We start from the raw sequence: 56072 nt of genomic DNA, 5'->3' as shown, positions 1-56072 counted from the left end.
CGGCTTCAATAACCATCACCTCTACGGGCTCCGGGCTATGTTCATCTGCGTATCCGAGATATTTGACCGCCCCCTGCATAACCGAAAGTCGAGGGTAAACCCCGGCACGGGTTCCTTTATCAAGGTGGCGTTCGAAAATTCCGGCAGGTGCCGTTTCTTTGTTCCAGAATGGAGTAGAGCGTGTATGGATATGGTTCTGTGGAATTTGAAGCATTTTTCTTCCCTTTTCCAGTCGACAACCAGCGAGTTCTTACTGAACCGCTGCTGTACACAGGGTACGCCTCATAATATACATTTAAAATACCATTTATTGGTTATAACAATACAATTATAAATGAATTGCAGGGTGTAATATTGAAGGCCCGCCGTAACCAACGGGCCAATGGCGTCACGACTGAAGCGTGGCCAGACGAGCGGCAAAACCAACAAAAATCAGACCAATAAGGGAATTACCCACTTTGGCCAGCTTTTTCTTCGTACGGATATACTGCGTCACGAACGCGCCGGAGAAAATAAGAAAGCTCAGATAGAAAAAGCTCACTATCTCAAGCGTAATAGCCAAAATAAAGAATGACAGCCCTGAGTGCGGCGCATTGACATCAATAAACTGCACGAAGAACGACACATAAAACAAAATAGCTTTAGGATTCGTCAGGCTCAGAATTAACGCACGTTTAAAAATAGCGCCAAACGGGACTTCTTCAGGCGCGGCATCGCCAGCTTTCGATTTCAGTGTTGCATACAGGATCTTCGCACCGAGGTACAGCAGATAAAACGCGCCAAGATAGCGAACGATGTTGAACAAAACGGGCGTTGTTTTGATCAATGCGGCAACTCCGGCATAGGCCAAAAACATTAACACGGCATCGCCGATAAACACACCGCTTGCGGCGAGATAACCGCCCTACACTCCCCGACCAACGCTGTTCTTCAACACAAATATCGTATTTGGCCCCGGTACCAGCACGATAAAAATAGCCCCCACCAGATACGTCCAGTAATTCAGAACTCCATACTCTGCGAACACGTTAACCTCTTCCTGAAAAAACACATGCACTTGCTGCGAGACAATATGCTAACGAATGCATCGGGTGATGGAAAGAGAAGGTTATGAATTAAAAAACCCGCCACTGGTGACGGGTGTGTACAGATAAGGTTAGCCCGGATTAATGGTGCAGCATCTCATCCACAACCTCTTCTCCCTTCAACTGGTAAGGGTAGTAGGTAGGCCAGTTTTCCATCTCTTCAAGCAAGGCTGCCTGCGAGGTATTTCCCATAAAAATATGGAAGTGGCTCGATTTACGCGGCGCGATAATATGATCGCTGAATTGCACGTATTTAGGTGCTTTGCTGTTAGCGTCTTTACACTCAAACAGATAACGTACACCTTTCTTGCCTGACTTATAGTGCAGAATTTTATAACCGGCGTAGTCGTATTTACATGATGCAACCTGATTACCGGTGTGAAATTCCATTACGTCATTTTCGATGCCGATGGTGTCTACATTGGTTGCATAACCTTTACGGTAGTAATCTTTAATTTGTTCTGCCGTTTTGCTTTTGTCTTTCTCCGCTTTCTTTTTGAAGACCGGATCAAGCTCGCCGCTGACCAGATACGGATAGACAGATTGCCACATGCCATCCCAGTCGGTCAGCGCCCTATTTTGCACCTGGTTATCATCAAAAACCCCTTCCGACGCCTTTTGTTCTGCTTCGCTCATCGGCGCACCATGGGAATGATGACCGTGCGCCATAACCGAACCACTGACTAAAAGCATCCCCAGAGCAATTGTCAGTTTATTAATACAAATAGCCAAAATTTCACCCTCAAATCATTTGCGAGTGAAATGTTATAATATAACGTATCAATTTAATCAATAGACCAGCTACAAGCCTCTATCTCATTTCACGTTACAATGAGTTTGCTGGAACAAAGCTGATCAAGCAGGGCCTGCTGATGGCTGATAATCAGCATAGCCAACGGTCGACGCTGGCATTCTTCAAGCAGCAGCGCCCAAATATCCCGTTGAATGGAAGGATCGAGCTGGGCGGTAATTTCATCAGCAATAAGAAAACGTGTCCGCGGGTCCAGCGCACGAAGTAAAGCAATTCGCGCCAGTTCACCGCCAGAAAGTTGTCCGGGGCGGCGAGTTAACCACTCTGGGTTGATGTGAAGACGGGTAAGCATTTCAGCATCCGGTCGCCAGGCATCATGAACCGCATCACCGGTGCTGCGTCGGGGGTTAAAAGTTAATTCCGGATGCTGTGGCACCAGTTGCACCGGGCAATACTGGTGCATCGGCAACGGTTGTTCATCAACCAGAATGTCACCCGAAGTTGGTTTCTGCCAGCCCGCCAGCACGCGTCCCAGCGTCGTTTTGCCCGTCCCACTTGGCGCACAAATCCCAATACGTTCTCCAGGGTGTAGAGAGAAGGTCAGATTTTGCCACAGAACCTTTTCTCCCTGACGGATTGTTACATCACGACAGCACAACATCGCGCTCTCCAAAAAGTTGATTTCTTTCAGGCAGCGCCCGCCATTGTCGTTGCAGATGTTCGCTAATCTCTCCGCGTAACAGCTGTTCCCGGCTGACGTTATCCGACACCCTTCCCTGATGCAGCGCGACAATACGATCCGCATGGCGGGCCGCCAGCGTGAGGTCATGCGTTACCCATAAAACGCCAGCCCCTTGCTCACATTGCTCACGCAACTGTTCAAGGAGTTGATTAGCCAGAGGTGCATCAAGCCAGGCGGTAATTTCATCCGCCAGAATATAGCGAGCCTGACTCAGAGACGCATGACAGGCCAGGACACGTTTCGCCATACCGCCTGAAAGCTGGCGCGGAAAAGCATCTACTACGCGACTTTCCAGTCGGCTACGCTGGAGCAATCGTTCAATTTTTCCGGCATTCCATTGTTGGCCAGAAAGCTGGCATGCCCTGCGCAGATGCTTTTCAATCGAGAGCAGCGGGTTAAGCGCCTGAACGCCTTGCGGGACATAGCTGAAGGTATTGCCACGACATTTGCGAATATCATCGCTGTTCAGCGTTTTTCCCTCCAGCGTGATAGTGCCCTGGAAGCGCAAATTCTCCGGTAAGAGATCGAGCAGGCATTGCAGCAGCAGGCTCTTACCCTCCCCGCTTCCTCCCACTAACGCCACCATTTGACCCGGTGCCACGTCGAAAGAGATATCCTGCAACAGCGAAGACCAGTTTCTCGCGCCATACCAGCGATAACGCGCCACCTCCAGCGAGACCTGTCTTAAACTCAACATGCGTCACCTCGTAACCATAAACGATGTACCGCCCTTGCGAGCTGATCGAATAACATCACCAGACTGAACAGCATCAGTCCCGGAAACAGCACCAACCACCAATCGCCATGACTGATAAATCTCAGCGCATCCGCCAGCAGCAGTCCCAGTGACGGTTCATGCGGTGCCAGCCCAAAACCGAGGAAGCTTAACGCCGCACTGTGCAACACCGCGTGGGGAAACATCAGTAGTGTTCCCGTTAGCCATTGAGGTAATAAGGCGGGTAGATAGTGATGTCGCCAGCAGTAAAAATGGCCGTGCCCCAGACGCCAGGTCAGCGTCAAGTAGTCACTGTGGGCCACGCGCTGCGCTTCAGCACGCAGGATTAGCGCCAAACGCGGCCAGTGGGTCAGCGCAACCGCCATAATCACGCCGTTTTTCCCACCGCCCAGCGTAAAACAGATCAAAATGAGCAACAGCAGATGCGGCATCGACAGCATGGCATCGGTAATCAGGCGCATAAGCACATCCAGACGCGGATGTATGCGCGAAACCGCCGCCATCACTAACGCGATGAAACCGCTGCACAACGCCGCACCAATACCAATTTGCAGACTGGTTAGTGCCCCCTGAAAACAACGGATCCACAGGTCGCGACCAAGGTTATCGGTACCAAACCAGTACAGCGCATCAGGCGGTAAATGCCGGGCAAGCAGATTAACGCTCAACGGGTTATCCAGCATTGCGGCACCATACACTGCAATGAATACCAGGCAGCTAAAAGAGAGCAAAAGACGAATCAGCGTCGGCGTCGGGTTATAGAGCATCAGGTCGTTCCAGAGCACGGTTCAACATACGGACAAGCCAGGTAGACAGCGAGTTACCAATAAACACCAATACGGTACTGAACAATACAATTCCCATCAGTAACGGCAGATCTCCACGTAATCCGGCATCAATAGTGGCCTGCCCCAGTCCCGGGTAAGCAAAGACTTTTTCGGCCAATAATGCGCCTCCCAACAACTCCCCCAGCGAGGCAAACTGCAAACACAGCGCAGGCGTAATTGCATGACGCAGAACCTGATGGCGTAACAGTGACCAGCCCTTATCTCCCTGAGAACGCGCAAAACGGACAAAATCGCTTTTCATCACGCTGGCGATGCTTTCCCTCGTATGAAGCGTAATTTGTCCCAGTCCCAGCAAACTGAGCGCGCAAACGGGAAGCACCAGATGGCGCAGACGCTCAGTCAGCGTCGCCATATCGCCGCTATTGCCCGGCTCCCACGCGCAGCAGACCGGAAATACCGGCCAGCGCACGGCAAATAATGCCAGCAACAGCATGCCAATCCAGAAGGTCGGCAGCGAAGAAAGCAGATAACTGAGGCGACAGATTGCTTTATCCGGCCAGCGATTCAGGTAGCGACCCGCGACAAACCCCATTGCCGTTCCCAATATGCCAGAGAGCAGCCACGCGCCACCAAGCAGCGCAAACGAGGTAGAAAAGCGTTCCTTGATCACGCTGGCAACCGGTGCGTTAAACAACATTGAATAGCCGAGATCGCCCTGTAATACACGGCCAAACCAGTGACCCAAACGCTCCCATAGCGGTTGGTCCAATCCCCAGCGAGCCGCGATACGCGCATATTGCTCCGGCGGCACATGCAGGAGATCGTTGCCGATATAAGCCCGAATCGGATCGACCGGAGAAAAGCTGAGCAGCACAAAAGTGCCAGCCGCAACCAGCACTAATAACACTATCAGCCGTAGAAAATGGCCCACAACAGACTTCATCAACGGCAGGTCCAGGTCCATTCATCCAGATTATTGAGCAGTGACCAGCTACCGTGAATCTCCGGTGCGCCTTTACCTAAGTCAATACACGGATTTGCCAGGTAGGTATGCTGAATATTCAGCAGCCATGCCCAGGCAGCATCGCCCTGCACGCCAGCCCCTTGCTTGCCATCCCACTCAACTTGCTGCCAGAACGGCAACGCTTTTTGCCAGTCCGGAGCGTCAATTGCCTGTTTAAGATGCTGCTCAACGACAGGATTGCTGTAATAACCTGGATTGTAATATTCCACGCCCGCAGCCTGATTACTGTAGTGATGGAAAAGCTCCATCGGATCCAGACTTCCCCAGCCAAACAGCGTCGGGTTGGCATGCATATGCCGCTCAACAGTTTCCCAGCTCCCGGATTGCAGAGAAATCTGAATACCCACTGGCTCCAGCATCGCACGTACGGCTTCGGCTAAATCCCGGCGTGTACTGTCACCGCTGGCGTACCACAACGTTAAGCGAGCCTCTTTACCGTCCTTCACACGTACGCCATCTTTACCCACCTTCCAGCCGGCTTCTTCCAGAATCGTTCGCGCTTTTTCGCTATCGCCATCTTTGAACGCAACTGATTGTCCCTGCCATGGCAGCCCCTGAACCGCGCTATACGCCGGAATCGCATGACCTTCCATGACCTGATCGGCAAGCTGCTTACGGTCGATGGCGTAGTTGATGGCGCGCCTGATGGCAACATCGGCAGTGATATCGTTCCCAATCGGATAGCCATTGGCGTCTTTTTTACCTGCAGGAACCATCGGGAACACAATGCCCCGGTTTTCCACGCTGTCGCGTACCCAAAGTTTCAAATTTTTCTGCTGAGGAGCGACCGCCATCGACGGCGCGATACGTACGAGTCCCAGTTGGCCGCTACGCGCTGCGGCATAAGCGTTATCTTCATCAAGGAAGACAAACACCAGCTTACTGAAATCATTTTTCTTACCGGCATACCAGGGGTTAGCCTCAACGATCAACTGCTGCCCCGGCTGAAAACTCACCAGTCGATACGGACCCGCGCCAATCGGATTTTTAGCGAATGTTTTTTCGTCATACCGTTTTTGCGGAACAATTCCTAATGAACCCAGCACGTTCACAAAGGTACTTTGCGGGCTACGCAATGTAATTTCTACCGTGCGGTTATCTTTCAGACTGGCATGGGTGAAGTTTCCCATGTCGATTTTGCCGCCGCTTTTTGCTGCTTTGTTATAGGTGAACACCACATCTTCAGCGGTTAACGGCGAACCATCAGAGAATTTAAGGTCAGGTTTTAACATCAACGTCCAGGTTTTGCCGTCTGCGCTGGTCTCTACTTTTTCCGTCAGCAGGTTTCCCCAGCTCATATCTGCATTTTGTTTTAATAATGGTGCATGCAAAAGCAGATAGCTGCCATGACTCCAGCCCAACATCGGGTCAAAACCTTCCGTTGGCTCCGGTCCAATTGCCAGTTTTAACGTCTGCCCTTCGCTCGCATTTTGCGCGGCGAGAAGTGGTGAGGTTAATGCGAGAGTCAATGCGCACGTAAGCAGTGCCAGCTTGCCTTTGATCATTATGTTATCCAGATTTACGTTATTTTTATGCTGCATAACGATTTACAGTCGTTAAGCAGTCTCCTGGGGAAGGGATTATGGCGGACAGAAATGACGAAAAAAATGATGCGGCGCAGAAAAGTATGACGATTTTCTAAAATTATCATACTTTTTTCTGATACTCCGTTATGAGTACGATGTGAATCTCAAAATATAGATTAATCCCTCGCCATTTATTCAAAGGAATATTAATCCCTATCTAATAATTACTCATGCGGACTATTTACCCTTCCTGCTATTTCCTTATCTAAAATTCATGACAATTTATGTATATTTATTCAAAAAAAACACCAGAAGTGACAAGTTATGTAAATTTGTAATGATAATTATTTGTATTATCATTACGATCACTTATCTTACTGCCTTTGATTTTTAACAAAGGAAGTTTGACTATGCGTTTAAAACCTGTTGCCTCTGTCGTTCTGTCCTGTTTAGGATTTTCCAGCCCCCTGGTATTTGCTGAAGATGTCATGGTGGTAACCGCTTCCGGTTACGAAAAGAAAATCACCAATGCCGCCGCCAGCGTCTCTGTTATTTCGCAGCAAGAGTTACAAACCAATAAATATAATGACTTAGGTGAAGCCCTGCGTTCTGTTGAAGGGGTAGATGTTGAAAGCAGCACCGGTAAAACTGGCGGTCTGGAGATCAGCATCCGTGGCATGCCCGCCAGCTATACCTTGATCCTGATTGACGGTATTCGTCAAAACGGCAGCAGCGACGTGACGCCAAACGGCTTCTCTGCCATGAATACCAGCTTTATGCCCCCGCTGGCGGCAATCGATCATATTGAGGTTATCCGCGGCCCGATGTCGACGCTTTATGGCTCCGACGCAATCGGTGGCGTGGTGAATATCATCACCAAAAAAAGCACCGATAAATGGAGCACTTCCATCAATACCGGCGTTAACCTGCAAGAGAGCAATAAATGGGGTAACAGTACGGTCGCCAACTTTTGGTCAAGCGGCCCGTTAATCGCGGGCGTACTGGATATGCAGGTTCGGGGGAGCACAACTCAGCGTCAGGGTTCCAGCGTCACTTCGCTGAGCGATACCTCTTCCACCCGCGTACCTTATCCAACCGAGTCGGAAAACTACAATATTGGCACGCGATTCGACTGGAAAGCCAATGAAAGCAATACGCTGTGGCTGGATCTCGACTCCGCCAGACAGCGTTATGACAACGATGACGGTCAGTTGGGTAACCTGACGGGAGGTTATGATAAAACGCTGCGCTATGAGCGTAACAAAGTGACCCTCGGCCGCGATACCGCCTTAACGTTCGGCACCTGGAAATCCTCCCTCGGCTGGAATGAAACCGAGAACAAGGGCCGACAACTGGTCTCCTCCGCACTCACGCCAGAGAACGCAGGTCGGGCCGGTGACGCGCGTGAACTGAAGAACACCAACGTCATTCTGGACTCCGTGCTGCTGACACCACTAGGTGATTCGCATCTGTTAACCCTCGGCGGGGAATATTGGGATGCACGGATGAAAGATGGTGTGGTTCTGGCCAATACCGGCGAGACGTTCCACCAAAAAACGTGGGCAGCCTATGCCGAAGATGAATGGCATATTCTCGATTCGCTGGCCTTAACCGCAGGAACACGCTATGAGCATAACGATGTCTTTGGCGGTCATCTCAGCCCACGAGCCTATATGGTCTGGGATGTTTCCGACGAATGGACGCTCAAAGGCGGCGTAACGACCGGTTATAAAGCGCCATCACTTAGCCAGTTGCATAACGGGATCAGCGGCGTAACCGCACAAGGAACGGTGAATACGGTCGGGAACCCGGACCTCAAACCAGAGGAAAGCATCAGCTACGAAACCGGGCTGTATTACGAGAACAACGCCGGGCTTAACGCCAACATTACCGGCTTCTATACTGAATACAAAAATAAAATTGTCTCGTATTCTATCGATGATAATACCAACAGTTATACCAACAGCGGCAAGGCGAGGACCGATGGCGTTGAATTTGCCAGCACCTTCCCTCTATGGTCGGATGTGCTGACCTTATCTCTCAACTACACCTACACTCAGAGCAAGCAAAAAGATGGTGACAATAAAGGCGCGCCGTTAAGCTATACACCAAAGCATATGGCTAACGCCCGTCTGAACTGGCAGGCAACGGAAGATATGAACGCCTGGCTGAGCGCACGTTATCGCGGTAAGGCCCCACGCTTCACGGAAAATTACGACAATCTCAGCGCAGTACAAAAAGCCGTCTATGACGATAAAGGTGCTAATTTAAAAGCCTGGACCGTCCTGGACATGGGAATGTCTTACAAACTGACCAAAGATCTGACACTTAATACGGCAGTTAATAACGTGCTGGATAAAGACTTTAGCGAGGGGCTTTGTTGAATAAATCGAACTTTTGCTGAGTTGAAGGATCAGATCACGTATCTTCCCGACAACGCAGACCGTTCCGTGGCAAAGCAAAAGTTCAAAATCACCAACTGGCCCACCTACAATAAAGCCCTCATCAACCGTGGCTCCATAACTTTCTGGCTGGATGATGAAGCTATTCAGGCCTGGTATGAGTCAGCAACACCTTCTTCACGAGGCAGACCTCAGCGCTATTCTGACCTTGCCATCACGACTGTGCTGGTCATTAAACGCGTATTCAGGCTGACCCTGCGCGCTGCGCAGGGCTTTATTGATTCCATTTTTTCTCTGATGAACGTTCCGCTACGCTGCCCGGATTACAGCTGTGTCAGCAGGCGGGCAAAGTCGGTTAATGTCAGTTTCAAAACGCCCACCCGGGGTGAAATCGCACACCTGGTAATTGATTCCACCGGGCTGAAGGTCTTCGGTGAAGGCGAGTGGAAAGTCAAAAAGCATGGCCAGGAACGCCGCCGTATCTGGCGTAAGCTGCATCTCGCCGTTGACAGTAAAACACATGAAATCATCTGCGCTGACCTGTCGCTGAACAACGTTACGGACTCAGAGGCCTTCCCCGGGTTAATCCGGCAAACCCACCGGAAAATCAGGTCAGCCGCCGCCGATGGCGCTTACGATACCCGGCTATGTCACGATGAACTGCGGCGTAAGAAAATCAGCGCGCTTATCCCTCCCCGAAAAGGTGCGGGTTACTGGCCCGGTGAATATGCAGACCGTAACCGTGCAGTGGCTAATCAGCGAATGACCGGGAGTAATGCGCGGTGGAAATGGACAACAGATTACAACCGTCGCTCGATAGCGGAAACGGCGATGTACCGGGTAAAACAGCTGTTCGGGGGTTCACTGACACTGCGTGACTACGATGGTCAGGTTGCAGAGGCTATGGCCCTGGTACGAGCGCTGAACAAAATGACGAAAGCAGGTATGCCTGAAAGCGTGCGTATTGCCTGAAAACACAACCCGCTACGGGGGAGACTTACCCGAAATCTGATTTATTCAACAAAGCCTTAGCGAGGTTAAACTTTACCAGGTGGGCCGTAATAGCACCTACGCAGGTGATTATTATCAGACTGCACAATCCACTACCGGATACGTAAACCCGGGCCGTAACTACTGGGTATCGTTAAACTATCAGTTCTAATTTTATCAATCCTGCTGGTCTGGGCACACTAATACCCCGACCAGTCGGATATTATTAACAGACGACATAATATATAATCAGCAACTTAATTTAACACATAAGAATATTTAAATAATTAATACAGAAACACCCCTTCTTGTGCCATTAGATACAATGCCAAAACAATAACCCCGACGATACCACCTAATAACAGTACTGCGGCAATCGCAAGCTGGTTGCGGTTTGTGTACTTCGTATTGTTTCGCACATCCAACTTTTTTTTCGCCGCTTTGTGACTTGAATCACGCTCCATCGCGAATGTTATATCTGCCATGCCATTATCCAGTTGCTGTATATGAAAACACAAATAACCGCCACATCGATAAGGGTATAGATTTTAAATAACAGAATCTGAGATTTGTCTCACGATAAAGATAATCATCGGATTTTTACTCCCGAAGCAGATTTCATGCTCCCTTTTCATCAATAAGGTTATCCTGTATTTATTCGACAAAAACCTTCACTTTAGGCTTTGCCAGCAGAATCATGACGAACTCAGTGAAGGTTACTGGTTTATAGAAATAGTACCCTTGCAGGAAAACAATGTTGTTTTTGTTGAGATAATCGAGCTGAGCCTTCGTTTCAACTCCTCCTGCAACGATGCTTAAAGACAGCTTGCGCGCCAGGTCGAGAACACAATCCAAAATTCGGGTTGAATCGGGAAGCTCATTAACCCTTCCCACAAAGCTCTGATCGATTTTAATGTAATCAATGTGCAGGTCATGCAAATAAGAAAGCCCAGAATAGCCCGTACCAAAATCATCAAGCGCAATCACAAAGCCATTTTCATGCAGGATATTGAGCCTCTGCACAAGTTCTTCATCTACATGTAATGGCTCACGCTCAGTAACTTCAATCACCAGGTTGAGATCATGGCGGCTGAAGCTATCTTTGAATTTCAGACACTCTTCAACAAATGTAGGGGAAGTGATATGGGATGCGCTGAAGTTAATACCAACATGGAATCCAGATGGCAGTTTGCTGGCAATGGCGTTCATATTCGCCGCAACCTGCCTCATCAGACTTTGAGTTAGTGGCACTATCAGGCCTGATTTTTCGGCGACGGGAATGAAGGAGGCAGGAGAGATATATCCGGCTTTTGGATGTTTCCATCGGGCCAGTACTTCAACACCGCGTAACGTCCCTTCACGACCATTTACGATAGGTTGATAAAAAGGCACGATCTCTCCTTTTACTATCGCTCTGCGCAACGTTTCTTCTGGGGTATCGTTCTTATTTAGATATTTATCAATGGCATAAGCGGCTGCGAAAGATATTAACAGGATAAAAACCAGAATCCCTGAACCTTGTGTAACCAGCCTTTTTGCACTAAACAATGGCGGTTCATTATAAATAATGCTGAACGGATACTTTGCGGAATTCACCTGACCAGACATCTGTGAGCTTGCTGTAACGGTTTCCACATCGCCCAATAAACCAAGCACTTCGTCACCTACGAGTAGTGAATATGTCACCCCCTTTAACGGAACATTCAATGCTCCACGGATATGCACCCCGCTAATGGTGACAATGATGTGGTTGGTTTGAAAACGAGTTTGATACAGCAGAACGGGTATCTCATTTTCCGTATTTCTTGCGGGAGTAAGCAGCAAATTTGTATCAGCAAACACCGGAATTTGCTTAAGCAAGATCCGATTACCTGGCAGTGACGTACACCAAAGCTTCCCCTGTCGGATAATGATCAGCGTCCGCAAATGAGGGCGAAGTGCAGCTTCAGTTCCAAGTTGGTATTGCCCCTCCAGATCGCATTTTTTTTCGGCGATGTGCATAGCGGTTCGAGTTGCCTGGAAAGCTTCATCCAGTATGTTATCCATATTTTTCGCGGCATATCTGGCTCCTCCAAGGGTTTCTGTCGAAGAGGAATACCAAAGCTGCATATTAAGAATAAAAACACCTATCAAAAAAAGACACACCGCAGCGGTTACCGGTAAAAGTACTTTGCGCATTCTCATGTCCCGTGGCGAAAACTGATCAGTCGTTGCGATGAGCATTGACGTGTTCTAGTTTATCTCTACAGAGCATGGTAGATAGAATCAAAAGTCGCCATGCGCCCAGTCACACTTCCAAAGCTACAACATAAGATATTGATTTTTATAAAAAATAATCCCTGGAAAGATCATAACGATAATGACATCCCTCCTTCCAATTTTGCTATCATATGAATGTACTAATAAGAGGTAAGCAAATGAAAATCTTTATCACTGACAATGAAGGGAATCTCATTCCTGTTGACGGAAAAAGTGTCGTGATCGAATTGAATAGCGGCGGAACTATTGAGATCGCCGAGGAGTACAGTCGGGACGATGTTCCTGAAGGTATTAATCTGTGGGGAGGACGAGAACCTTCCCCTTCACTCTCATTCGAGGAAATTAAAGCTCGAACAGAAGGCCTTGGTGTTTACCCCATTGCAGCCAATGCCCTGCACGTATTCCCGTACAAACTTTCATCAAAAGAATGATTGCATACAGCAGGCGAAGCGTTTTTCTGAAACCAAAGTAAGGCCATTGTTATCATAAATACCTCTGGCCTTGGGGGGAGTCAACTCGCCAATATCTGTTACTTCTGATTGCAGTCCATGCTGGCGCTGCATTATTTCATCACTATATACAGAAAAAAATACGCTTTTGAGAGTGATTCCTGAGCATAAGCATTTGAATAATTAATAAATGATTATAATGTTAAGAACATAAGCACTCAAGACAGTAAGTACGTGGTCTAAAATATTAATCGTCATCATAATGCTTATGCTTCTTGCGATCACTCATAGACTCTTTAAAAGCATCTGCTTGTGTATTAGCAGCCTGCAGTCGACTCATGTTAGCACTGTAATTATTCCAATATTCTTTTTCTTCATGATAACAAACATCACGGCTAATTCCCTTCGCTTCGCACTTAGCTAAGCGTTGTTCTTCTGATACGCAACCAGACATCAAAGAAACAGTAGAAAATGCAACTAGTATTATCATTAATTTATTCATATAAATAACCTTAGAATTTCCAGCCGGCACCGACTACAATACTATTAGCTTGCGCGCCAAAGACCTTAGAACCTTCATAGCCTGCATCAACAGTGAAAGCTGCAATGGGGGTAAACTGAATACCAGCACCATAGGCAAAACCTGTAGAAGTATCAGTTTCACCATTAGCTTTGATCGCACCTCTCCCAATACCCACCATTACATAAGGTTTTATCACATCATTTACTTTATAACTTGCACCGACTAATGCAGAACCATAACCACGATCTATATCATTATCGTCATTTGCTGAAATAGTTAAGGATGTTATAACGCCTAAATCACTTTCATCTGGGGTATAACCATATTTAGCGTTAAGACCGTTAAGGTTCTGTCCATCTGTCCGGGTATGTACATAACCGCCGGTGACTACGCTTTCTCCTGCATAAACTGTCATAGCAAAGCATAATGTAACAGCCACTAAACCTGTTTTTAAACTTAGCATTTTAATAACCATTTTCATCATCAACTAATAGTAAGTTACATACATAACAAGGAGTCATGCTTTGAATTTTATTTCTCAAACATGTCGCCAAGATAAAAACAGAAAGGTAATAAAAAATCAATCGAGAAAAATGTTCTTTTTTGGACATTATTAATATTCAGGATAATAAATTATCATAACATGTTGATAAAAATGGATTTAACATTAGAGTAAAACAACATTAAAACGCACCATCTTTAATATACCCCCAATATTTTCTTGTTTTTAAAACGACTGTTTTACATATAATAATTAATAATATACAAACTCCACTCAATTATATTTAGTTCTCATACCCGAATCGGTTTAAATAAATATTGAAAGATATGGATATCTTTTATCAATAAATAGAATTGTAATGACAAAGATAAAAATTAAATCTTTAGTGCTATTAAAATGAGTTTAATAGTCTAAGTTCCAGGAAAGCACTTTGCAGGTAAAAAAACGGGAACCAATCGGTTCCAATTCTTATACAACCCAGAATCTGGATTACATGTTTTCGATGATCGCGCCTTCCATACCTTTAACAATTAAGTCAGCCGCTTCGGTCCAACCCATGTGGCGCAGCATTACATTGCTAAAATCATAGCAACCATCTGATAAAGTTGAAATTATCATCCTCTCTACTTTCAAATCAGCCTGTAGCTACCATTTTAAACTCATTGATTGTCTAAACTTTGGTTTTAGTTTTGGGGAAGAGTTTTCGCCAAGAATCCAAGTTTTTCACGCCAGCACATTCAACACACTACCGCTAATGGCAAGCCTCGATGGTAAAGCTGTTACTGCCGCAGAGGTCCGATTTGAGCGAAAACCGGACGCCCGCATAGCGTGTACAGGCGTCCGGTATTTTGAAGTGGCAGATTACTTAATCTGCTTACCCGTTTCGTCAATGACCTTCTCGCCATCCTCTTTGGTAAACGCTCCTTTCTGACCTTCCGGTAGAATATCCAACACTATTTCTGAAGGGCGGCAAAGACGAGTGCCAAGCGGCGTAACGACTACCGGCCGATTAATCAGGATCGGATGTTGAAGCATGAAATCAATTAACTGCTCATCACTAAATTTCTCTTCATCAAGACCCAGGTATTCATAAGGCTCAACATTCTTACGCAGTAATGCACGCACCGTAATTCCCATATCTGAAATAAGTTGAATCAGCTCATCACGGGTCGGTGGCGTATCGAGATAATAAATTACCGTTGGTTCGTTGCCGCTGTTACGGATCATCTCCAGCGTGTTGCGAGAAGTGCCGCAGGCAGGATTGTGATAGATGGTAATGTTGCTCATATCTGTATCTCATTACAAAGTGATGGAGAGCCGCAACGCCAGCGCGGCCAGAGTGACAAACAGCACGGGCAGAATCATGATAATACCCGTACGGAAGTAATATCCCCAGGTAATCGTTATATTTTTCTGGGCAAGCACATGCAGCCAAAGCAGGGTTGCCAGACTGCCAATCGGGGTGATTTTCGGTCCTAAATCGCAGCCAATCACGTTGGCATAAATCATTGCCTCTTTGACGATGCCAGTCGCCGTGCTCCCGTCAATCGCCAGTGCACCAATCAGCACCGTCGGCATATTGTTCATCACCGACGACAGGAACGCGGTCAGGAAGCCGGTGCCGAACGTTGCTGCCCATAACCCCTTTTCTGCCAGTAGGTTCAGCACGTCAGACAGATACTCCGTAAGCCCTGCATTGCGCAGGCCATAGACCACCAGGTACATACCCAACGAAAAAATAACGATCTGCCATGGTGCACCGCGGAGGACTTTTCCGGTGTTGATGGCATGACCTCTTTTCGCCACTATAAACAGTATTGCTGCGCCACTAGCCGCTATCGCACTGACCGGGATCCCCTGAGGCTCCAGAACAAAGAAACCGACAAGCAGCAATAACAGGACAATCCAGCCCGCCCTGAACGTTGCCGGATCCTTTATCACACTGGCAGGCGTCTTCAACAGCGAAACGTCATACGTCGCCGGAATGTCCCTGCGAAAGAAGAGATGCAGCATGACCAGAGTGGCCGCAATCGCTGCCACATCTACGGGGATCATAACGGAGGCATACTGCGTAAAGCCCAGACCGAAAAAGTCCGCCGAGACGATATTCACCAGGTTAGAAACAATTAGCGGCAGGCTGGCCGTATCTGCAATAAATCCTGCGGCCATGACAAACGCCAGTGTCGTGCCCTGGCTGAATCCCAATGCGAGCAGCATCGCAATTACAATCGGCGTCATGATCAGCGCAGCGCCGTCATTGGCAAACAACGCAGCAACAGCGGCACCAAGCAAGACTATCCAGGTAAACAAAAGGCGGCCACGTCCGTTACCCCAACTGGAGACGTGCAGTGCGGCCCATTCAAAGAAGCCGGACTCATCGAGCAACAGGCTGATGATAATGACCGCAATAAATGCCGCTGTCGCGTTCCAGACGATATTCCAGACAACGGGAATATCTGCGATATGAATGACTCCGGTTCCCAGCGCCAGCGCAGCTCCGATACTCGCGCTCCAGCCAATACTCAGGCCTCTGGGTTGCCAGATCACCAGTACCAGCGTCAGTAAAAATATACTCCCTGCCAAAAACATTTCAGACTCCATTATATATGATTATGTAAATATATTTTCCTGCATCAGCATGAGGTACAGGCCGACTTTGCCAACCATTCCCGCACATCCTCCCGAAGGCACAGCCAGGATGTCGTGATTGTCTCAGCGGCCCACGCCGGAATATGAGGTGACAGACGATAGTGGATCCATTTCCCTTCCCGACGATCAAGAACAAGCTTTGCCTCGCGCAGGACGGCCATATGTCGTGATATTTTGGGCTGTGATTCGGCGGTAGCTGCACAGATATCGCACACGCACAGTTCTCCGGACTCCCGCAGAAGCATAACAATGGCGAGCCGTGTTTCATCTGACAGAATTTTGAAAAGCTGAACAGGTTGTAGCATTTTTCTCTCCGTTCCCTTTAGAATACACATATGGTAAATCATATGTATTAACTTTGAAATCATCTGCTCTCTCTGGAGGAGAAAAATGGAACAATTTCCTGCCCTGAATACTGAATGCTTTGATCAACACATCGCTGAACGCCTGAACGTGCAGGAGCCACCACGGATTCTGATCCTGTATGGTTCAGTGAGAGAGCGCTCCTACAGCCGCTTTGCCGCGGAGGAAGCCGGTCGCCTGCTGACGGCGATGGGCGCGAAAGTGAAACTGTTTAACCCCTCCGGTTTACCCCTGCCGGATGATGCGCCGGACACGCATCCCAAAGTCACCGAGCTGCGCGGTCTGGTCAGATGGTGTGATGGGATGGTGTGGAGTTCTCCGGAACGGCACGGTGCTATGAGCGCAGTCATGAAGGCGCAGATTGACTGGATACCCTTAAGTGAAGGAGCGATTCGTCCTTCGCAGGGCAAAACACTTGCGGTAATGCAGGTCTGCGGCGGTTCACAGTCCTTCAATGCCGTGAACCAGATGCGTATACTTGGTCGCTGGATGCGGATGTTTACGATCCCCAACCAGTCCTCTGTAGCCAAGGCATGGCAAGAGTTCGACGAAAACGGACGAATGAAACCTTCTTCATGGTATGACCGCATCGTCGATGTAGCCGAGGAGCTGTTTAAAATCACGCTGCTGCTTAAGGGACAAACCAGTTATCTTGCAGATCGTTACAGCGAGCGAAAAGAGAGCCATCAGGAGCTTTCATCCCGTGTCAATCAGGACAAAATATAACGTATGTTCTTCGTGAATCCATACTGCATGAGCTTACCAATGTCCGCTTTGGCAGATTGATTATGCCGGATGATCTCTAAGTGTGAATGGCACGATTATGCGGGCTACTTACAATTGCACATATCAGCAATGAGCCATCGCAGGCAGTAAGTGACGCATCCACAACAAGCAGCCCCCCTGAAGTATTCCTTCCCTGAAATGTGAACGCGATGCCCGCATGAAATAAGTCGCTGCGGGCTGGCTGATTAGTTGCTGATAGAGGGAGATTCGTGTTTCAACATAATCTGCCGCAGGTGAAGGAAAGCCCATGTTTATGCCCTCTCTTGAATACAGGATAAAAACACAGCACAAATACTGTATATTCATCCAGCAAAGAGGCGATAAGCAATGTTCGTGGAACTCGTTTATGACAAAAGGAATTTTGATGGTCTGCCCGGTGCAAAAGATATCATTCTGGGCGAATTGACCAAGAGGGTTCACCGAATTTTCCCCGACGCTGATGTCCGTGTTAAACCGATGATGACATTGCCGGCGATCAACACTGACGCCAGCAAGCACGAGAAGGAACAGATAAGCCGTACTGTCCAGGAAATGTTTGAAGAGGCTGATATGTGGCTGGTTTCAGATTAAGTGCGTTCGATTCATCTTCCTTTACCCTATCCCGCTCAACTGTATTCTGCTGCTATACGCAGACAGCTGTCACAGCCGGGATTAAGTGCAGCAGTCAGTAATTCATCTGTGTTGAGGCCTGATTAAGCCGTATCGCGGTTAAATAGCCAAGGAACCTTAACTGGAGAAGCATTGATGGAGTGGGTAAACGCGTTGATGAGCCATTTCGCGCTTCATCCTTTCAGCCTGTGGGGCCTGCTTTTTGGAATAGCATTCGCAAAATCTACGTTCCTCATTTCAGCTGTATTACCGCCAGCATCTGTTATGTTGGTTGCTGTAATTTCCGTCGGCAAGGCGACTATTGCGCCATGGGAAGCGGGAATTGCTGTAATGATTGGCGCATGGTGCGGGACAATTGTTAATTATCACCTTGGAATGATGATGGGACATCTACCCTGGCTGGCACGCATCATGTCGCGTCATGCCGATACAGTAGTACGGGTTCGACGCCGGTTGCAAAACAGTTCTGTACCGATACTTTTTACTTCACGCTTTATTGCCGTGCTGCGTTACATTGTGCCATTAGTTGCTGGAATGTTGCATCTTCATCCAGTGAAAGTGTATGCAGTCAGTCTGATCTCTGCGGCGACCTGGTCAGCGCTTTATGTCGGAGGCTTTAGTCTCGTTTTGCCTTTTTTTAGCTAAACCAGACATAAATAGACCACAACAAGCCCTGATCCCCCCTGGTACTGGGCGGATAAAATGACAGGGAAAGAATTTATCAGGCGCAAAAAAACGGGAACCAATCGGCTCCCGTTCTCATACAACCCAGAATGTGGATTACATGTTTTCGATGATCGCGTCACCAAACTCTGAACATTTCAGCAGCTTAGCACCGTCCATCAGACGTTCGAAATCATAGGTTACTGTTTTCGCGTTAATCGCGCCTTCCATACCTTTAACGATCAGGTCAGCCGCTTCAACCCAACCCATGTGGCGCAGCATCATTTCTGCAGACAGAATGATAGAACCTGGGTTCACTTTATCCTGACCTGCATACTTCGGTGCAGTACCGTGGGTTGCTTCGAACAGTGCGCATTCGTCACCGATGTTTGCACCCGGCGCGATACCAATACCACCAACCTGTGCGGCCAGCGCATCGGAGATGTAGTCACCGTTCAGGTTCATACAGGCAATCACGTCATACTCAGCCGGGCGCAGCAGGATCTGTTGCAGGAACGCATCGGCAATGACGTCCTTAACCACGATCTCTTTACCGGTTTTCGGGTTCTTGATTTTCACCCATGGACCGCCATCGATCAGTTCGCCACCAAATTCTTCACGCGCTAACTGGTAACCCCAGTCTTTGAACGCGCCTTCGGTGAACTTCATGATGTTGCCTTTGTGTACCAGGGTAACTGAATCACGATCGTTGGCGATGGCGTATTCAATCGCTGCACGTACCAGACGTTTAGTCCCTTCTTCAGAACACGGTTTGATACCAATACCGCAATGTTCCGGGAAGCGTATTTTCTTCACACCCATCTCTTCGCGCAGGAATTTAATCACTTTCTCAGCATCGGCAGAGTCAGCTTTCCACTCGATACCCGCGTAGATATCTTCGGAGTTTTCACGGAAGATGACCATATCGGTCAGTTCAGGGTGTTTAACCGGGCTTGGTGTACCCTGATAATAACGCACCGGACGCAGGCAGACATACAGGTCAAGTTCCTGACGCAGAGCTACGTTCAGAGAGCGAATACCGCCGCCAACAGGAGTGGTCAGAGGGCCTTTAATGGCAACACGATATTCACGAATCAGATCTAAGGTTTCAGCAGGCAGCCAGACGTCCTGGCCATAAACCTGAGTGGATTTCTCGCCGGTGTAGATTTCCATCCAGGAGATTTTACGCTCGCCTTTATAGGCTTTCTCGACAGCAGCATCGACAACTTTGATCATCGGTGGGGTTACATCAACGCCGATACCGTCGCCTTCAATGAACGGGATAATCGGATTTTCAGGAACGTTGAGTTTGCCGTTTTGCAGGGTGATCTTCTTACCTTCCGCCGGAACAACTACTTTGCTTTCCATTCACCTCTCCTTCGAGCGCTTCTGGTTCTGCTCGTCTGTCATCGCGCTGCATGTGCGTTTGCGTCCTGCTGCACGAATGCGTTAGAGCAATTTTTTGTTAATGTTTTGTAATGAGCATGTCAATACTACCCTAATGTTCGTCGCCATGAAAGACACTCGTTCTTAGGCTATAATGCGGCAATTGATATAATCTGAAAATACCATGCAAAAAACTTCTTTTAGAAATCACCGGGTTGAGCGATTCAGCTCACGACAAGTCACTAAGCAGCGTAAAGAAAACCAGCCAAAACGCGTGGTTTTGTTCAATAAACCCTACGATGTTTTGCCACAATTTACTGACGAGGCAGGCAGAAGCACGTTAAAAGATTTTATTCCCTTGCCGGGAATTTATGCGGCGGGCCGACTCGACCGGGACAGCGAAGGGCTTTTGGTGCTGACCAATGACGGCGCGCTGCAGGCGCGGTTAACGCAACCCGGAAAGCGTACCGGGAAAATTTATTACGTCCAGGTTGAAGGCGAGCCGACAGCAGAAGCGCTGGACGCCCTGCGTACCGGAGTAACGCTCAATGATGGCCCCACGCTACCCGCTGGCATTGAGGTAGTAGAGGAACCTGTATGGCTGTGGCCGAGAAATCCGCCGATTCGGGAGCGGAAAAATATCCCCACCACCTGGCTGAAAGTCACCTTATATGAAGGCCGCAACCGCCAGGTTCGCCGTATGACAGCACATGTTGGATATCCTACGCTGCGTCTCATTCGCTATGCTATGGGGGATTACACGCTGGAAAATCTCGCCAACGGCGAGTGGCGGGAGCTCTAGCATCAGGCCTTTACAGCGCCATTAACAAGGAAGAATGAAAGAAATGGACAAACGACTCATCGCGCCACTCATTCTGTATGCCGTATCGCCATTGGGTTATGCCGCGCAGAATTGTGAAGCGACAGCAGGTATCGCGGCAGGCGCGGCTGATTATCTCTATGAAACCGCTCAGGTAAAAACAACCTCCCGACTACACTTCAACTCCGCACCAGATGTTGAATGTCAGCTCCCTGCTTTCCTGGTCAACGGCAATACGGTAGAGGTGTTAAGAGAAGCGCGATCGGCCGAATCAGCAGACGCTCCCGTTCATACTTTTCGCTATGTTCGATACCGTGATGCCAAAGGCATGTTCGCCACAGGCTGGGTCGCGGCTGAAGGTCTGGTACCTCTGACGACTCCCTTATCCGTAAATCCGGCCTGTAAGAAATGGGCGCACAAAGAGATGCCGCAACGCGAAAGAATGCCCCCCGTTGCTGATAATCATTATCAGGTTACAGGCAACGATCGCGCCTGGTTTTATACCATGCCAACGGAACAGTGCCGCAGCCAGTCCGTTTTTTTGGTTCCCGGCGACATTATTTCCACACAAGAGCAGTCAAAAGATGACTTTATTGAAGCGGTTTATTACACCGCCGATCGCCATATCGTACGCGGCTGGTTGAAAAAGTCACAACTCCAGCCTTTAAACAGCGGTGATAACTACCGCTATGATATCAATCCATTATCGACAGACGAAGCTACACGAGTCGCGACCCTCAGCCTTCGCCCGGACTATCAATGCATTTTTTATGAAAGCTGGAATGCTAAAAAGGCCATTGAGATTATCGTACGCGAGGATCATCAAACTGCATTGTGTCGCGGAGGAGCCGACCCACAAACATCGCCTCCTGTGGCTTATATCAGTATCGACAAGACCAGCGGTGAAATTAGTTGGCCAGATGTTGCCGAAGGTTTTGCTGAGGAATAAGGGGGAAACATGTTTAAACCGCACGTCACCGTTGCCTGCATTGTGCATGCAGAAGATAAATTCTTAGTCGTTGAAGAAACGATCAATGGCAAGGCCTTGTGGAATCAACCCGCAGGACACCTGGAAGCCGACGAAACGCTGGTGCAAGCCGCAGCACGCGAACTATGGGAAGAAACGGGCATTAAAGCACAGCCACAGCATTTTGTTCGTATGCATCAATGGATTGCACCGGACAGAACGCCCTTCTTGCGTTTTCTTTTCTCTATCGAGCTTGCCAATATGTGCGCTACTGAACCCCATGACAGCGATATTGATTGCTGTCGTTGGGTCAGCGCAGAAGAGATTTTCTCCGCGCCAAACCTGCGTTCGCCGTTGGTTGCAGAGAGTATTCGCTGTTATCAGAGCGGCCAGCGCTACCCGCTGGCCATGATCGGTGAATTTAACTGGCCGTTTACAGAGGGTGTCAAGTAAGGGGCTGCGTGCTAGAATATGCCGCCTTGAAGTTCAATGTTGTGAGTATTCCTATGTCTGAAAGCCCAAAAAAAGTGATCGTCGGCATGTCCGGCGGTGTCGATTCCTCCGTTTCTGCCTGGCTGTTACAACAACAGGGCTATCAGGTAGAAGGCCTGTTCATGAAGAACTGGGAAGAGGACGATGGCGAGGAATACTGCACAGCGGCAGCCGACCTTGCGGATGCACAGGCTGTCTGTGACAAACTCGGCATTGAACTGCATACCGTCAACTTTGCCGCAGAATACTGGGACAACGTCTTTGAACTGTTCCTTGAAGAGTACAAAGCGGGTCGTACGCCGAACCCGGATATTCTGTGCAATAAAGAAATTAAGTTTAAAGCCTTCCTTGAGTTTGCCGCCGAAGATTTAGGTGCCGATTACATCGCCACCGGTCACTACGTGCGTCGCGCAGATGTCGACGGCAAAAGTCGCCTGCTGCGTGGGCTCGATGGTAATAAAGACCAAAGTTATTTCCTCTATACGCTCGGCCATGAGCAAATCGCGCAAAGCCTGTTCCCGGTCGGTGAACTGGAAAAACCGCAGGTGCGTAAAATTGCCGAAGACCTTGGTCTGATTACGGCCAAGAAAAAAGACTCCACCGGCATCTGCTTCATTGGTGAACGTAAGTTCCGCGAATTTCTTGGTCGCTACCTGCCGGCTCAGCCAGGCAAAATCATCACCGTTGATGGTGAAGAGATTGGCCAGCATCAGGGGCTGATGTACCACACTCTGGGTCAGCGTAAAGGTCTGGGTATTGGCGGAACGAAAGAAGGGACAGAAGATCCATGGTATGTGGTGGATAAAGACGTTGAGAACAACATTCTGGTTGTCGCTCAGGGCCATGAACATCCACGTCTGATGTCTGTTGGCCTGGTGGCGCAACAGCTGCATTGGGTCGATCGCGAACCGTTCACTGGTACCATGCGCTGTACGGTGAAAACCCGCTATCGTCAGACCGACATTCCGTGCACCGTTAAAGCACTGGATGCTGAGCGTATTGAAGTCATTTTCGACGAGCCAGTCGCGGCGGTTACGCCGGGTCAGTCGGCTGTCTTTTACAATGGCGAAGTGTGCCTCGGCGGCGGCATTATCGAACAACGATTGCCTCTGCCGGTATAATTACTTACACATTTGATACAAGGAAGCAGTGAACGTGGCAAAGAATTATTATGACATCACCCTCGCCCTGGCAGGCATTTGCCAGTCGGCACGCCTGGTGCAGGAACTGGCGCACCAGGGGCATTGTGATGCCGATGCATTACACGTTTCACTGAACAGTGTCATCGACATGAATCCCAGCTCTACGCTGGGCGTGTTTGGCGGCAGCGAGGCCAACCTGCGTTTGGGGCTGGAAACAATGCTCGGCGTACTTAACGCCAGCAGTCGCCAGGGACTGAACGCTGAACTCACTCGTTACACGCTAAGCCTGATGGTGCTGGAGCGTAAGCTGTCAGCGGCCAAGGGCGCTATGGACACGCTGGGAGACCGTATCAGCGGCTTGCAGCGCCAGCTTGACCATTTTGATTTGCAGTCAGAAACGTTGATGAGTGCGATGGCTGGCATTTATGTTGACGTCATCAGCCCACTCGGCCCGCGTATTCAGGTTACGGGTTCCCCGGCCATCCTTCAGAGCCCACAGGTACAGGTTAAAGTACGCGCTTCGCTGCTGGCTGGCATCCGTGCTGCCGTGCTCTGGCATCAGGTTGGTGGAGGCCGTCTGCAACTCATGTTTTCTCGTAATCGCCTGACGACTCAGGCAAAACAAATTCTTGCTCATTTAACCCCGGAGTTGTGATCTATGGAATTATCCTCACTGACCGCCGTTTCCCCTGTCGATGGACGCTACGGCGATAAAGTCAGCGCGCTGCGCGGGATTTTCAGCGAATACGGTTTGCTGAAATTCCGCGTACAGGTTGAAGTACGCTGGCTGCAAAAACTGGCCGCGCACGCAGCGATCAAGGAAGTTCCTGCTTTTGCTGCCGACGCAATCGGTTACCTTGATGCGATCGTCGCTAACTTCAATGAAGAAGATGCTGCGCGTATCAAAACCATTGAGCGTACGACCAACCATGACGTGAAGGCAGTTGAGTATTTCCTGAAAGAAAAAGTGGCGGATATCCCGGAACTGCACGCCGTTTCCGAGTTTATCCACTTCGCATGCACCTCAGAAGACATCAACAACCTGTCTCACGCGCTGATGCTGAAAACCGCACGCGACGAAGTGGTTCTGCCGTACTGGCGTCAACTGATTGATGGCATCACCGCGCTTTCAGTTGAATATCGCGATATTCCTCTGCTCTCCCGTACTCACGGCCAACCTGCCACCCCATCAACAATGGGCAAAGAGATGGCAAACGTGGCGTACCGCATGGAGCGTCAGTATCGCCAGCTCAACCAGGTTGAAATTCTTGGTAAAATCAACGGTGCCGTGGGTAACTATAACGCCCACATTGCCGCTTACCCGGAAGTAGACTGGCATCAGTTTAGCGAAGAATTCGTCACCTCGCTGGGTATCCAGTGGAACCCCTACACCACGCAGATTGAGCCGCACGACTACATTGCCGAGCTGTTTGATTGCATCGCCCGCTTTAACACCATTCTGATCGATTTCGATCGCGACGTCTGGGGTTACATTGCATTGGGTCACTTCAAGCAGAAAACTGTCGCGGGTGAAATCGGTTCTTCCACCATGCCGCATAAAGTTAACCCCATCGACTTCGAAAACTCCGAAGGTAATCTGGGTCTGTCCAATGCGGTTCTGCAGCACCTGGCGAGTAAACTGCCGGTTTCCCGCTGGCAGCGTGATCTGACAGACTCTACCGTTCTGCGTAACCTGGGTGTGGGTATCGGCTATGCGCTGATCGCCTATCAGTCCACGCTGAAGGGCGTGAGCAAACTGGAAGTGAACCGCGATCATCTGCTGGATGAACTGGATCATAACTGGGAAGTTCTGGCAGAGCCGATTCAGACCGTGATGCGTCGCTACGGTATTGAGAAGCCATATGAGAAGTTGAAAGAACTGACCCGCGGCAAGCGCGTTGACGCCGAAGGTATGAAGCAGTTTATCGATGGTCTGGCACTGCCGGAAGAAGAGAAAACTCGCCTGAAAGCAATGACGCCTGCCAATTATATTGGTCGCGCCATCACCATGGTTGATGAACTGAAGTAATCAGCAACTCCCCAGATGCTGAACAGAAGCCGGATAAGCGTAAGCGATTCCGGCTTTTTATCACCCGCAACATTATCCCTTCCCCCGGTTTATTAAATGTTTATCCCCACAGCCACATAATCAGCGTTAAACTATTCATACCATTATTTTAGGGAGAAACGATGATGCGCGTACTGGTTGTCGAGGATAATGCTTTATTACGCCACCACCTCAAGGTTCAGTTACAGGATTTAGGGCATCAGGTGGATGATGCAGAAGATGCGAAGGAAGCGGACTATTATCTGAATGAGCATCTGCCGGATATCGCGATCGTTGATTTAGGGCTCCCCGATGAAGATGGTTTGTCGCTAATCCGCCGCTGGCGCAGTAATGAGGTTTCGCTGCCAATTCTGGTATTAACCGCGCGCGAAGGCTGGCAGGACAAAGTGGAAGTCCTCAGTGCAGGCGCTGACGATTATGTCACCAAACCATTTCACATCGAAGAAGTGGCTGCACGCATGCAGGCACTGATGCGTCGAAACAGCGGTCTGGCATCGCAAATTATCTCCCTTCCGCCTTTTCAGGTGGACCTCTCCCGACGCGAGTTATCCGTCAATGATGAGGTTATCAAGCTCACGGCGTTTGAATATACCATTATGGAAACTCTCATCCGTAATAATGGCAAAGTGGTCAGTAAAGATTCACTCATGTTGCAGCTTTATCCGGATGCCGAGCTGCGCGAAAGTCACACTATTGATGTCCTGATGGGGCGTCTACGTAAAAAAATTCAGGCGCAATATCCGCATGAAGTAATTACCACAGTACGTGGCCAGGGATATCTTTTTGAACTGCGCTAATGAATAAACTATTGCGTCATTTTTTCCCGTTATCGCTGCGGCTGCGCTTTTTACTGGCCACCGCGGGCGTGGTATTGGTGCTTTCACTGGCCTACGGCATGGTTGCCCTGGTAGGCTATAGCGTCAGCTTTGATAAGACAACGTTCCGCCTGCTGCGGGGCGAAAGTAATCTGTTTTATACCCTGGCGAAATGGGAAAACGGCAAGATTAACATCGAGCTGCCCGAGAACCTCGACATGCAAAGCCCAACAATGTCTCTGATTTACAATGAAGCGGGTGAACTTCTGTGGGCGCAGCGCAATGTTCCCTGGCTGACGAAAAGTATCCAACCGGACTGGCTAAAAACCAACGGATTTCATGAGATTGAAGCCAACGTAGACGCTACCAGCACCCTACTGGGCGAAGATCACTCCGCGCAGCAGCAGTTAAAAGAAGTCAGAGAAGATGACGACGACGCCGAAATGACCCACTCCGTGGCGGTAAACGTCTATCCTGCTACTGCCAGAATGCCGCAACTGACCATTGTGGTTGTCGATACCATTCCGATAGAGCTAAAGCGCTCGTATATGGTCTGGAGCTGGTTTATTTATGTGCTGGTCGCCAATCTGTTGCTGGTCATTCCGCTGTTATGGGTGGCCGCGTGGTGGAGCCTGCGGCCGATTGAATCGCTGGCGCGTGAAGTCCGTGAGCTTGAGGAACATCATCGTGAGATGCTAAACCCCGCCACCACACGCGAATTGACCAGCCTGGTTCGTAATCTCAATCGGCTGTTAAAAAGCGAACGTGAGCGTTATGACAAATACCGCACCACGTTAACAGACCTCACCCATAGCCTGAAAACACCACTGGCGGTATTGCAGAGTACTCTGCGCTCAATGCGTAATGAAAAGATGAGCGTCAGCGACGCAGAGCCTGTCATGCTGGAACAAATCAGCCGTATTTCCCAACAGATAGGCTATTACCTGCATCGCGCGAGCATGCGTGGCAGCAGTGCCCTACTCAGCCGCGAACTGCACCCGATCGCGCCGTTGCTGGATAAACTGACCTCGGCACTGAATAAGGTGTATCAGCGTAAAGGCGTCAACATTAATCTCGATATCTCACCTGAAATCAGCTTTGTGGGCGAACAGAATGATTTTGTCGAGGTGTTGGGCAACGTACTGGATAACGCCTGTAAATATTGTCTGGAGTTTGTCGAGATTTCAGCGCAACTGTCTGAGGATCAGCTGCATATTCTGGTTGAAGATGATGGTCCTGGTATTCCGCAAAGCAAACGGGAAGTGGTGTTTGACCGTGGACAGCGCGTAGATACGCTACGTCCAGGACAAGGCGTCGGTCTGGCGGTGGCGAGAGAAATCACCGAACAGTATGACGGGCAGATTATTGCCGGTGATAGCCTGCTGGGTGGTGCGCGCATGGAAGTTATTTTTGGTCGCCAGCAGCCGGGCCAGAAAGACGAGTAATCGTCGCATGTAATAAATATGTACTGACTTCACGCTTGAGGTTAAGTATCCGTTATAATCGGTTGCAGATACCAGCCTGCGGGATGCTCATTATGGAATACCAACTCACACTTAACTGGCCCGATTTTCTTGAACGCCACTGGCAGAAACGCCCGGTGGTCTTAAAACGCGGGTTTAACAATTTTATTGACCCTCTCTCTCCTGACGAACTGGCTGGACTGGCAATGGAAAGCGAAGTCGACAGCCGACTCGTCAGCCACCAGGACGGAAAATGGCAGGTTAGCCACGGTCCCTTCGAAAGCTACGACCATCTTGGCGAGAACAACTGGTCTTTGCTGGTGCAGGCGGTCAACCACTGGCACGAGCCAACTGCCGCGCTGATGCGCCCGTTCCGTGAATTACCGGACTGGCGCATCGACGACCTGATGATTTCTTTCTCTGTCCCCGGCGGCGGCGTTGGCCCGCACCTGGATCAGTACGATGTATTTATCATTCAGGGAACAGGTCGTCGTCGCTGGCGCGTAGGTGAAAAACTGCAGTTGAAACAACACTGCCCTCACCCGGATCTCCTTCAGGTCGACCCGTTCGAAGCTATTATCGATGAAGAGCTGGAACCCGGCGATATCCTGTACATTCCACCGGGATTCCCGCACGAAGGTTATGCGCTGGAAAACGCGATGAACTATTCGGTCGGTTTCCGTGCGCCAAACACTCGCGAGCTGATCAGCGGGTTCGCCGATTACGTTTTGCAACGCGAACTGGGTAGCACCTATTACAGCGATCCGGACCTGCCGCCGCGCGATCATCCGGCCGACGTTCTGCCGCAGGAGATGGATAAGCTGCGCGAAATGATGCTCGGGCTGATTAATCAACCAGAACATTTCCAGCAGTGGTTTGGCGAGTTTATTTCTCAGTCTCGTCATGAACTGGATATTGCCCCGCCGGAGCCACCGTATCAGCCAGACGAAATTTACGATGCCCTGAAGCAAGGTGATGTGTTAGTGCGTCTGGGCGGATTGCGTGTATTGCGTATTGGCGACGACGTCTACGCTAACGGTGAGAAAATTGATTCACCGCATCGTCCTGCCCTGGAAGCGCTGGCCAGTCATATTGTGTTGACGGCTGAGAACTTTGAGGATGCGCTGGAAGATCCTTCTTTCCTTGCCATGCTTGCCGCGCTGGTCAACAGCGGGTACTGGTTCTTCGAAGGGTAATGCGAAGTGTGCCTGATGCGACGCTACGCGTCTTATCAGGCCTACTGGAGTGTAATAATGTAGGCCGGATAAGCGAAGCGCCATCCGGCAACTACACATACTTTATTTTTGTTGCGCGGCCAGTTCAGCAATACGCACAATCACTTGTACCGCTTTTTCCATTCCTTCCAGGGTTACAAACTCATGTTTACCATGATAGTTGTAGCCGCCGGTGAACAGATTCGGACACGGTAATCCCATAAACGACAGCTGCGCGCCGTCAGTGCCGCCACGGATCGGTTTTAGCACCGGCTCAATATCGCAATCGCGCATCGCCTGCTGGGCGATATCCAGTACGTGCGGATGCTCAATCACTTTTTCGCGCATATTGTAGTAACTGTCTTCAATCACCAGTTCGATATAGCAGTCGGGGTGTAACCCTTTACCGACCTTCTTGGCGATATCCATGATCTTGCGTTTACGCGCTTCAAACTGCTTACGGTCAAAATCACGAATAATGTAGTGCATATCCGCCCGATCGACCGTCCCTTTCATACTCGCCAGATGATAAAAGCCTTCGTAGCCTTCCGTCTTTTCCGGGCTTTCATCTGCCGGAACCTCTGCATGAATACGCGCCGCCAGCGACAGCGCATTCACCATCACCCCTTTTGCGGTGCCGGGATGCACATTGTTGCCAACAATTTTAATATTAACCGACGCAGCGTTGAAGTTTTCAAACTCCAACTCACCTACGCCACCACCGTCAACGGTATAGGCCCACTGCGCATCGAATGTCGCAACGTCAAAATGCTTCGCCCCTTTACCCACCTCTTCGTCCGGTGTAAAGGCCACGCGGATATCACCGTGCGGAATATCTTTTTGGATAAGCACAGCCAGTGCGGTCATGATTTCCGCCACGCCAGCTTTATCATCCGCGCCCAGCAACGTTTTACCATCTGTAGTGATCAGCGTCTGACCCAGAAGTTGATGCAGCACCGGGAACATCACTGGCGATAAAACTTCATCACCAATGCCTAACGCAATATCGCCACCGCGATAGTTTTCAACAATTTGCGGATTGACATTTTTACCACTGAAATCCGGTGAGGTATCCACATGGGAAATAAAGCCGATCGCAGGAATATTGCCAGCAACGTTAGCGGGTAACGTTGCCATCAGCGTGCCTTTTTCGCTCAGTGAAATATTAACCAGCCCCATCTCTTCGAGCTGTTGTTTGAGCAGTTGTAATAATTTCCACTGTCCTTCGGTGCTGGGTACCTGCCGCACGCCCGATTTTGATTGGGTGTCCAGCGACACGTAGTGTAAAAAACGCTCAAGTAGTTTATCCATGCAGTCACCCTCACTTTTTGTGACAACATTATCAATAAGCAACAAAAGACAAATATTGCGTCAGGTCACTTTTATCCCCGCAAGTGAGAATATTTCGCCCTGACATCCCCTCTGACTATAGGGCTAAGTCAGTAATTCGCAACAAGGATTGGCGATTACAACGGTTTGCCGTAGAATAACGGCCCTCATTAAGAGTCATCAAGGTGGTTAACCACAAACCCCGCATCGGTCAGCCATCCGTTGCGTTTACATGGGACAGAGTAAAAAATTGAATAAACAACCGCGTTCGCTTTCTCCACTGGTGCAATTAGCGGGAATTCGCAAAAGTTTCGATGGCAAAGAGGTGATTTCCAGCCTGGATTTGACCATCAATAATGGCGAGTTTCTTACGCTGCTTGGCCCCTCTGGCTGCGGTAAAACAACCGTTCTTCGCCTGATTGCCGGTCTGGAAACGGTTGATTCCGGTCATATTATGTTGGACAACGAGGACATTACTCACGTTCCAGCGGAAAACCGCTACGTGAATACCGTCTTCCAAAGCTATGCGTTATTCCCCCACATGACCGTATTTGAGAATGTGGCCTTTGGTTTACGCATGCAAAAAACGCCCGCAGCCGACATTTCTCCCCGCGTTACCGAAGCCCTGCGCATGGTGCAACTGGAAGAGTTCGCCCAGCGAAAACCGCATCAACTTTCCGGCGGCCAGCAGCAGCGCGTAGCGATTGCCCGAGCTGTGGTCAACAAACCCCGCTTACTCTTGTTAGATGAATCCCTCTCTGCGCTGGACTACAAACTGCGTAAGCAGATGCAGAATGAACTGAAAGCGCTGCAGCGTAAGCTTGGTATCACTTTTGTCTTTGTCACACACGATCAGGAAGAAGCGCTGACTATGTCCGACCGCATCGTGGTGATGCGCGATGGTAAGATTGAGCAGGACGGTACGCCGCGCGAAATCTACGAAGAGCCCAAGAATCTGTTCGTCGCCGGGTTTATCGGCGAGATCAATATGTTTAACGCCACGGTGATTGAACGTCTGGATGAACAGCGTGTTCGTGCTAACGTTGAAGGTCGCGAGTGCAATATTTATGTCAACTTCGCGGTGGTTCCCGGACAAAAGCTGCACGTCCTGTTACGTCCTGAAGATTTGCGCGTAGATGAAATCAACGATGATAATCATATCGAAGGCCTGATCGGCTACGTGCGCGAACGCAACTACAAAGGCATGACGCTGGAGTCGGTTGTGGAACTGGAAAATGGCAAGATGGTGATGGTCAGCGAATTCTTCAATGAAGACGATCCTGACTTTGACCACTCTCTCGACCAGAAAATGGCGATTAACTGGGTAGAAAGCTGGGAGGTAGTACTGGCTGATGAAGAACACAAGTAAATTCCAGAGTGTGGTGATCGTCACCATTGTCGGTTGGCTTGTGTTATTTGTCTTTCTGCCCAACCTGATGATCATCGGTACCAGCTTTTTGACCCGCGACGACGCCAATTTCGTCAAAATGGTCTTTACGCTGGAGAACTATACGCGCTTGCTCGATCCGCTCTATTTTGAGGTGCTGGTTCACTCCCTCAATATGGCGCTGATTGCCACGCTCGCCTGTCTGGTACTCGGCTACCCGTTTGCCTGGTTTTTGGTGAAACTGCCGGAAAAAGTGCGCCCGCTGCTGCTTTTCCTGCTGATTGTTCCGTTCTGGACCAACTCACTTATTCGCATCTACGGACTCAAAATTTTCCTCAGTACCAAAGGCTATCTCAACGAGTTTCTGTTATGGCTCGGGGTTATCGATACACCCATTCGCATCATGTTTACCCCCAGCGCGGTGATTATCGGGCTGGTATACATCCTGCTACCGTTTATGGTGATGCCGCTCTATTCCAGCATTGAAAAACTCGATAAACCGCTGCTGGAAGCCGCACGCGATTTAGGTGCCAGTAAACTTCAGACCTTCACCCGCATCATTATTCCGTTGACGATGCCGGGGATTATCGCCGGATGCCTGCTGGTCATGCTGCCCGCAATGGGGCTGTTTTACGTTTCCGACTTAATGGGCGGCGCGAAAAACCTGCTGATTGGCAACGTGATTAAAGTTCAGTTCCTGAACATCCGTGACTGGCCGTTTGGTGCAGCCACCAGCATTACGCTGACCATCGTGATGGGTCTGATGCTGCTGATCTACTGGCGTGCCTCGCGCTTGCTGAACAAGAAGGTTAGCGACATAGATAGTTAATTTATATAATTCAATAAGTTAAATTGTTTTTTGGCATGCTTTTTACCTTCAAGTAAACTGCATGCCAAACTCTATAAAATCATGTAGTTGCAAATGAGTTTTGGAGAATGTTTTTTCGCTAAATCTCCTTCAGACGGAATTTGCATATGATGTTTCCTGTGGATTCTCACATCACCGGGCAGTCATCAAACTCCGCGTTCCTGGCATCATTAATGATGTATGTGATCACCCCGAATATTGGGTGTGAGGAATTGTAGCCATCACCATCATCTGGCAGCGTTTCCCTTCTCCCGTTCTCCAGATTAACGAGGTGGGGTTGAGGATGTGTCCGATATCGCTTGATCCTAAATTCTCCGTCTATCGCGCAGATCAGCAGCGAGCCATCACAGGGAGAACGTGACGCATCAACAACCAGTAGCGCCCCTGGATTATCCCTTCCCTGAAATGTGAACGCGATGCCCGCATAAAATAAGTCGCTGCTGGCTGGCTGATTAGCTGCTGATCGAGGGAGATTCGTGTTTCAACATAATCTGTCGCAGGTGAAGGAAAGCTGTAATGGCTCAATAGTAATGTCCGCCTGTGGCTCAATTCAGATGTCCGCGCTATGGTAAGCTTCACTGGTCCGTTTAAACTACCGGGAGGCATATCATGAGCGCAGAAAGCTCAGGAGTGTTTACTTTGAAAGAGATCAACCGGATCAAGATTATACAGGACGTCATTGAACGTCGCATCACAACGCGCCGTGCGGCCGAGCACCTCGGTATCAGCGACAGGCAATGCCGCAGACTTCTTGCCCGTTACCGTGAAGGCGGACCGCTTGGTATGGCCAGCAGACGATGTGGCATGCGTGGTAACCGCCAGTTGCCACCCGGGCTCGCAGATCAGGCTCTGGAACTGATCAAGACGCGTTATGCTGATTTCGGTCCGACTCTGGCGCGTGAAAAGCTCGAAGAACTCCACGGACTGTTTCTTGGCAAAGAAACTGTCCGGCGCATCATGGTGCGGGCTGGCTTATGGGTTCCCCGTAAACAACGTGCCGCAAGGATCCCTCAACCACGGTACCGGCGTCCGTGTACTGGTGAGCTGATACAAATAGATGGCTGTGATCACGACTGGTTTGAAGGCCGTGGCCCGGCCTGCACCGCGCTGGTCTATGTTGATGATGCAACCAGCAAACTGATGGAACTGTTGTTTGTTAAATCGGAGTCCACGTTTTCTTACTTCGAAGCCACGCGGCGCTATATCGATAAGCATGGTAAACCGCTGGCACTGTACAGCGATAAAGCCGGTGTTTTTCGTGTTAACAATAAACACGCCACAGGCGGAGACGGGCATACTCAGTTTGGGCGAGCCATGCATGAACTGAACATCCAGACTATCTGTGCAGAAACCAGTCCCGCCAAAGGGCGTGTAGAACGAGCTCACCTCACTTTACAGGATCGTCTGGTCAAAGAGCTGCGGTTACAGGGCATTTGTTCAATGGAGGCTGCAAATGACTTCGCTGAGGCCTATATGGCTGACTATAACCGCCGTTTTGGCAAAGTACCGCGACATGATTTTGACGTACACCGTGCTGTAGAACATGATGAGGACCTGGGGCTTATTTTCACTGTTCGTGAAAAACGTAAAGTCTCAAAATCGTTGACGATACAATATGATAAAATGTTGTACCTGATTGAAGACAGCGAACTGAGTCGCCGTGCAATAGGTAAATATATCGATGTGTATCACTATCCTGATGGCAGAAAAGAGCTGCGCCTGAACGGTACGCTACTTCCCTACTCTACCTACGACCGACTGTCAGAAATCGACCAGGGCGCGATTGTCGATAACAAGCGTCTTGGCCGAACCCTGGAGTTTATCAGTCTGGTGCAGAGCAAGCGGGATAACACGCGCTCTCAGTCAATTCCCGCTGGAGATGGCCCTTCCCGACGACGGCCAAAGCAGGAAGGGAAGAAATCCCAGCGCTCACTGGATAATGATGACATGCTCGAAGCACTCAAACAGCTTCAGTCACGTTCAGAGGACATTTTTGGTAAAAGAGCCCGCTGATGGTACTCACTGGCCGGACAGTGGTTGCTCACCAGTTGATATTGTCCGGCCAGACCCATGATGTATTATTCATTTCGTTCAGCATCTTTATGTCCTGCTTTTCACGGGCATACTTACCCCATAATGAATGAAAAGAACGAACAATACTGATTAACTGCTTTTTTCTTTGCTCCGGAGATAGGCTGATAAAATAGCAGCACCTGCTGTCAATATTATCCTCAATGAAATTAAAATCAGAGTCTGATGCATATTTTACTGTTAGCATAATATCATTCGACGTTGTTCTCTCAGACTCTGTTAATGCTGATTCTATCAGGTATTCAAAGGCATACATGACAGACAGCTGGTTTTTGTCTGTCTGAATATAACCCATTGAGTTTCTGAGTATTGAGGACTGTACCAGGACCAGAGGCCATAAAAGCTCAACACCATAAAGCTTATATGTATCATGTTGATCATACTGATGTTGCTCAACACGACGATTACCTTCCCGTGCTTTACGAATATCATAGGCAAGGGATAACATAAATCCGTCTTTAACTTTAATCAGTGGGCTTTCATCCACGATGTAATGAATGAGTTCATGTAATTCATTCAGGGCTTCTGAATCTCCCCACAGTATAAAACCTGCATTGTTCGGCGTTAACTCGTATCGAAGCATGGGCTCAATCATCCTGTTGTTTCAGTCGGAGGAAAGTCTATCAGTAAAGAGAATGAGAGATCAAAGTGGTCATTTTAATTGAGCTGGATAACGGACATTTCAATTGAGCCTTGACAAAAGCCCATGTTTACGCCCTCTCTTGAATACCGGATAAAAACACAGTATAAATACTGTATATCCATCCAGTAAAGGAGCAATGATCAATGTTCGTGGAACTCGTTTATGACAAAAGGAATTTTGATGGTCTGCCCGGTGCGAAAGATATCATTCTGGGCGAATTGACCAGGAGGGTTCACCGGATCTTCCCCGATGCTGATGTCCGGGTTAAACCGATGATGACATTGCCGGCGATCAACACTGACGCCAGCAAGCACGAGAAGGAACAGATAAGCCGAACTGTTCAGGAAATGTTTGAAGAGGCTGATATGTGGATGGTTTCAGATTAAGTGACGGTCTGCCGCAGTCCGTTCTGCATACGACGTGACTGCGGCAATTCATATCACAAGAAAGGCATCACACCCTACTGCCCTGAAGTTCAGTAATTTGTTTCTGCAATGCCTGAATTGCTCCGGTCAGTTTTGCAAGCATTGCGACTTCGTTCAGACTATACGCCCCGACTGGGTTGAGTGGATCAAAGTCTTCTTTCAAACCCTCTCCGGTAACACACTCGGGTGATACTTCAACAAGGTCGTTTGCAATAAACCCGAGCTTCTCATCAGATTCCGGAATAACCCCGCGCTCTTTATATTTGAATAATGCAGGTTTCCAGCGCAATACCTCATCAAGGCATTGGTTGTAAAATATTGGCGATTCATCTGACTGATAAATTATGTCTTTCTTCAGAAATTTATCTGATGTAGTGACAAGTGACACCTGACCGACGTTAGACGAATCAACCCATGCATTGAGTGAGCCGTTCCAGTGAAAATTCCAGACGTTTGATGTTGTCGCCCCATTTTGCCCCTGACGTGAACGATAACCCCCCGCCGCATCCATGACGCTGACTAAATAAATTCCATTCGAGCTCAGCTGCAAGCGATCAACGCCGGCAGTCCTCATAATCATCACATCTGATGACTGGTATATTGATGCAGCACCGTCATCAAAATTCATTATCCCGGTAAAACTCGGAAAATGTGAGTCTGCCTTTTTATCCAGATCTGTTTTATCAGCTTTGCCACCCACGCTACTGATTAATTTTTTCGCTGATGGTCCTGTCGTCTGGCTGTTGTCTGGAAGCGTGATGGTTACATCGCCGGTAGCGGTGAAGAACTGCTGCCAGTTCTGTTTATCGTAGTTCAGGCCTCGAAGCGCTTCTGTGCTCTGAGCCACCAGCGCCGCGGTGACCATATTCAGCGCCACACGAGGAACAGCAGACCAGGCCACACCAGATTGTGTTGGCCCGGTGTAGTTACTGACCAGCGTCAACGCTGTACCACCTTCCACGGACTTAACCGGGAGCGTATAGGGAACGCCGCCGACAGTGACAACAATAAAATCGCCAGCGGTCAGTTCGGTAGTGAATGAAGTCCCTGCCCCTGATACCTGGGCAGAGTTATTCGTCAGAGTTAAGGTTCCTGCTGACATAGTTTTTCCTCAGTACATGTTCGGAAGAATAAGAATGGGCATGGCGATATTTCTGTTTCTGGTCATATCCCATGCGCCTGAATTACGGTTCGCAAATACTTTGTTGTAGGCTGACCTGACGCTACCGCCTGACATGACCACGCCTTTGGTTCTGATATTTCCCCATCCACCAATCATTCGTACCTGAACGCCGGTATAGACTATCTGGCAAAATCCGCCGCCAATATCCTGAAAGGCATCAGTGATCTGGATTTGTCGGTCATAGACAAAGGGGCGTTTCAGCGTGGAGAACGTGACCTGGCCTGCGGCGTTGGTCATTGTGATGCCGTCGCCACCGACAGGAGCCGTCTGGTTGAATATCACCAGGTCAATCGTCGCTGTGCCTTCTAAGTCATCCCGCCCTGTGTAGGAAATATCGCGAACGATGATGTTGCCGCCATCAAACCCCACCGACACATTCGGGTTATCCCATTTACCGAAAGGAATACCGCTCACCGGAAGCGGCGCGCTGCCGCTAACCGTAATGCGCCCGGAATAAGCGCAGGTCATCAACGCGGCCTGATTGGATATAGCGGTGAAGTCAGTTGAGTTTGAAACCAGTAATCCTTCGTTATAAGTGGCTGCTGGCAGCAACTCCATGACATAACCTGACCAGTCCGGAGTGAGGGCTTTACCCCCGATTGTCTCAGCGCCAATGATGATACCGGCATCCCCGTTTCGGGTGACCCCCGTCATAATGGCCACATCAAATTCAGCAAAGGAATAGATGTAAATAGGGTTGGTAGGCACCACGATAGCCTGTGAACCAGGAACAAGTGGCGTATTGACCGGGTACTGCATTGACTGGGATGACCAGCCCGAGAACGTTGTGCAAAAACTGGGGGCGCGCAACCCCGCTGTAATTGCCATTGCCGGGCGCCCATCGTTGTAATCAATCAGAATACCTTCCGGCATTATGACCACCTCCCGACGACAACCCGCCCACCACCAGGCAGATTAACTGTTACTCCATTGCCGTTGATAACAACTGTGTTATTGGTACCGTTAAATGAAAACTGACCGCTATTCGCATAAAACTGTCCATGAAATTCACAGTTCCCGTTTTTGTCGATATTCCACCCTGCTCCATAAGGACCCGGGACGAAAGAGGTAGACCGGATATAGTTGCCAATTTTTGCATTGGTGATACTGCCATCCTGAATTAGTGCATCACGGATAAATACTTGTCCGTTATAGACAAAAAATGCAGCAGTGTAATTTCCCGGATCACTTCCGGAATAAATACCAAACTGATCAGCAGCAAATACAACTGTGGATTTATAACCGCTGCCATCCGGCTCAATGGACATGCCGAACCCGGTATTATATTTCACACCGTTCCTGACAATACCCATATTCAGGGTGTAAGAGGCTTTGGCTGTTCCGTCACTTTTTACTTCAGCTGTCATCTTCTGGTTTACAGCAGCCATCAACTGTCCATCAGGACCGATTTGCGCCTGTACATAATCAGCCAGTTCAGCAAATGCACCATCCAGATTTGCCACTGTTGTCCTGACCGTCATAATTTCAGCTTTAACTTCACCATACTGTTCAAACTGACGCTGGACCGTCCCATGACCGGCGAGAGCATTTTCCATAATGCCTTCAAGGTTAGTATCAACTCCGTCTTTAACATTCTGGAACGCATCTGACTTCTGTATTCCGTCATCAATGAGATCGAACAAACCGCCTGTATCCATAGAACACAGTGCCGGAACCTCGATAAAGCCGGAGGCGCCAAAGGCATTTATCGTCCTGATGTACCAGTAATAGGTATGTCCAACCTGTAGCTGATTGCTGGTCCAGGTTGTTCCCATCCCCTCGCGGCTGGCATTCGCTTCCACGGTGGCTGTTGAGGTATTGGGTAGCTTTGTTTCGCCTGACGTCCAGAAATCAAACTGCGTGGAAACACTGGTAATTGCAGCCAGACGTGGGATCAACGTGACGGCAAAGAAACCCTGCTCAATATCAACATGGGAAGGTGCTGGCGGGGCTTCAATGCTGAATTCCAGATACCCTTCTGGCGATTCTGCCCCCATCTGGTTTACGGCAATAACGTGGGCTGTGTAGGTATTTTTCGGTAATCCGGTAAGACGCGTGAACGTCCCCGGAACCTGGACGGACATCACTATTTGACCATTGCGACGAATGATCACTTTGTTGTAGACCACCTGCCCGATATTCTGCCAGGAAAGAATGCCCTGTACTACCTGCCCAATTTCCTCCACGGTGTATTTCAGATTCTGCGGCTGCGCCACTCCACCGGATGGCAACTGAGTGAACGGCGGTCGCTCAATCGGTTTACCAACGGCGTCGCCCCAGACATCTGCTGTTTCCTGCTTCAGCGTCAGTTGCACGCCATTCTGCACGCCGAACTTCCAGTCAGTTACCCGCATCTCAACATTCACGATGCCGATAGATGGGAAATTCACCTTCACATACATTCCCGGGCGGTAACGGTACCCGCTCAGGTTCAACGTAACGTTCATGGTTCTGGCGATACGGGTGCGCTTTAGCTTCACATCTGCAAGACGCTGGGCCTGAAATTCAGAGGTCACAAATCGCAGCTTCATATCCTGCGATATTTCCACGCCGTCTTCCGTCACCCATTCACTGACAGACACAGAAGGGAAATCCGCTTCGGTATAGCCCTGCTGCGGATCGACAAATGTCCCCTTGATAGTGTTAACACGTTCCGCCTGAGAGACTTCCGGCATGATTTCGATATCGCCGGCCAGTTGGCTCTCAGTGATCACCTCTGTTGCAGGACCATAATAAGCACCGACCAGGAGGCCATGTTTGCCCGCGGTATACGTTACATCCCCGGCGCAGGCTGCCAGCATCCCTTCCAGAATACTGACCTTGTTTTCACTGAGATCGAACTCACCGTTGATGGTATATCGCTTCTCAATGGTATTACCGCCAGTAATCACATCCTCATCACAGATGTTCGCCGCTTCCTTAAACTGGTCCCAGAGAATATCGGTATCGGGTACTTTCAGGTAATTGCGGTAATAGTCCAGGATAACCAGCGCCGCATTGTTGCTGTAACCCGTCAACCCGGTGCGGGGGTCATAAATAGCCCGCCCCTGTTTTTCGACCTTGATGTTAGGGATGCCTGCCGGGAATTTTTCAGCATTGAATTTAAGGGATACGCGCAGCCAGGTGAGTCCTTTACCGATCATGTCTTCTTTCCATGACGGGCAGTTTTCCAGCATGTAGGGGTCCGCCGTCTGGCGGTTGGTGTGCAGCTCGAAAAAGGCATGCTCAGGATAGCTACTGATAGGCTCATCACCCAGCCAGACAGTCTGTACACCGGATAACGGATGTCCTGCCAGGGCAATGGCCAGATGAAGCATTTCGCCATCATCCTGTTCGCCAGCCTGTTCTTCGGAAAAGAACAGAGTGCCTGCTGATGTGGAGCGACCATACACAACGGTTTTGGCACTGGCCGCAGCGCGCAGAACCTGTTTGCGTTCAGACGTATCACGGTAGGAATTCAGCGACGGGGTCTTGGTCAGCGCCTGAGTGGCAATCTGTGCGGCAACGGTAATAACCATCGCGATGGCATACATTTCATTTGCCGCCGCCACACCTGCGGCAATGGTGGCAACAATAGGAACAGCAGCAGGCATTAACGCACCCTCCAGACACTCAGCGGTTTAACCCGCAGACTGACAAGACCAGTTTCGCCAGGTACCCACACAACGCCGGAATACACTACCCCGGCGCATCGCGCCCCGGCATTTTCAACCACGGCAATATCCCCTCTCTGCGCCAGCTTCACAGGCACTTCATCGAGATAACGGGCCAGCACCTTTTCAAGCGAACCGCCACCGCGCAATATCGCCTTTTTAGCACCATGCTCGCTGTCGTAGGTTCCGCGCCAGCCTGCCGCAAAATCCTCGCCGCACATGGCCTGAGCGCAGTCAGCCGCGAACAGGCAGCAGTCATGACTGCCCCATAAAAAAGGCCGCTTTTCAGCGGCCCTTATTACGGTGATTAATCTGTTATGCCAGTCCGGATGCTTCATGCTTCCTCACTTATAGGTAAATCCTGGTGCATCTTTTTTACTGCCCCAGTAAATCGAACGTTCAGACATCTGCGCCACATACCGGAATATGCGGTCGCCGGGATAAGCAGCCTGCTGCGATTCATCGGTATAACGATCGGGGAAAGGACGCTGCCAGTCTTCAAAAATATTACTGATGGTGTACTGCAGGGCGTTCGTCCCGCCAGCGGTCGCCCCCGTACTGGATACCCGCCCTTTAAACAGGAGATCGGCAACCTGGACAACACCGTTATCATCCATGGCCACAAGATAGATTTCGGCATTTCTGCCCACACAGCGTTCATTAAGCGTGGTGGCAAAGAGGGCCATATCCAGGCCAGAAAGAGTCATTTTGACCTGCGTCGGGCTGGTCGTGCTGGTTTCGCTGGCATCATCAACAGAACCCATGCGCCCCATACCGTAATAGACATAACCGCCGAGAACCAGTGTCCCGGTACCGGAATGCACATAGACGGTACCGGATTCAAACTGAATATTAGCGGCGATCGCAACCGTCACCCTGTCGCGGGATAACCAGTCCACCATCGAATCAGAAAACGGGGAATACAGCATTAAAATGCCTCCTCAAGCTCCAGCGTGTAACTGGTAAAAACACCCGGAACGCGGTTACCGGCCCCCTGCTGGTTATCTTTCAGTTTGAAAATACCGTAAGGTTTCGCAACTTCAATGGCAGCATTAGCCGGTGGCGAGCTACGCAACATAGGCGCAAATGCAATCATTGCGGTACCGTTCGCAGTACTCGTCACATCAACTGTGACCATCTTCAGCTCGTCATTAACAGTAAAGTAATCTCCCTGTCTGAGAACCACTGTTCCCGGTGTCCAGCCCTTACTCTGAAGCTGAGTTCCTGTCTGATTAGCACCATCAACAACAGGCACGCCCGCTGGCGCTCTGCCACTTCTCCCCCAGTCGCGAACTTTTACCCTGCCATACTCGCCATCGAGTGAAGCCACCAGAGCATCAATACGTCTGGATTTTTCATCTGTCAGGTTATTAAAGGTCAGGGAACAGACCCAGCGGGTACCGGGAAAGCGTGCTGTCTGCGATGAGCCATTGAAGGGGGAACGAAAGGTTTTGGTATTACTCTCAGGTCGCCATGTCAGCGACGCGGGACAGACATCTTCCGGCCATTCGAGTACAGCCATAGATTCTCCTGCATTATTCTGCGCACGGCGGCGCTACTGATCATTTGTCAGGATGTTACTGATATATGCTCTTCCTCAACCGATTGATCGACGCAGTGGTCCACGAGAAAGAAAGTCTTTATGTATTCGTTTTATAGCCGCTGCCGCGCCAGCATTTGCGGCTTGCTCCATTGCCTGGCGTAATTTATCTGATTCGCTTGCAGAGGCACTAAGACTTTTAATAACAATAACTCCGCCCCCTTTGAGATGAACAGTAACGCCACCATCCTCTAATATAACCTTGTCGTCCCGTTCCTGAAGTCCCTCATCATTAACTCTCAGTTGCTGTCGAACAGAAGCACTGAGTTCATCAATCGCGCAGTTAATCTCATTATTGGCCTGGCGCATACGCAAAATCGACTTTTCCAGCGCTTCAACTCGTTCTTCTAAAGTCATAACTGTCTCCCGCCTTTCGGCTTAATGAATATTAATAATGGTTACACACCAAGCAATCGCCTTGCCTGACCACGATTAGAGAAGTCTTGCAAGATATCCTGACGCGCCTGCTTCGCACCGTCATTAGCTCCTTGTCGCGCGGCTTCCTGCATAGCCTGCTTCAGTGCGGCATCTCCGTTACCGGAAATAGAAAAATGTTGATGAATGGTTTGCTGGAGCTGAGCCCCACCGACGCCAACAGAAGAAACTGTATCATCCACCATACGAACACCGAGGTTACCGTCAGCAGTACGCGTCAGGGGCATAATCGCTTCAGGGCCAGCCTCACCCATAAGCCCCGCACCTTTGGCGAAAGCAAACATCGTTGGGCTATTCACTACACCATTACGGAAACGACTAAGATCAGGCGAATCCATTACACCACCCTTAGCGAATTTCAATTGAGATGCCGCACCTGTATAAGCTCCTGACGGTGTTGCACCACCAGCGGATGCTGCGCCAGCCACTGAACTACCAAACATCCCACCCAGCGAACCAAACCAGCCACTATCCCCAGCTGATTTAAGTGTGTTGACCATGATTGCCCTGAGCAACACTTTCTGCAGCTCATTCAGCACACTATTCGCCCAACTTGCCCAGTCAGCTTTATTACCACTGAGGGCATCAGCCATGTTATCCACCAGGCCATCAAGGGTGTTACCGACTAAATCTGACACCTGAGTGTAATAATCGCTGGAAGTATCTACCCAGTTAGCCAGACCATTCTGAGCCCCTGCCAGCCAGTTTCCCTGTAACTCATCCAGTTGGTCATAATGAGAACGGTATTTATCGAGTCGCTCAGCAAGCGCTTTGTCCAGCTCCTGGTTATAGCGGTCATAATCCTCCTGGCTACGAATATCTCCGCTCTGATAGCGCCGTTGCAAATCCTCTCGCTTCTCCAGAAATTCGCGTTCAATACTGAGCTGTTCACGCATCCTTTCGCGTGCCTTATCACCCAGACCTGCGCCAATAACATCAGCATCAAGGGAAGCAGCAGCATTAGCATTTTCACGCTGAAGATTCGAAATGTACTCAGCAAGTTTTAGGTTTTCCTCGTTCGCCTTTTTAACAGCATTCAGGCGATCAACCTCTGTAGCCAGTTGTTCAAGGCGTTGCTTCTGTGTTTCATTAAGTCCCGTTAGCTTGCCGTCAGCGATATCAAATTGTAGTTTTTGTTGTTCAGTAACCTCTGCGCTTTTCTTTCCGGTAGTGTCGATGAGAGCAATTTGCCGGAGATAACTTGTCTCCATTGATTTAAAAGCTGATTCAAGTTTTTTTGCAGTAGAATCTGTTTTCTCCTTCCCATTTGATTCACCGGGATTTTTATTATAATTTTTTGGTTTATCATTTATATTCCCAGAGAATGCTGGAGTCAGAGGGAGATTATTCGCAGTTTCGATAATTAAAAGTCTTTGTCTTAATTGGTCTCTTTCTTTCCTTTTCCCATTTGTATCCATACCAATTCTGTTAAAGCTTGCAGCGAACCCCTCATCTTCAAGATCAGCTGTAAGATTTCGTATTCTACGTTCAATTTCTTCTTTAGAAGCATTTTCTCCAACAGGAGTGCCACCTTTGTAAAGGTCAATGAGTTTTCCTGCTTCCGCCCCAACCTTAACAAGCCAGGTGGCAAGGTCAACCACGCCGCCAACAAGATCGGTGATACCTTTAATAACCTCAGGGTCTTTAAAAACATCCCCCATGTCGCTAATTGATTTCTGCAAGTTTGAAAGGTCTACCTTTGCTAATCCAGTTGCTAATTCAATCTTAACCCCATTAATTTGCGTTTCCATATCTTCAAAAATTGAATTAACTTTAACGAGGTTTTCTATATCAGCATCATCAGGCGCCACGCCAAAATCTTTTGCAGCCTTAAGGTATTTTTGTAATTTATCACCCCCCTGTTCAAACAAAGGAAGCAATTTAGAAAGGTCGTTACCAAGGCTTTCAAGAATCGTGGTCTTTTCAGCGTTTGTTTTAATATTTCCAAGCGCATTGCTGATTGCTATCAATTGTTTATCTGGGGATTCACCCGCTAACTTCTTAGCTGACAATCCAAGAGCATCTAGCGCGTCTACAGCTTCGCCAGACTTGTTAAGGACGGCATCACCAATTTTGTCGCCAATATCTTTAAAAATATCAGCCATCTGATCGCCAGAAACACCAGCTTTTTGCGCGGCATATTGCCAAGAAAGTAATGACTGAGTAGACATGTTAAGTGATTTTGCCCAGCGATCAGACTCAGTAATCTGTTTTGAAGTATTTTTAAGGAGGTTATAACCCGCCACACCAACGCTAAGTGCTGCGGCACTTGCCGCTGTAGCAAAGCCTGTAAACGCTACCGCCGCCGCCTTCGCATCGTCCTTAACTTGTTTACGCCATTTTTGAGATGCTCTTTCAGCCTGACTAAGACCAGAGACAAAACCACCAACTTTCGCTACAAGGTCAATTGTCAGCGTGCCAAGTGACTTTCCAGCCATTGCCCCTCCTTAAAACGCAAAAACCCGCTTGCGCGGGTTATATATAGTGATGTTGGTGTTAGAATTTCGCCGTGTTTGGTGACTTAATTATTTTGCAACTTGTCTTAGTAATCATAGTGTCATTGAAAGTTAAGCTGTATACCTCTCGCTTGAACTCAAGGGTTGAGCGATCAACGGAATAATTACGCTTCCAGTTTTTTTCATCCCTTCTCCAGGTAACTTTACTTGGTCCGAAGGAGGCTGGAGCAGTAAAATTCAAGCCTTCTCCACCAAAAGAAGTCTGCAATGATGCTGTGCCATTAGGTTGATCAAGCACTACGACCAAGTCTTTTGCCCTTTCATCAAAATTTGGACATTCCAGATATATGACCTTAGAGGCAGAGTATGTGATTGTAGAAACAAGCATCAAAGATAATGCGGTTAGAGCTTTAATCATAATTGTCTTCCTTGTTTACCATCTTTAAATGTTGAGACGAGAAACAAATTAACTGATGGTAATTAAGAAAACTACCCCCACGTCCTCATCGCTTCCTGCAGGCTGATTGGTTCGTTAGCGGCTATGCGCTCTACCGCTGCTATGTGAGGGGCGAAATCAGTAATGCTGAATGCCGGTGTGTTTGAACTGCGATTAACATTAGCCAGCACAGAAGAAATCAACGCTGCTCCCCATTCCGTCCGCATCATAGGGTTCAGGCTTCCGTATTTTTGACGATACTGAACCCACTGCTGGAACTCAAGGAAGCTAAGGCGTTCCTGCGCTTCTGAAATGGTACGTCCACCAATCCCGTTAAGGACTAGTTCACACCAGATTTCGTCTTCTGCGCTGAGTCCGTCTTTCCCAGATCGTTAACTTCCTGAATGGCCACCAGCAAAGCCACTGTAAGATTCCCATCCAGTGCGCCACGTTCCGGATCAGCTTCACCTGTTACATCAGCAACGGTAAACACCTGATGCCCGTCTTCGTCACAGATTGACGCTGCAATACGTCCAGCAACGCCATCAATCTTGCCTAGCCCGGCGAGAACGTCAGACGTAGCAGTGTGATAACCCAGAGGGCGAACATAGGTTGTGGCAATGTGTTCTTCCCCGTCAGCACCTTTCCATTTAATTTCTTTCTCTACAGGACGACCAGTAAAAGCACCTGTTTTCTTCAGCGTATCAAGAGTAAGTTTCATGTCGTTTTCCGGTATAAACATCGATGGGGCGGGGAATGATCCCCGCGTTTAATTAACTGCCTGGCTGTTCTTTCGGAATCCATGCCCCCTGGCCGGAACGCTGGATGGTGGCAGACGTCTGCACGACGGTATTACCCTGGAAGTCAAACGGGAAATCGGAAACATAACCTTTGAACACGTACCAGGTACGATCTGAAGGCAGAGTCAGACCATCAACAGCCCCCTCAGAGCTCCCGATTGTTGGTTTAGATTCCCCATCAGCCCATCCGATCGCAAACGTTACGTCGCTTTGATCGTTGGACTCAGCCATATTGCTGAGCATCAAATGGCTGGCATTTGCTGGATCAGCGTTCAGAGTGGCCGTTGCCTGTCCTGGTGTACGTAAACCCTTTTTATATTTTCGGGTGTTGCGTTCACTGAGGCACGTATCATCAATCTGATCTGCCGGGCTGCCGCCTGGTGAGAATGCCGTAATACATTCGATTTCGCTCACGACACCATTCGCGAGCACAAAAAGTTGAGTGCCTTGAGTCACTACTGACATAGTCATCTCCGGATATAAAAAAACCGGCTTATAGCCGGTGTGATGTGAGTGGTTTTGAGTTATCGGTTGACCAACCAGTCAACGTCGAATGAATAGCGGTATTTGAGGGTTACCGGGTCTCTGCCCTGCGCGTCCCAGCGGGTAATGTAAGCCTTGCGCTGAATGACATCGCGTAATGCTCGCGCCACAGCAAGAGCATCTTCATCGGTGTCGCCATACACATCCACCTGAATGGAATAACGGTCGATGTCAGGGTTCTGACTCAGGTAATTTTCAGGTTCTCCGCCCACGTTCTGCCATACTGCGTAGGGGTACACCAGAACATCATCAAGCATGCCAAACGGATAAAGCCTTACCGGGTGAGCACCGAGCAGCTCTTTTACTTTCGGGTCTGTCGAACAGACGGCAAAAACTGGAGCAATCATGCTGTTGTTCCTTTTTTGGCGGCACGCCTTACTGCGCGATCGATAGCTTTCTCCATTTCTTCTGCGAAAACGCTGATTACTGCGGTATCAACACCATTCATCGCTGGTCGCAGTACAGGCTTTGCGGCGGCATGTTCGGTCCCAAACTCAAGAAAACGCCAGTACCAGGTATCACCGCCAGGATTGCTTTTATCACCCAGTGTTCTGAACGTTTTCCCAGCCCTGCCTTTCCTGACATTAGCCTTTGTGTTTGCATACTGACTGGCGCCGCCCATTACCCCAACACGAAATGCCAGATCACCCGTCCTGCGGAATTGTTTGCTGCTGAAGCTGGCGACGATATTCTTATATATCGCCTCTTTGGTGAGAGGATCATCAACTCTGGCTGCGTTACTTCTGGCGCGATCCCTGATTATATTCGCAGCCTTACGCAGCGCAGAACGACCAGCTTTATTTCGGGTAACTTCGGAGACAGCCTCCATTTTTCCAAGCAGTGACTCAAGTCCGGTAAGGTTTACTTCAACACTATCAGCCATCGTTTACCCCCTCAGAACAAGGAAGCGTCAAATATTCACGACCACTTTTCGGGTCCGGAAGCACGCCCTCAATGTTGAATACTGATCCACGAAAAAGAATACGGTGCTTTCGGGTAATACTTGCACGGTAACGAATCGTTATACGCGTTGTTATTTCGCCCTGTGATGCCTGGGCCGCTATAAACTCCCGCGCTGATAAGGGGGATATTTCGGCCCAGATAGTTGCGACATCACGCCAGGTATTAATTACGGCTCCCGTTGTAGGGTTCTGTTCTTTTACCGGCTCCTGCAGGATAACCCTGTGACGCAATTTTCCGGCTTGCATATCACCTCCTCGGCCTTTGACTCAAGTAAACGGGTCGCTCATCGCCTAATGAAGTAGTATCAATTTCTTCATCTTCGGCCAGTGACTGGATAATGACATCACACAGAGCTGCGTTTGATTCAGCCAGGCGGCTTATCGCTTCCGTCTGTTCTCTCTGAGCTGCGGTCTGTTCCCGCAGCGCCGCTATCAGTTCGTTTGCCAGTTGCTCGTTCATAAGCTATTTTCGCCCACTTTTTTATCCACTCGCGCCTCTGTGCGCACCCGGAACAGGCCATATTTACACCCCGTAAATTCGGTATGGCTGCAGCAAGGCCTGAACTGCAAACGGAACCTCTGCAACGGTCTGACCGACGGCCACGGATTCTCTGTTGGCATACCAGTGACCTATCAGCAGTAACATGGCCGCTTTAACATCATCATTCAGTAGAATCGGGTCCGGGTCGTCTGCGTAGCCAGGAGAGCTTTGATTTTCATAGAGCGTTCGCCTGGTCCATGTCTGGACGTACCGCGCCGCCGCTCCGGTATATAAATTCAGCAGGGTATCATCGCCGACAAAGTCGGTATCAATGCGGCAGTGCTGTTTCACCACATCAAGATCGATCATTACTTTTTCGCCTTCTTCTCTGCTTTAACTTCCGGCTGTTCCGGCTGTTCCGGCTGTTCCGGCTGTTCCGGCTGTTCCGGCTGCGCAGAGTTATCAACAACCATCTGCAGTGCATAACCTTTTTTAATCAGTTCACGGCCGTGCTGCTCCTGCGTTTCCAGTAACTCCCCCTCTGTCACAACGACACCGCCAAAGTAAATTGGTCTAACCGCGATAAGCTTCATAGTATTCCCTCGAATATTGCGGCCCGAAGGCCGCACAAGATATTACTGACCGCCAGACGCCGGAACAGTGAACGAGCCATAAACAAAGGCTTCAGGACGTTTAACGGCCAACGCCAGACGCTCTTCGCAACGGATGGTGATCATGTTTTTCTCGAAGTCGTCGGCGTTCTCAGTCGAGATAACAACGTTCGTTTCTTCACGGTCAAAAATTTGCGCACCGGCACTGAATGCCCCAGTCAGGAATTTACCCTGGAAGGCTGTAGCTTCTGTTGCGACGACAGGAAGGCCCCAAAGAGTTGGCCCCGTCAGAGCGGCAGGGTTTGCCAGGATGTAGCGGCCCAGCGTGTCTTTAGTCAACTCAATTTTCGCCCAGTCGATGAAGTGCAGGACGTGACCGGATGCCGGGAAGCGGGCAAGCTGAGCCTGCAACATCGCGAGACGCAGATCATCAATACCGTTCTGATTCTCTACCTGAAACGCTGCCGAAAATGCTGAAGCCTGCGGAATGATGCCTTCCAGATGAGCGCCTGTTCCATCGCCGAACAGAATTTCCTGCTCTTCGACATACTTCAGGCCGAAACGCATTTCCGCATCAACCTGAGACTGCAACTGTGCGAAGTCGTCGAGGATCTGTTTGGATGCCTTGAAAAGATGCGCAATAGTTCGAACTGGGGTGATTTTTTCTGCAAACTCAATGTTGCTGTACGGTTTGGTCGTATTCTCTGCGACCGCCGCAGCATTGTTGGTAAAACCAGTTTGCTGCACCCAGTAAATGGTGTTTGATGCCGTTGTGCCAGGCGCGATCAGGTCGCGGATGAAAAGACGCTGTTTCGGCGCGGTATCAATGCCAGGCAGACGGTCGGGAGCAACAATATTGCCTGGTACGTTAGCGGTAAGCAGAGCCGCTTTCACCGGAATAGAAATTCGCTGGCTGGCCGCAACGCTGGCAGCAAAGGTTTTTAACGCCTCAGCAGAAATGACCTGCTGCCCCACAGATTCAACAACCTGTTTTGCATTTGCCAGCGGCATCTGCGCAACATGCTGCTCCAGTTCACCCATAGAGGCTTTCAGCGTCTTTTCGGCTTCTTTCAACGCATTTAGCTCAGACGCCATCTTGTCCACGGTCTCTTTGGTTTCCGCCGACAATTTGCCGTTCTTTTGTGCCTCCTTAAGAGCTTCTTCCGCTTTTGCATTAAATTTTCCGGTCGCTTCCTCAATGGAGGCCGTTACTTTTTTAAGAATCTCGTTCACGTCAGACATAATTTCTCCGTTACTGGCATGCGTTCGCCAGGCCGCTTAATGCGACATCCAGCTCAGCTAAAATTTCAGGGTTGGGTTGGGTAGCGCCCGGCTTACCATCGGGATCGGTAACAGCGCCCGGCGTGTTACCTGTTAAAGCTTTGATTAATCTCCGGCGTTCAGACCGGGGAGTGTTCGTTTTCGCCAGAAGTGCATCAAGTTTGCGCAACGCCGCAGACGGGGAGTCATCACCGTCGCTTACGGCATCAGCAGAAAGCAGACTGTCGGCCAGACCTTTTTCTACTGCATCACTTCCACCGATATAACTTTCTGCATCCATCAACTTCTGCACGGTGTCCATATCAAGGCCGGAGCGTGCAGCATAGATATCAGCCATCGCGGCATCAAATGGCTCAAGATAAGTCGATAACTCAGCAAAATCATGGCGGTTGCCCATCGCTGCTACCCAGCAGTTGTGGATCATCAGAAAGGCACCTCGCCCGATTTGAATATCATCCCCGGCCATAGCAATAATCGAAGCGGCGCTGGCAGCGATGCCCAACACTTTTACAGTGACTTTTCCCTGGTACTCGCGAAGCAGGTTGTAAATTGCCAGGCCTTCAAACATATCGCCGCCGGGCGAGTTGATATTTACCGTCACATCAGCACCGTTCATCGAACGTAGAGCGCCGGAGATGCGTTTGGCTGTGACACCCTCATCCCAGTAATCACGGCCAACAACATCAAAAATAGAAATGGAGTTGTCATTATCGGATGTTGCCCTGATCCCACCATTCCAGCGCTCAAGCGCTGAGGGCTGGGGTTCACTGGTCACACCCGCGCATGGGCGTCCAGCCGGAGCAACCGGAAGTTGTCTAATTGTCATGGAAATGGGCTCCTAAGCAGCCTGTTTAAGGGGCGATTGCTCGAAAGGAATATCAGGGAATACGTGGTTATGAAGCTCTCTGACAGCCAGCGCCTGAATCGCCGGGTTGCTGTTTTCGAGATTCTTCAACTGAGTCAGGTTGAGCTGAACTGTATAAATATCACCGCCTTCAATTGGTGGCATATTTTCCAGCCTTCGCACATCGTTACGCGACATCCAGCCATTCTGCAGGGCACTGGTATAGTACGCAGCACGTCCTGCACTGTCGGCACGCAGAAGACCTTCAACGGAAAACTCTGCAAACAAATCCTCATCACCGTTAAGAAGGCAGCGCGAGATTTCCTGCTCAATATTGACCAGCAATGGACGCAGAGTATGGGTCAGAAACAGCATGTTCATCCCCTCAAGACTCGAGGCCCAGCTGGATTGTTTTGTCGTATGGCCGACCATGAATGGCGGTACGCGAAACCAGCGACAGATTTCCTCAATGCTGAATGAGCGGCTTTCAAGCAATTGTGCGGCTTCCGGATTCATGGTGACGTTCTGGTATGTCAGTTCATTTTCCAGAACCATCAGTTTCCCGGCATTTTTCGAGCCAATAAAGCTCTGAAGGCTGATACGCAACCTTTCTCGCTGTTCCTTGCTCAGTGCTGTTTTCGAAGAAAGGAAGCCGGTACTCTGCAGGCCATTTTCGAAGATTTTCGCCGCCGCTTCATCAACCGACATCGCAGCACCGAAGACATCCACCCCGGCCATTGTGGGCATCATGCCGCACACACCATCGAGGCCAAAACCGCGAATGTGCATCATCCTGCCTACAGGAATGAGCCGCTGGATTCCGTTTTCCGTGTAGGTGTACTGTAATTTTCCACTATCGAGCCGCTTTACAACCATGTTCTGAGGAAGCAGTGGAACCAGTGATACCAGCTTGCTGCCGATGAACAGCTTTTCGACAAAGGCGTTACCGCGCAGACAAACACTGGCCACAATCATCAGCATGAAGCGGGAAGGCGTCATTTCCGGATTAGGGCGTCTGCATAATATCTGGTAGGCGGGATTGTTCTGGGCCAGCTTACGCGATCCATCGGCCTGTCTCTCGTAAATTTTAAGCGGAAGCGTGGAGACCGACTCACTCAAGAGCCTGACACACGCCCATACAGCGGAAAGCCGGATAACTTTGTCTGCGGTGACCACTTTTCCGCTACTGCTGGTTCCAAACCATTCCCGCCAGAATTCACCGGTCGTCAGGCTTACTGGAACACCAAGCCAGTTTAAAAGAGCGCTCTTTACGCGCCCTGGTTGCTGTTTATTCTTAGCCATCAGATACCCACTATGATCGGATCGTCAAAAAAACCCTCAATATCGCTGTCATCCTCTTCATCTCCTTCTGCCGCGCCAACTGCCATCGCACCAGAAACAACGCCATCTATACGGCCATTACTTCTGCGCTTGCTGAAAACCCGGTTTCCGTTTTTATCTTCTTCAATAACGGCGTTCGCCGCACACCAGCGCAGACAGGGGTTCAGAACAATGCTGATCCGCTTTTCCATAATAAGCTGCTCAAAAAGTTCAATGGAGTGCGGCATCCACAAACCTGACTCTGCCGATTTACCAAATCCCTGGCCGTGCGGTACCAGAGGAACCGTAACCCCTTCGTCATCCAGTTCAGGAGTTAAGTAGTCAATGTGATAGCGGTCGAAAGCGACTTTTCGTATATCAAACATTGCCGCCAGCTCTGCCATCCGCTTTGCGACAAAACCGTAGTCAATGGCTGTACCGGGTGGTGCATGGATATAACCATCACGCTCCCATACGTCGTAAGGAACCCGGTCAACGCGGGCGCGATCATATAAAGTATCTTTAGGGGTCCAGAACTCTGTCAGCATTACACTGATGTCAGGAAAATAAAGAGACAGCGATGTAAGGTCACGTTTACCCGATAAATCCAGACCGCCAAAGCAGGTTTTACCCCGTAACTGTTCAATACTGATGTCCTTTTCACAGGCCATCCAGATATCACCGCTGATCCACGGGTTCTCTGCATCCACCCACTGACAGAAATTGAGTCGGCGAACCAGACTTTCTTTCGCAGGCATGCCACGGGCATCTTCCACCTGCTCGCGCAGGTAATCAGAAAGAAAAGTATGCCCCATTGATGGGTTAGCTTTCCCCCAGCATGATTCATCTTTAAAAGGATCGTCGCCTTCATCCAGTGAACAGATAAAAGCGAAAAAGGCATCGTTTTCTCGCTGACCGGCTGCAACCTTCTGCCCGTACTGGTGATAGTCGTAACAGACGCTGGTTTTGTCATGCCCGCTGTTGGTTATCATAAAAATTAACGCCTGCCGCCGACCTTTAGTCCCGGCACGCATCATCTCAACCGCGCGGTTATCTTTATGCTCGTGAATCTCATCAATCAGGGCGCAGTGAGGACGCGGCCCAGACTGTCCATCATCAGAACTGATAGGCCGGAAGAAAGAACCGTTTTGCAGGAAAGCCAGGTTCCACTCTTTACCGGCTCCACCGGATTTTTGAATTCTGGACAGAAGCGCTGGAGACTGATCAACCATAGCCACGGCATCACGAAACAGGATCATGGCCTGGTCTTTTTTCGTCGCTGCAGCATACACTTCTGCTCGCGGCTCTTTGTCAGCCATCATGCAGTAAAGGCCAACTCCCGCAGCCAGCGGAGATTTACCAGAACCTTTTCCTGACTCAACATACACAGTGCGGAAACGGCGCGTACCGTTTTCACGCTTCCAGCCGAAAACAGAGCCGACAATAAAGCATTGCCAGGGCAGAAGAATAAATGGCGCACCTTCGTGCTCGCCACCATTCAGTTTCAATACCTGAGCAAAAAAGTTGATAGCTCGTGTAACCGATTCAACATCCCAGTTCAGACCGCGTTTACTACCCTCTTTTAAATCACGCAAATGGCGCTGGCAGGCATTACGAATATCAGGACCGGCAATTACTTTTCCAGAGGTTACGTCCATCGCGTATTGCGTGGCGGGATCAACCGAAGAACTGGTTGAGTGGGTCTTCTTCTTTTTCTCCACCATCAACTTTCACCTTCGTTCTGGCGGCCGGAGTAAGACCGAATTCGACCAGGTAACTTTTAAAACGGCGATCTGCATCAGCCAACATGGCCACTGCAGGGTTTGCCTTAATCAAAAAGCCGCCATCCGTCTTCACTGTATACGTTCTCCCCTCGTCAGCGATCGTAAGGCGCAGCTGGAGTATGTCGGCGTAAATATCGCAAAGGCGCTCCAGCGCCAGCACGTCTGCAACAGTGAGAACCCCCATACCATCAAGCAGCACTGTCAGTTTTCCCCAGGCCACCTTTCCCCAGTCAGTGAGGTGTGCAGGAGGGCTTGGGATTTCTCTGGCCGGGGTGGGTTCTTTGTCGTTGAGTTTACGTTTGCCCGGATTACCGGTTACCACCTTCAGGTGGGACGGTTTCGGGCGTCTTCCTGCCATCGGAACCTCCCGGGAAAAAACTTTTCATTTCGCGGTTGTGTGCAAAAAGGACGAGCGGCGGTCATTCAGGGGCAAGGTTCTGAACTTTTGACCCGCCCCACCCTAATGATAATAATTATCATTTAAACCAGTGCGACGCAGGGTCGAGTGGTATTCCACTCTCATCACATCCGATGACGGCACCGCGTTTCTCCATGCGCTGCTTCGTTGAGTCATGGTGTTGCTTACAAAGCCCTTGCCAGTTCTTCCGGCTCCAGAAAAGCTTCTGTGCCTTCGCTATTGCCTGGTTGTCACCAGAACGCAGCGCTTCTTTCAGCTTATGCGGGATGATGTGGTCAACCACCGTTGCTGCTGTCACCCTGTCTTGCTCGTAACACATGACGCATAAGGGGTGAGCACGAAGGAATATAAGACGCTCACGGTCCCACTTGCTGCCGTATATGCGTGGTTCTTTGTTCATTGATATCAGTTCCGGTTGCTATCCGTTACCATAAAAAAACCCGCCGAAGCGGGTTGAATCATTCCTTCTTGCGATAGCTGGGTAAACTCTCAGCCCTCTTCCTCATCCTGTACTCGGTCTCTGACCAGAATTCACTGGGATCACTATTAAATCCGCAGTTCTCGCAAATATAATCACCGCTCCAACCACCTCTTTGTTTGTCCTTTACCACATCATTGGAACCACACTCAGGACAATATTTCATCACTCCTCCTCGTGCACATATTGATGGGTAATTATATCTCAGTATTAGCCTTCATTGCGGTGCTGCTCACAGTAACCTGAACGGTCCGTAGTCGTACCGGGACAACCTCTCTTGCGACATGCGCGAGGGATTAACGCTGGCATGGTTCAATCCTCACGGAACCATAGAGCACCTGCCGTTTCACTTCACCGTTCTCCACCGTCATAAAAGCGCGCTCATCGGGAACGGCTGCGATTACTTCGCCCTTCTCATCGTCAGCAGTGAAGACATGCTTAACCTCTACACCGTCGAGATAAACGGTGTATCGTTCCTGAGCGAGATTAATTTTTCTGCCGGGATCGTCATCTAATACAGTGAGACGCATATGACCTCCTGCTATTTAAATCCCAAGAAGGCGACGGAGTTTACCGTTACTTTTGAAATCTCTTTCTACCGCCACTAAAGCCTGCTGTACACCTTCGTTAGCAGCGTTCTTCATAGCATCTCGCAAGCGCTCAACCTCTTCATTGGCTGCCAGAGCATTCCGCAGAACCTCTTCAATGTTTGCATGAATACTTATTTCATTGGTGCTGATGGTTACCTTGTTCTGCACCGGTTCATCGCGCTGGATACCAAGGTTGATGTTGTAGATATTGGTCACCGGCTGAGGTGTTTCGATTGCCGC

The 56072-nt window shown here is 49.5% G+C and carries 61 protein-coding genes and 8 pseudogenes (2 of these 69 running past the window's edge); 21 read left to right on the top strand and 48 right to left on the bottom strand.

What is annotated here, in order from left to right:
- From yeaR to C2U41_RS07005, 8 genes and pseudogenes are all read right to left on the bottom strand, one after another.
- Positions 1–214 carry the 5' portion of a DUF1971 domain-containing protein YeaR gene (gene yeaR, locus C2U41_RS07040; protein ID WP_003030735.1) on the bottom strand. The gene continues 149 nt to the left of window position 1, outside the view, so 214 of the gene's 363 nt are visible here — the first part of the coding sequence; its start codon is at positions 212–214; its stop codon lies beyond the left edge, outside the window.
- Positions 215–388: 174 nt separating this feature from the next.
- Positions 389–1027, bottom strand: a pseudogene (gene leuE / locus C2U41_RS07035) (leucine efflux protein LeuE).
- A gap of 139 nt (positions 1028–1166) precedes the next feature.
- The gene (gene zinT, locus C2U41_RS07030; protein ID WP_231865366.1) at positions 1167–1778 is read right to left on the bottom strand and encodes a metal-binding protein ZinT; all 612 of its coding nucleotides are present in this window, start codon (positions 1776–1778) and stop codon (positions 1167–1169) included.
- A 128-nt stretch (positions 1779–1906) separates the two neighbouring features.
- Positions 1907–2497: an ATP-binding cassette domain-containing protein gene (locus C2U41_RS07025; protein WP_003030739.1), complete on the bottom strand. Its 591-nt coding sequence runs from the start codon at positions 2495–2497 to the stop codon at positions 1907–1909.
- Entirely contained in the window at positions 2481–3275 is a 795-nt protein-coding gene (locus tag C2U41_RS07020) for an ATP-binding cassette domain-containing protein (protein WP_103849242.1), read from the bottom strand. Before C2U41_RS07020 ends, C2U41_RS07025 begins: the two co-directional genes overlap by 17 nt.
- On the bottom strand, positions 3269–4081 hold the full coding sequence (locus C2U41_RS07015) for an ABC transporter permease (RefSeq protein ID WP_103849243.1): 813 nt from the start codon (positions 4079–4081) through the stop codon (positions 3269–3271). The genes C2U41_RS07020 and C2U41_RS07015 overlap by 7 nt, the downstream gene beginning before the upstream one ends.
- Positions 4071–5045 carry an ABC transporter permease gene (locus C2U41_RS07010; protein WP_103849244.1) on the bottom strand — a complete coding sequence of 325 codons (975 nt, stop codon included), beginning with the start codon at positions 5043–5045 and terminating at the stop codon, positions 4071–4073. Before C2U41_RS07010 ends, C2U41_RS07015 begins: the two co-directional genes overlap by 11 nt.
- The gene (locus C2U41_RS07005; protein ID WP_048233562.1) at positions 5045–6667 is read right to left on the bottom strand and encodes an ABC transporter substrate-binding protein; all 1623 of its coding nucleotides are present in this window, start codon (positions 6665–6667) and stop codon (positions 5045–5047) included. Before C2U41_RS07005 ends, C2U41_RS07010 begins: the two co-directional genes overlap by 1 nt.
- Before the next feature lie 395 nt (positions 6668–7062).
- Here C2U41_RS07005 and C2U41_RS07000 point away from each other — a divergent pair.
- The 3 genes and pseudogenes from C2U41_RS07000 to C2U41_RS30080 form a co-directional block, all read left to right on the top strand.
- Positions 7063–9024, top strand: a pseudogene (locus C2U41_RS07000) (TonB-dependent receptor); the annotation flags it as partial.
- Positions 9025–9102: 78 nt separating this feature from the next.
- Positions 9103–10026, top strand: coding sequence for an IS5-like element IS903B family transposase (locus C2U41_RS06990; RefSeq protein WP_001118619.1), 924 nt, complete (start codon positions 9103–9105; stop codon positions 10024–10026).
- A gap of 55 nt (positions 10027–10081) precedes the next feature.
- A pseudogene (locus C2U41_RS30080) lies at positions 10082–10216 on the top strand (hypothetical protein); the annotation flags it as partial.
- Between the two features lie 115 nt (positions 10217–10331).
- Here C2U41_RS30080 and C2U41_RS06980 read toward each other — a convergent pair.
- Together C2U41_RS06980 and C2U41_RS06975 are read right to left on the bottom strand one after the other, a co-directional pair.
- A complete protein-coding gene (locus C2U41_RS06980) occupies positions 10332–10529 on the bottom strand; it encodes a hypothetical protein (protein WP_061549978.1) in 198 nt (65 codons plus the stop codon).
- 169 nt (positions 10530–10698) lie between these two features.
- Entirely contained in the window at positions 10699–12222 is a 1524-nt protein-coding gene (locus C2U41_RS06975) for an EAL domain-containing protein (protein WP_103849212.1), read from the bottom strand.
- A 239-nt stretch (positions 12223–12461) separates the two neighbouring features.
- Between C2U41_RS06975 and C2U41_RS06970 the strand changes: the two genes are divergently transcribed.
- Complete coding sequence (locus C2U41_RS06970; RefSeq protein ID WP_003030757.1) at positions 12462–12734, top strand: hypothetical protein; 273 nt, start codon at positions 12462–12464, stop codon at positions 12732–12734.
- Between the two features lie 104 nt (positions 12735–12838).
- Positions 12839–12939: pseudogene (locus C2U41_RS30075) on the top strand (cytochrome b); the annotation flags it as partial.
- A 60-nt stretch (positions 12940–12999) separates the two neighbouring features.
- Here the strand turns inward: C2U41_RS30075 and C2U41_RS06965 are convergent.
- The 6 genes and pseudogenes from C2U41_RS06965 to C2U41_RS06940 all read right to left on the bottom strand — a co-directional run bounded on the left by C2U41_RS06965 (position 13000) and on the right by C2U41_RS06940 (position 16731).
- Entirely contained in the window at positions 13000–13254 is a 255-nt protein-coding gene (locus tag C2U41_RS06965) for a hypothetical protein (protein ID WP_003846687.1), read from the bottom strand.
- 10 nt (positions 13255–13264) lie between these two features.
- Positions 13265–13738 carry an Ail/Lom family outer membrane beta-barrel protein gene (locus C2U41_RS06960; protein WP_224773599.1) on the bottom strand — a complete coding sequence of 158 codons (474 nt, stop codon included), beginning with the start codon at positions 13736–13738 and terminating at the stop codon, positions 13265–13267.
- 543 nt (positions 13739–14281) lie between these two features.
- Positions 14282–14356 (bottom strand): annotated as a pseudogene (locus tag C2U41_RS30070) (hypothetical protein); the annotation flags it as partial.
- A 282-nt stretch (positions 14357–14638) separates the two neighbouring features.
- A complete protein-coding gene (gene arsC, locus C2U41_RS06950; protein WP_103849213.1) occupies positions 14639–15064 on the bottom strand; it encodes a glutaredoxin-dependent arsenate reductase in 426 nt (141 codons plus the stop codon).
- A 12-nt stretch (positions 15065–15076) separates the two neighbouring features.
- On the bottom strand, positions 15077–16366 hold the full coding sequence (locus C2U41_RS06945; RefSeq protein WP_103849215.1) for an arsenic transporter: 1290 nt from the start codon (positions 16364–16366) through the stop codon (positions 15077–15079).
- Between the two features lie 44 nt (positions 16367–16410).
- On the bottom strand, positions 16411–16731 hold the full coding sequence (locus tag C2U41_RS06940; RefSeq protein ID WP_003030762.1) for a transcriptional regulator: 321 nt from the start codon (positions 16729–16731) through the stop codon (positions 16411–16413).
- Between the two features lie 85 nt (positions 16732–16816).
- Between C2U41_RS06940 and arsH the strand changes: the two genes are divergently transcribed.
- On the top strand, positions 16817–17515 hold the full coding sequence (gene arsH, locus C2U41_RS06935; RefSeq protein WP_061549503.1) for an arsenical resistance protein ArsH: 699 nt from the start codon (positions 16817–16819) through the stop codon (positions 17513–17515).
- Positions 17516–17627: 112 nt separating this feature from the next.
- Here arsH and C2U41_RS06930 read toward each other — a convergent pair.
- Positions 17628–17824, bottom strand: a pseudogene (locus C2U41_RS06930) (S24 family peptidase); the annotation flags it as partial.
- A 78-nt stretch (positions 17825–17902) separates the two neighbouring features.
- Here C2U41_RS06930 and C2U41_RS06925 point away from each other — a divergent pair.
- Both C2U41_RS06925 and C2U41_RS06920 read left to right on the top strand, forming a co-directional pair.
- Positions 17903–18145, top strand: coding sequence for a DinI family protein (locus C2U41_RS06925; RefSeq protein WP_003840850.1), 243 nt, complete (start codon positions 17903–17905; stop codon positions 18143–18145).
- Positions 18146–18319: 174 nt separating this feature from the next.
- Positions 18320–18829 carry a DedA family protein gene (locus C2U41_RS06920; protein ID WP_003030767.1) on the top strand — a complete coding sequence of 170 codons (510 nt, stop codon included), beginning with the start codon at positions 18320–18322 and terminating at the stop codon, positions 18827–18829.
- 135 nt (positions 18830–18964) lie between these two features.
- On the opposite strand, the gene icd is transcribed toward C2U41_RS06920, so the two are convergent.
- Positions 18965–20215 carry an NADP-dependent isocitrate dehydrogenase gene (icd, locus tag C2U41_RS06915; RefSeq protein ID WP_003030769.1) on the bottom strand — a complete coding sequence of 417 codons (1251 nt, stop codon included), beginning with the start codon at positions 20213–20215 and terminating at the stop codon, positions 18965–18967.
- 202 nt (positions 20216–20417) lie between these two features.
- On the opposite strand from icd, the gene rluE reads away from it, so the two are divergent.
- The 9 genes from rluE to roxA all read left to right on the top strand — a co-directional run bounded on the left by rluE (position 20418) and on the right by roxA (position 29196).
- On the top strand, positions 20418–21035 hold the full coding sequence (rluE, locus tag C2U41_RS06910; RefSeq protein WP_003846701.1) for a 23S rRNA pseudouridine(2457) synthase RluE: 618 nt from the start codon (positions 20418–20420) through the stop codon (positions 21033–21035).
- Between the two features lie 34 nt (positions 21036–21069).
- Positions 21070–22002 (top strand): hypothetical protein, encoded by a 933-nt coding sequence (locus C2U41_RS06905; RefSeq protein ID WP_103849214.1) that lies wholly within the window; start codon positions 21070–21072, stop codon positions 22000–22002.
- 9 nt (positions 22003–22011) lie between these two features.
- Entirely contained in the window at positions 22012–22473 is a 462-nt protein-coding gene (locus C2U41_RS06900; protein WP_003841887.1) for an NUDIX hydrolase, read from the top strand.
- Positions 22474–22526: 53 nt separating this feature from the next.
- Positions 22527–23633: a tRNA 2-thiouridine(34) synthase MnmA gene (mnmA, locus tag C2U41_RS06895; RefSeq protein ID WP_003832402.1), complete on the top strand. Its 1107-nt coding sequence runs from the start codon at positions 22527–22529 to the stop codon at positions 23631–23633.
- A gap of 34 nt (positions 23634–23667) precedes the next feature.
- Complete coding sequence (gene hflD, locus C2U41_RS06890; RefSeq protein WP_103849216.1) at positions 23668–24309, top strand: high frequency lysogenization protein HflD; 642 nt, start codon at positions 23668–23670, stop codon at positions 24307–24309.
- A 3-nt stretch (positions 24310–24312) separates the two neighbouring features.
- Entirely contained in the window at positions 24313–25683 is a 1371-nt protein-coding gene (gene purB, locus C2U41_RS06885; protein ID WP_003846707.1) for an adenylosuccinate lyase, read from the top strand.
- Between the two features lie 164 nt (positions 25684–25847).
- A complete protein-coding gene (gene phoP / locus C2U41_RS06880) occupies positions 25848–26519 on the top strand; it encodes a two-component system response regulator PhoP (protein WP_003030783.1) in 672 nt (223 codons plus the stop codon).
- Complete coding sequence (gene phoQ, locus C2U41_RS06875) at positions 26519–27982, top strand: two-component system sensor histidine kinase PhoQ (RefSeq protein ID WP_016150060.1); 1464 nt, start codon at positions 26519–26521, stop codon at positions 27980–27982. The genes phoP and phoQ overlap by 1 nt, the downstream gene beginning before the upstream one ends.
- A gap of 92 nt (positions 27983–28074) precedes the next feature.
- Positions 28075–29196 carry a [50S ribosomal protein L16]-arginine 3-hydroxylase gene (gene roxA / locus C2U41_RS06870; protein WP_003030786.1) on the top strand — a complete coding sequence of 374 codons (1122 nt, stop codon included), beginning with the start codon at positions 28075–28077 and terminating at the stop codon, positions 29194–29196.
- A 102-nt stretch (positions 29197–29298) separates the two neighbouring features.
- Here the strand turns inward: roxA and pepT are convergent, their stop codons facing one another.
- Positions 29299–30525 (bottom strand): peptidase T, encoded by a 1227-nt coding sequence (gene pepT / locus C2U41_RS06865; RefSeq protein ID WP_032936142.1) that lies wholly within the window; start codon positions 30523–30525, stop codon positions 29299–29301.
- A 250-nt stretch (positions 30526–30775) separates the two neighbouring features.
- Here pepT and potA point away from each other — a divergent pair, with 250 nt between their 5' ends.
- Positions 30776–31912, top strand: a complete 1137-nt coding sequence (gene potA, locus C2U41_RS06860; protein WP_003030791.1) for a spermidine/putrescine ABC transporter ATP-binding protein PotA — start codon at positions 30776–30778, stop codon at positions 31910–31912.
- Entirely contained in the window at positions 31896–32759 is an 864-nt protein-coding gene (potB, locus tag C2U41_RS06855; RefSeq protein WP_016150058.1) for a spermidine/putrescine ABC transporter permease PotB, read from the top strand. The genes potA and potB overlap by 17 nt, the downstream gene beginning before the upstream one ends.
- Before the next feature lie 166 nt (positions 32760–32925).
- Here the strand turns inward: potB and C2U41_RS06850 are convergent.
- A pseudogene (locus C2U41_RS06850) lies at positions 32926–33323 on the bottom strand (HumD family translesion DNA polymerase).
- Positions 33324–33407: 84 nt separating this feature from the next.
- Between C2U41_RS06850 and C2U41_RS06845 the strand changes: the two are divergent.
- Positions 33408–34811 carry an ISNCY-like element ISKpn21 family transposase gene (locus C2U41_RS06845; protein ID WP_001567368.1) on the top strand — a complete coding sequence of 468 codons (1404 nt, stop codon included), beginning with the start codon at positions 33408–33410 and terminating at the stop codon, positions 34809–34811.
- 28 nt (positions 34812–34839) lie between these two features.
- On the opposite strand, the gene C2U41_RS06840 is transcribed toward C2U41_RS06845, so the two are convergent.
- The gene (locus tag C2U41_RS06840; RefSeq protein ID WP_001567369.1) at positions 34840–35472 is read right to left on the bottom strand and encodes a DUF6904 family protein; all 633 of its coding nucleotides are present in this window, start codon (positions 35470–35472) and stop codon (positions 34840–34842) included.
- 203 nt (positions 35473–35675) lie between these two features.
- Between C2U41_RS06840 and C2U41_RS06835 the strand changes: the two genes are divergently transcribed.
- Positions 35676–35918: a DinI family protein gene (locus tag C2U41_RS06835; protein ID WP_103848977.1), complete on the top strand. Its 243-nt coding sequence runs from the start codon at positions 35676–35678 to the stop codon at positions 35916–35918.
- Between the two features lie 67 nt (positions 35919–35985).
- Here C2U41_RS06835 and C2U41_RS06830 read toward each other — a convergent pair whose 3' ends face one another.
- The 27 genes and pseudogenes from C2U41_RS06830 to C2U41_RS29660 form a co-directional block, all read right to left on the bottom strand.
- The gene (locus C2U41_RS06830) at positions 35986–37059 is read right to left on the bottom strand and encodes a tail fiber domain-containing protein (protein ID WP_103848978.1); all 1074 of its coding nucleotides are present in this window, start codon (positions 37057–37059) and stop codon (positions 35986–35988) included.
- Positions 37060–37068: 9 nt separating this feature from the next.
- Positions 37069–38013 (bottom strand): DUF6453 family protein, encoded by a 945-nt coding sequence (locus tag C2U41_RS06825; protein WP_048999131.1) that lies wholly within the window; start codon positions 38011–38013, stop codon positions 37069–37071.
- Positions 38013–40733 carry a phage tail tip fiber protein gene (locus C2U41_RS06820; protein WP_103848979.1) on the bottom strand — a complete coding sequence of 907 codons (2721 nt, stop codon included), beginning with the start codon at positions 40731–40733 and terminating at the stop codon, positions 38013–38015. Before C2U41_RS06820 ends, C2U41_RS06825 begins: the two co-directional genes overlap by 1 nt.
- Positions 40733–41131, bottom strand: coding sequence for a DUF6950 family protein (locus tag C2U41_RS06815; RefSeq protein WP_016150471.1), 399 nt, complete (start codon positions 41129–41131; stop codon positions 40733–40735). Before C2U41_RS06815 ends, C2U41_RS06820 begins: the two co-directional genes overlap by 1 nt.
- 6 nt (positions 41132–41137) lie before the next feature.
- Positions 41138–41722 carry a hypothetical protein gene (locus tag C2U41_RS06810; RefSeq protein ID WP_048217931.1) on the bottom strand — a complete coding sequence of 195 codons (585 nt, stop codon included), beginning with the start codon at positions 41720–41722 and terminating at the stop codon, positions 41138–41140.
- Entirely contained in the window at positions 41722–42315 is a 594-nt protein-coding gene (locus tag C2U41_RS06805; protein ID WP_103848980.1) for a hypothetical protein, read from the bottom strand. The genes C2U41_RS06810 and C2U41_RS06805 overlap by 1 nt, the downstream gene beginning before the upstream one ends.
- A gap of 75 nt (positions 42316–42390) precedes the next feature.
- A complete protein-coding gene (locus tag C2U41_RS06800; RefSeq protein WP_103848981.1) occupies positions 42391–42750 on the bottom strand; it encodes a hypothetical protein in 360 nt (119 codons plus the stop codon).
- Between the two features lie 41 nt (positions 42751–42791).
- Positions 42792–45266, bottom strand: a complete 2475-nt coding sequence (locus C2U41_RS06795) for a phage tail tape measure protein (RefSeq protein WP_103848982.1) — start codon at positions 45264–45266, stop codon at positions 42792–42794.
- A 58-nt stretch (positions 45267–45324) separates the two neighbouring features.
- On the bottom strand, positions 45325–45702 hold the full coding sequence (locus C2U41_RS06790; RefSeq protein WP_003841708.1) for a hypothetical protein: 378 nt from the start codon (positions 45700–45702) through the stop codon (positions 45325–45327).
- A gap of 71 nt (positions 45703–45773) precedes the next feature.
- Entirely contained in the window at positions 45774–45947 is a 174-nt protein-coding gene (locus C2U41_RS30065; RefSeq protein ID WP_420260119.1) for a phage tail assembly protein T, read from the bottom strand.
- A 113-nt stretch (positions 45948–46060) separates the two neighbouring features.
- Positions 46061–46441, bottom strand: coding sequence for a phage tail assembly chaperone family protein, TAC (locus tag C2U41_RS06780; RefSeq protein WP_103848984.1), 381 nt, complete (start codon positions 46439–46441; stop codon positions 46061–46063).
- A gap of 52 nt (positions 46442–46493) precedes the next feature.
- On the bottom strand, positions 46494–46985 hold the full coding sequence (locus C2U41_RS06775; protein ID WP_103848985.1) for a phage tail tube protein: 492 nt from the start codon (positions 46983–46985) through the stop codon (positions 46494–46496).
- 59 nt (positions 46986–47044) lie between these two features.
- Complete coding sequence (gp17, locus tag C2U41_RS06770) at positions 47045–47410, bottom strand: tail completion protein gp17 (protein ID WP_003841715.1); 366 nt, start codon at positions 47408–47410, stop codon at positions 47045–47047.
- Positions 47407–47946, bottom strand: a complete 540-nt coding sequence (locus C2U41_RS06765) for an HK97-gp10 family putative phage morphogenesis protein (protein WP_087051100.1) — start codon at positions 47944–47946, stop codon at positions 47407–47409. Before C2U41_RS06765 ends, gp17 begins: the two co-directional genes overlap by 4 nt.
- Positions 47939–48271, bottom strand: a complete 333-nt coding sequence (locus tag C2U41_RS06760; protein ID WP_087051099.1) for a phage head closure protein — start codon at positions 48269–48271, stop codon at positions 47939–47941. Before C2U41_RS06760 ends, C2U41_RS06765 begins: the two co-directional genes overlap by 8 nt.
- A 1-nt stretch (position 48272) precedes the next feature.
- A complete protein-coding gene (locus tag C2U41_RS06755; RefSeq protein ID WP_103848986.1) occupies positions 48273–48485 on the bottom strand; it encodes a hypothetical protein in 213 nt (70 codons plus the stop codon).
- A gap of 63 nt (positions 48486–48548) precedes the next feature.
- Positions 48549–48875, bottom strand: a complete 327-nt coding sequence (locus C2U41_RS06750; RefSeq protein WP_103848987.1) for a head-tail connector protein — start codon at positions 48873–48875, stop codon at positions 48549–48551.
- On the bottom strand, positions 48875–49099 hold the full coding sequence (locus C2U41_RS29485) for a DUF7210 family protein (RefSeq protein ID WP_104427097.1): 225 nt from the start codon (positions 49097–49099) through the stop codon (positions 48875–48877). Before C2U41_RS29485 ends, C2U41_RS06750 begins: the two co-directional genes overlap by 1 nt.
- 42 nt (positions 49100–49141) lie before the next feature.
- The gene (locus tag C2U41_RS06740) at positions 49142–50359 is read right to left on the bottom strand and encodes a phage major capsid protein (protein ID WP_103848988.1); all 1218 of its coding nucleotides are present in this window, start codon (positions 50357–50359) and stop codon (positions 49142–49144) included.
- 10 nt (positions 50360–50369) lie between these two features.
- Positions 50370–51224: a head maturation protease, ClpP-related gene (locus tag C2U41_RS06735; RefSeq protein ID WP_103848989.1), complete on the bottom strand. Its 855-nt coding sequence runs from the start codon at positions 51222–51224 to the stop codon at positions 50370–50372.
- Positions 51225–51236: 12 nt separating this feature from the next.
- The gene (locus tag C2U41_RS06730; RefSeq protein ID WP_103848990.1) at positions 51237–52544 is read right to left on the bottom strand and encodes a phage portal protein; all 1308 of its coding nucleotides are present in this window, start codon (positions 52542–52544) and stop codon (positions 51237–51239) included.
- Positions 52544–54286 carry a terminase large subunit gene (locus C2U41_RS06725; protein ID WP_103848991.1) on the bottom strand — a complete coding sequence of 581 codons (1743 nt, stop codon included), beginning with the start codon at positions 54284–54286 and terminating at the stop codon, positions 52544–52546. Before C2U41_RS06725 ends, C2U41_RS06730 begins: the two co-directional genes overlap by 1 nt.
- A complete protein-coding gene (locus C2U41_RS06720) occupies positions 54240–54704 on the bottom strand; it encodes a phage terminase small subunit P27 family (RefSeq protein ID WP_103848992.1) in 465 nt (154 codons plus the stop codon). Before C2U41_RS06720 ends, C2U41_RS06725 begins: the two co-directional genes overlap by 47 nt.
- Positions 54705–54822: 118 nt before the next feature.
- A complete protein-coding gene (locus tag C2U41_RS06715) occupies positions 54823–55164 on the bottom strand; it encodes an HNH endonuclease (protein ID WP_103848993.1) in 342 nt (113 codons plus the stop codon).
- 291 nt (positions 55165–55455) lie between these two features.
- Positions 55456–55551, bottom strand: a pseudogene (locus tag C2U41_RS29665) (HNH endonuclease); the annotation flags it as partial.
- Positions 55539–55772, bottom strand: a complete 234-nt coding sequence (locus C2U41_RS06700; protein WP_103848995.1) for a hypothetical protein — start codon at positions 55770–55772, stop codon at positions 55539–55541. The gene C2U41_RS06700 and the pseudogene C2U41_RS29665, both read right to left, overlap by 13 nt.
- A 15-nt stretch (positions 55773–55787) precedes the next feature.
- Positions 55788–56072, bottom strand: the end of a protein-coding gene (locus C2U41_RS29660; protein WP_224774996.1) for a Fur-regulated protein. 417 nt of this gene lie beyond the right edge of the window; only the last 285 of its 702 coding nucleotides appear in the window; its start codon lies off the right edge, out of view; the stop codon is at positions 55788–55790.

Source organism: Citrobacter freundii complex sp. CFNIH4 (assembly GCF_002934505.1).
Taxonomy (GTDB): Bacteria; Pseudomonadota; Gammaproteobacteria; order Enterobacterales; family Enterobacteriaceae; genus Citrobacter; species Citrobacter freundii.
Note: the sequence above shows the minus strand (reverse complement) of the source record. Positions and strands in the feature narration are given on the sequence as shown.

Coding starts and splice junctions, on each gene's coding strand:
- zinT (WP_231865366.1), bottom strand. CDS start 1,778: ATGCTTTTAGTCAGTGGTTCGGTTATGGCGCACGGTCATCATTCCCAT.
- C2U41_RS07025 (WP_003030739.1), bottom strand. CDS start 2,497: ATGTTGTGCTGTCGTGATGTAACAATCCGTCAGGGAGAAAAGGTTCTG.
- C2U41_RS07020 (WP_103849242.1), bottom strand. CDS start 3,275: ATGTTGAGTTTAAGACAGGTCTCGCTGGAGGTGGCGCGTTATCGCTGG.
- C2U41_RS07015 (WP_103849243.1), bottom strand. CDS start 4,081: ATGCTCTATAACCCGACGCCGACGCTGATTCGTCTTTTGCTCTCTTTT.
- C2U41_RS07010 (WP_103849244.1), bottom strand. CDS start 5,045: ATGAAGTCTGTTGTGGGCCATTTTCTACGGCTGATAGTGTTATTAGTG.
- C2U41_RS07005 (WP_048233562.1), bottom strand. CDS start 6,667: ATGCAGCATAAAAATAACGTAAATCTGGATAACATAATGATCAAAGGC.
- C2U41_RS06980 (WP_061549978.1), bottom strand. CDS start 10,529: ATGGCAGATATAACATTCGCGATGGAGCGTGATTCAAGTCACAAAGCG.
- C2U41_RS06975 (WP_103849212.1), bottom strand. CDS start 12,222: ATGCGCAAAGTACTTTTACCGGTAACCGCTGCGGTGTGTCTTTTTTTG.
- C2U41_RS06970 (WP_003030757.1), top strand. CDS start 12,462: ATGAAAATCTTTATCACTGACAATGAAGGGAATCTCATTCCTGTTGAC.
- C2U41_RS06965 (WP_003846687.1), bottom strand. CDS start 13,254: ATGAATAAATTAATGATAATACTAGTTGCATTTTCTACTGTTTCTTTG.
- C2U41_RS06960 (WP_224773599.1), bottom strand. CDS start 13,738: ATGCTAAGTTTAAAAACAGGTTTAGTGGCTGTTACATTATGCTTTGCT.
- arsC (WP_103849213.1), bottom strand. CDS start 15,064: ATGAGCAACATTACCATCTATCACAATCCTGCCTGCGGCACTTCTCGC.
- C2U41_RS06945 (WP_103849215.1), bottom strand. CDS start 16,366: ATGTTTTTGGCAGGGAGTATATTTTTACTGACGCTGGTACTGGTGATC.
- C2U41_RS06940 (WP_003030762.1), bottom strand. CDS start 16,731: ATGCTACAACCTGTTCAGCTTTTCAAAATTCTGTCAGATGAAACACGG.
- arsH (WP_061549503.1), top strand. CDS start 16,817: ATGGAACAATTTCCTGCCCTGAATACTGAATGCTTTGATCAACACATC.
- C2U41_RS06925 (WP_003840850.1), top strand. CDS start 17,903: ATGTTCGTGGAACTCGTTTATGACAAAAGGAATTTTGATGGTCTGCCC.
- C2U41_RS06920 (WP_003030767.1), top strand. CDS start 18,320: ATGGAGTGGGTAAACGCGTTGATGAGCCATTTCGCGCTTCATCCTTTC.
- icd (WP_003030769.1), bottom strand. CDS start 20,215: ATGGAAAGCAAAGTAGTTGTTCCGGCGGAAGGTAAGAAGATCACCCTG.
- rluE (WP_003846701.1), top strand. CDS start 20,418: ATGCAAAAAACTTCTTTTAGAAATCACCGGGTTGAGCGATTCAGCTCA.
- C2U41_RS06905 (WP_103849214.1), top strand. CDS start 21,070: ATGAAAGAAATGGACAAACGACTCATCGCGCCACTCATTCTGTATGCC.
- C2U41_RS06900 (WP_003841887.1), top strand. CDS start 22,012: ATGTTTAAACCGCACGTCACCGTTGCCTGCATTGTGCATGCAGAAGAT.
- mnmA (WP_003832402.1), top strand. CDS start 22,527: ATGTCTGAAAGCCCAAAAAAAGTGATCGTCGGCATGTCCGGCGGTGTC.
- purB (WP_003846707.1), top strand. CDS start 24,313: ATGGAATTATCCTCACTGACCGCCGTTTCCCCTGTCGATGGACGCTAC.
- phoP (WP_003030783.1), top strand. CDS start 25,848: ATGCGCGTACTGGTTGTCGAGGATAATGCTTTATTACGCCACCACCTC.
- phoQ (WP_016150060.1), top strand. CDS start 26,519: ATGAATAAACTATTGCGTCATTTTTTCCCGTTATCGCTGCGGCTGCGC.
- roxA (WP_003030786.1), top strand. CDS start 28,075: ATGGAATACCAACTCACACTTAACTGGCCCGATTTTCTTGAACGCCAC.
- pepT (WP_032936142.1), bottom strand. CDS start 30,525: ATGGATAAACTACTTGAGCGTTTTTTACACTACGTGTCGCTGGACACC.
- potA (WP_003030791.1), top strand. CDS start 30,776: ATGGGACAGAGTAAAAAATTGAATAAACAACCGCGTTCGCTTTCTCCA.
- potB (WP_016150058.1), top strand. CDS start 31,896: ATGAAGAACACAAGTAAATTCCAGAGTGTGGTGATCGTCACCATTGTC.
- C2U41_RS06845 (WP_001567368.1), top strand. CDS start 33,408: ATGAGCGCAGAAAGCTCAGGAGTGTTTACTTTGAAAGAGATCAACCGG.
- C2U41_RS06840 (WP_001567369.1), bottom strand. CDS start 35,472: ATGCTTCGATACGAGTTAACGCCGAACAATGCAGGTTTTATACTGTGG.
- C2U41_RS06835 (WP_103848977.1), top strand. CDS start 35,676: ATGTTCGTGGAACTCGTTTATGACAAAAGGAATTTTGATGGTCTGCCC.
- C2U41_RS06830 (WP_103848978.1), bottom strand. CDS start 37,059: ATGTCAGCAGGAACCTTAACTCTGACGAATAACTCTGCCCAGGTATCA.
- C2U41_RS06825 (WP_048999131.1), bottom strand. CDS start 38,013: ATGCCGGAAGGTATTCTGATTGATTACAACGATGGGCGCCCGGCAATG.
- C2U41_RS06820 (WP_103848979.1), bottom strand. CDS start 40,733: ATGCCTGCTGCTGTTCCTATTGTTGCCACCATTGCCGCAGGTGTGGCG.
- C2U41_RS06815 (WP_016150471.1), bottom strand. CDS start 41,131: ATGAAGCATCCGGACTGGCATAACAGATTAATCACCGTAATAAGGGCC.
- C2U41_RS06810 (WP_048217931.1), bottom strand. CDS start 41,722: ATGCTGTATTCCCCGTTTTCTGATTCGATGGTGGACTGGTTATCCCGC.
- C2U41_RS06805 (WP_103848980.1), bottom strand. CDS start 42,315: ATGGCTGTACTCGAATGGCCGGAAGATGTCTGTCCCGCGTCGCTGACA.
- C2U41_RS06800 (WP_103848981.1), bottom strand. CDS start 42,750: ATGACTTTAGAAGAACGAGTTGAAGCGCTGGAAAAGTCGATTTTGCGT.
- C2U41_RS06795 (WP_103848982.1), bottom strand. CDS start 45,266: ATGGCTGGAAAGTCACTTGGCACGCTGACAATTGACCTTGTAGCGAAA.
- C2U41_RS06790 (WP_003841708.1), bottom strand. CDS start 45,702: ATGATTAAAGCTCTAACCGCATTATCTTTGATGCTTGTTTCTACAATC.
- C2U41_RS30065 (WP_420260119.1), bottom strand. CDS start 45,947: ATGCGGACGGAATGGGGAGCAGCGTTGATTTCTTCTGTGCTGGCTAAT.
- C2U41_RS06780 (WP_103848984.1), bottom strand. CDS start 46,441: ATGAAACTTACTCTTGATACGCTGAAGAAAACAGGTGCTTTTACTGGT.
- C2U41_RS06775 (WP_103848985.1), bottom strand. CDS start 46,985: ATGTCAGTAGTGACTCAAGGCACTCAACTTTTTGTGCTCGCGAATGGT.
- gp17 (WP_003841715.1), bottom strand. CDS start 47,410: ATGATTGCTCCAGTTTTTGCCGTCTGTTCGACAGACCCGAAAGTAAAA.
- C2U41_RS06765 (WP_087051100.1), bottom strand. CDS start 47,946: ATGGCTGATAGTGTTGAAGTAAACCTTACCGGACTTGAGTCACTGCTT.
- C2U41_RS06760 (WP_087051099.1), bottom strand. CDS start 48,271: ATGCAAGCCGGAAAATTGCGTCACAGGGTTATCCTGCAGGAGCCGGTA.
- C2U41_RS06755 (WP_103848986.1), bottom strand. CDS start 48,485: ATGAACGAGCAACTGGCAAACGAACTGATAGCGGCGCTGCGGGAACAG.
- C2U41_RS06750 (WP_103848987.1), bottom strand. CDS start 48,875: ATGATCGATCTTGATGTGGTGAAACAGCACTGCCGCATTGATACCGAC.
- C2U41_RS29485 (WP_104427097.1), bottom strand. CDS start 49,099: ATGAAGCTTATCGCGGTTAGACCAATTTACTTTGGCGGTGTCGTTGTG.
- C2U41_RS06740 (WP_103848988.1), bottom strand. CDS start 50,359: ATGTCTGACGTGAACGAGATTCTTAAAAAAGTAACGGCCTCCATTGAG.
- C2U41_RS06735 (WP_103848989.1), bottom strand. CDS start 51,224: ATGACAATTAGACAACTTCCGGTTGCTCCGGCTGGACGCCCATGCGCG.
- C2U41_RS06730 (WP_103848990.1), bottom strand. CDS start 52,544: ATGGCTAAGAATAAACAGCAACCAGGGCGCGTAAAGAGCGCTCTTTTA.
- C2U41_RS06725 (WP_103848991.1), bottom strand. CDS start 54,286: ATGGTGGAGAAAAAGAAGAAGACCCACTCAACCAGTTCTTCGGTTGAT.
- C2U41_RS06720 (WP_103848992.1), bottom strand. CDS start 54,704: ATGGCAGGAAGACGCCCGAAACCGTCCCACCTGAAGGTGGTAACCGGT.
- C2U41_RS06715 (WP_103848993.1), bottom strand. CDS start 55,164: ATGAACAAAGAACCACGCATATACGGCAGCAAGTGGGACCGTGAGCGT.
- C2U41_RS06700 (WP_103848995.1), bottom strand. CDS start 55,772: ATGCGTCTCACTGTATTAGATGACGATCCCGGCAGAAAAATTAATCTC.